Origin of the sequence: Parablautia muri, assembly GCF_009917485.1 — a bacterium.
Classification (GTDB): Bacteria; Bacillota; Clostridia; order Lachnospirales; family Lachnospiraceae; genus Suilimivivens; species Suilimivivens muri.
The window spans coordinates 1-57,671 of record NZ_QZDT01000016.1 but is presented as its reverse complement, the minus strand read 5'-3'; the positions used below and the strand labels follow the sequence as shown (position 1 = coordinate 57,671).

General features: G+C 44.4%; 51 protein-coding genes and 1 pseudogene (1 of these 52 running past the window's edge). 5 read left to right on the top strand and 47 right to left on the bottom strand.

The annotated features are described in order from the left end of the window. From addA to D5281_RS11115, 13 genes are all read right to left on the bottom strand, one after another. Window positions 1–2,626 carry the 5' portion of a helicase-exonuclease AddAB subunit AddA gene (gene addA, locus D5281_RS11175; RefSeq protein ID WP_160560242.1) on the bottom strand. The gene continues 1,052 nt to the left of window position 1, outside the view, so 2,626 of the gene's 3,678 nt are visible here — the first part of the coding sequence; the start codon lies at window positions 2,624–2,626; its stop codon lies off the left edge, out of view. Between the two features lie 37 nt (window positions 2,627–2,663). After that, complete coding sequence (addB, locus tag D5281_RS11170) at window positions 2,664–6,128, bottom strand: helicase-exonuclease AddAB subunit AddB (RefSeq protein ID WP_160560241.1); 3,465 nt, start codon at window positions 6,126–6,128, stop codon at window positions 2,664–2,666. A gap of 53 nt (window positions 6,129–6,181) precedes the next feature. After that, window positions 6,182–6,991 (bottom strand): HAD-IIA family hydrolase, encoded by an 810-nt coding sequence (locus D5281_RS11165; RefSeq protein WP_160560240.1) that lies wholly within the window; start codon window positions 6,989–6,991, stop codon window positions 6,182–6,184. 27 nt (window positions 6,992–7,018) lie between these two features. Further along, entirely contained in the window at window positions 7,019–8,818 is a 1,800-nt protein-coding gene (locus tag D5281_RS11160) for an aminopeptidase P family protein (protein ID WP_160560239.1), read from the bottom strand. 252 nt (window positions 8,819–9,070) lie between these two features. Further along, window positions 9,071–9,427: a SpoVA/SpoVAEb family sporulation membrane protein gene (locus D5281_RS11155; RefSeq protein ID WP_160560238.1), complete on the bottom strand. Its 357-nt coding sequence runs from the start codon at window positions 9,425–9,427 to the stop codon at window positions 9,071–9,073. Window positions 9,428–9,517: 90 nt separating this feature from the next. Continuing rightward, window positions 9,518–10,246, bottom strand: coding sequence for an MBL fold metallo-hydrolase (locus D5281_RS11150; RefSeq protein WP_277935309.1), 729 nt, complete (start codon window positions 10,244–10,246; stop codon window positions 9,518–9,520). Then, window positions 10,243–12,546 (bottom strand): glycoside hydrolase family 31 protein, encoded by a 2,304-nt coding sequence (locus D5281_RS11145; RefSeq protein WP_160560237.1) that lies wholly within the window; start codon window positions 12,544–12,546, stop codon window positions 10,243–10,245. The genes D5281_RS11150 and D5281_RS11145 overlap by 4 nt, the downstream gene beginning before the upstream one ends. A 31-nt stretch (window positions 12,547–12,577) precedes the next feature. After that, complete coding sequence (locus tag D5281_RS11140) at window positions 12,578–13,465, bottom strand: DMT family transporter (RefSeq protein WP_160560236.1); 888 nt, start codon at window positions 13,463–13,465, stop codon at window positions 12,578–12,580. 124 nt (window positions 13,466–13,589) lie between these two features. Then, entirely contained in the window at window positions 13,590–13,964 is a 375-nt protein-coding gene (locus D5281_RS11135; RefSeq protein WP_160560234.1) for a RidA family protein, read from the bottom strand. Between the two features lie 47 nt (window positions 13,965–14,011). After that, on the bottom strand, window positions 14,012–14,242 hold the full coding sequence (locus D5281_RS11130) for a hypothetical protein (RefSeq protein ID WP_277935308.1): 231 nt from the start codon (window positions 14,240–14,242) through the stop codon (window positions 14,012–14,014). Between the two features lie 96 nt (window positions 14,243–14,338). After that, window positions 14,339–14,863 carry a stage V sporulation protein AB gene (locus D5281_RS11125; RefSeq protein WP_160560233.1) on the bottom strand — a complete coding sequence of 175 codons (525 nt, stop codon included), beginning with the start codon at window positions 14,861–14,863 and terminating at the stop codon, window positions 14,339–14,341. Further along, complete coding sequence (locus D5281_RS11120; protein WP_160560231.1) at window positions 14,856–15,482, bottom strand: stage V sporulation protein AA; 627 nt, start codon at window positions 15,480–15,482, stop codon at window positions 14,856–14,858. Before D5281_RS11120 ends, D5281_RS11125 begins: the two co-directional genes overlap by 8 nt. A 91-nt stretch (window positions 15,483–15,573) precedes the next feature. After that, window positions 15,574–16,650 carry an endonuclease/exonuclease/phosphatase family protein gene (locus D5281_RS11115; protein WP_330584964.1) on the bottom strand — a complete coding sequence of 359 codons (1,077 nt, stop codon included), beginning with the start codon at window positions 16,648–16,650 and terminating at the stop codon, window positions 15,574–15,576. A gap of 209 nt (window positions 16,651–16,859) precedes the next feature. Between D5281_RS11115 and D5281_RS11110 the strand changes: the two genes are divergently transcribed. Next, the gene (locus D5281_RS11110) at window positions 16,860–17,552 is read left to right on the top strand and encodes a GGDEF domain-containing protein (protein ID WP_160560230.1); all 693 of its coding nucleotides are present in this window, start codon (window positions 16,860–16,862) and stop codon (window positions 17,550–17,552) included. A gap of 92 nt (window positions 17,553–17,644) precedes the next feature. Here D5281_RS11110 and D5281_RS11105 read toward each other — a convergent pair whose 3' ends face one another. After that, entirely contained in the window at window positions 17,645–18,682 is a 1,038-nt protein-coding gene (locus D5281_RS11105) for a stage V sporulation protein AD (protein ID WP_160560228.1), read from the bottom strand. A 322-nt stretch (window positions 18,683–19,004) separates the two neighbouring features. On the opposite strand from D5281_RS11105, the gene D5281_RS11100 reads away from it, so the two are divergent. Then, window positions 19,005–19,604 carry a cytidylate kinase-like family protein gene (locus D5281_RS11100; RefSeq protein WP_160560226.1) on the top strand — a complete coding sequence of 200 codons (600 nt, stop codon included), beginning with the start codon at window positions 19,005–19,007 and terminating at the stop codon, window positions 19,602–19,604. Window positions 19,605–19,711: 107 nt separating this feature from the next. Further along, window positions 19,712–20,197 (top strand): GNAT family N-acetyltransferase, encoded by a 486-nt coding sequence (locus D5281_RS11095; RefSeq protein ID WP_160560225.1) that lies wholly within the window; start codon window positions 19,712–19,714, stop codon window positions 20,195–20,197. A gap of 47 nt (window positions 20,198–20,244) precedes the next feature. On the opposite strand, the gene D5281_RS11090 is transcribed toward D5281_RS11095, so the two are convergent. The 7 genes from D5281_RS11090 to D5281_RS25630 form a co-directional block, all read right to left on the bottom strand. Next, entirely contained in the window at window positions 20,245–21,600 is a 1,356-nt protein-coding gene (locus tag D5281_RS11090; protein WP_160560224.1) for an MATE family efflux transporter, read from the bottom strand. A 98-nt stretch (window positions 21,601–21,698) separates the two neighbouring features. Beyond that, window positions 21,699–23,123: an MATE family efflux transporter gene (locus D5281_RS11085; RefSeq protein WP_277935307.1), complete on the bottom strand. Its 1,425-nt coding sequence runs from the start codon at window positions 23,121–23,123 to the stop codon at window positions 21,699–21,701. A 121-nt stretch (window positions 23,124–23,244) separates the two neighbouring features. Further along, window positions 23,245–23,637, bottom strand: a complete 393-nt coding sequence (locus D5281_RS11080) for a mCpol domain-containing protein (RefSeq protein ID WP_160560223.1) — start codon at window positions 23,635–23,637, stop codon at window positions 23,245–23,247. 1 nt (window position 23,638) lies between these two features. Next, window positions 23,639–24,619, bottom strand: coding sequence for a hypothetical protein (locus D5281_RS11075; protein ID WP_160560222.1), 981 nt, complete (start codon window positions 24,617–24,619; stop codon window positions 23,639–23,641). Window positions 24,620–24,722: 103 nt separating this feature from the next. Further along, a complete protein-coding gene (locus D5281_RS11070) occupies window positions 24,723–25,499 on the bottom strand; it encodes an SDR family oxidoreductase (RefSeq protein ID WP_160560311.1) in 777 nt (258 codons plus the stop codon). A gap of 121 nt (window positions 25,500–25,620) precedes the next feature. Next, window positions 25,621–25,851, bottom strand: coding sequence for a hypothetical protein (locus tag D5281_RS27175; protein WP_277935312.1), 231 nt, complete (start codon window positions 25,849–25,851; stop codon window positions 25,621–25,623). Window positions 25,852–25,883: 32 nt separating this feature from the next. Then, window positions 25,884–26,081: a histidine phosphatase family protein gene (locus D5281_RS25630; RefSeq protein ID WP_277935306.1), complete on the bottom strand. Its 198-nt coding sequence runs from the start codon at window positions 26,079–26,081 to the stop codon at window positions 25,884–25,886. 403 nt (window positions 26,082–26,484) lie between these two features. Between D5281_RS25630 and D5281_RS11060 the strand changes: the two genes are divergently transcribed. Continuing rightward, a complete protein-coding gene (locus tag D5281_RS11060) occupies window positions 26,485–27,519 on the top strand; it encodes a threonine aldolase family protein (protein WP_160560221.1) in 1,035 nt (344 codons plus the stop codon). Window positions 27,520–27,577: 58 nt separating this feature from the next. Here the strand turns inward: D5281_RS11060 and ilvD are convergent, their stop codons facing one another. The 7 genes from ilvD to D5281_RS11025 all read right to left on the bottom strand — a co-directional run bounded on the left by ilvD (window position 27,578) and on the right by D5281_RS11025 (window position 35,243). Beyond that, window positions 27,578–29,332, bottom strand: a complete 1,755-nt coding sequence (ilvD, locus tag D5281_RS11055; protein ID WP_160560220.1) for a dihydroxy-acid dehydratase — start codon at window positions 29,330–29,332, stop codon at window positions 27,578–27,580. 48 nt (window positions 29,333–29,380) lie between these two features. Continuing rightward, window positions 29,381–30,739 (bottom strand): GntP family permease, encoded by a 1,359-nt coding sequence (locus tag D5281_RS11050; protein ID WP_160560219.1) that lies wholly within the window; start codon window positions 30,737–30,739, stop codon window positions 29,381–29,383. Window positions 30,740–31,179: 440 nt separating this feature from the next. Then, window positions 31,180–31,926, bottom strand: coding sequence for a FadR/GntR family transcriptional regulator (locus tag D5281_RS11045; protein WP_160560218.1), 747 nt, complete (start codon window positions 31,924–31,926; stop codon window positions 31,180–31,182). 178 nt (window positions 31,927–32,104) lie between these two features. Further along, window positions 32,105–32,836: a hypothetical protein gene (locus D5281_RS11040; protein WP_330584961.1), complete on the bottom strand. Its 732-nt coding sequence runs from the start codon at window positions 32,834–32,836 to the stop codon at window positions 32,105–32,107. A gap of 236 nt (window positions 32,837–33,072) precedes the next feature. Next, on the bottom strand, window positions 33,073–33,216 hold the full coding sequence (locus D5281_RS11035; RefSeq protein ID WP_277935305.1) for a hypothetical protein: 144 nt from the start codon (window positions 33,214–33,216) through the stop codon (window positions 33,073–33,075). A 145-nt stretch (window positions 33,217–33,361) separates the two neighbouring features. Beyond that, window positions 33,362–33,622, bottom strand: a complete 261-nt coding sequence (locus tag D5281_RS25625) for a hypothetical protein (RefSeq protein ID WP_277935304.1) — start codon at window positions 33,620–33,622, stop codon at window positions 33,362–33,364. A gap of 226 nt (window positions 33,623–33,848) precedes the next feature. Further along, a complete protein-coding gene (locus tag D5281_RS11025) occupies window positions 33,849–35,243 on the bottom strand; it encodes an MATE family efflux transporter (RefSeq protein ID WP_160560217.1) in 1,395 nt (464 codons plus the stop codon). A gap of 75 nt (window positions 35,244–35,318) precedes the next feature. Here D5281_RS11025 and D5281_RS11020 point away from each other — a divergent pair, with 75 nt between their 5' ends. Further along, on the top strand, window positions 35,319–35,519 hold the full coding sequence (locus D5281_RS11020) for a MerR family transcriptional regulator (RefSeq protein WP_160560216.1): 201 nt from the start codon (window positions 35,319–35,321) through the stop codon (window positions 35,517–35,519). A 78-nt stretch (window positions 35,520–35,597) separates the two neighbouring features. Here the strand turns inward: D5281_RS11020 and D5281_RS26925 are convergent, their stop codons facing one another. The 19 genes and pseudogenes from D5281_RS26925 to D5281_RS10930 form a co-directional block, all read right to left on the bottom strand. After that, entirely contained in the window at window positions 35,598–35,807 is a 210-nt protein-coding gene (locus tag D5281_RS26925) for a TIGR04076 family protein (protein WP_334296611.1), read from the bottom strand. Between the two features lie 164 nt (window positions 35,808–35,971). Further along, on the bottom strand, window positions 35,972–37,048 hold the full coding sequence (gene prfA / locus D5281_RS11010) for a peptide chain release factor 1 (RefSeq protein WP_160560215.1): 1,077 nt from the start codon (window positions 37,046–37,048) through the stop codon (window positions 35,972–35,974). A gap of 129 nt (window positions 37,049–37,177) precedes the next feature. Further along, window positions 37,178–38,011, bottom strand: a complete 834-nt coding sequence (prmC, locus tag D5281_RS11005; protein WP_160560214.1) for a peptide chain release factor N(5)-glutamine methyltransferase — start codon at window positions 38,009–38,011, stop codon at window positions 37,178–37,180. Then, window positions 38,001–39,008 carry a DUF1385 domain-containing protein gene (locus D5281_RS11000; protein ID WP_160560213.1) on the bottom strand — a complete coding sequence of 336 codons (1,008 nt, stop codon included), beginning with the start codon at window positions 39,006–39,008 and terminating at the stop codon, window positions 38,001–38,003. Before D5281_RS11000 ends, prmC begins: the two co-directional genes overlap by 11 nt. 154 nt (window positions 39,009–39,162) lie before the next feature. Next, window positions 39,163–39,369, bottom strand: coding sequence for a 50S ribosomal protein L31 (rpmE, locus tag D5281_RS10995; protein ID WP_160560212.1), 207 nt, complete (start codon window positions 39,367–39,369; stop codon window positions 39,163–39,165). 147 nt (window positions 39,370–39,516) lie between these two features. Continuing rightward, complete coding sequence (rho, locus tag D5281_RS10990; protein WP_160560211.1) at window positions 39,517–41,052, bottom strand: transcription termination factor Rho; 1,536 nt, start codon at window positions 41,050–41,052, stop codon at window positions 39,517–39,519. Window positions 41,053–41,428: 376 nt separating this feature from the next. After that, window positions 41,429–42,835 carry an amidophosphoribosyltransferase gene (locus D5281_RS10985; RefSeq protein ID WP_160560210.1) on the bottom strand — a complete coding sequence of 469 codons (1,407 nt, stop codon included), beginning with the start codon at window positions 42,833–42,835 and terminating at the stop codon, window positions 41,429–41,431. Window positions 42,836–42,919: 84 nt separating this feature from the next. Then, window positions 42,920–44,371, bottom strand: a complete 1,452-nt coding sequence (gene purB, locus D5281_RS10980) for an adenylosuccinate lyase (protein WP_160560209.1) — start codon at window positions 44,369–44,371, stop codon at window positions 42,920–42,922. A 72-nt stretch (window positions 44,372–44,443) separates the two neighbouring features. Beyond that, window positions 44,444–45,880 carry an amidophosphoribosyltransferase gene (purF, locus tag D5281_RS10975; RefSeq protein ID WP_408637269.1) on the bottom strand — a complete coding sequence of 479 codons (1,437 nt, stop codon included), beginning with the start codon at window positions 45,878–45,880 and terminating at the stop codon, window positions 44,444–44,446. Window positions 45,881–46,016: 136 nt separating this feature from the next. Beyond that, complete coding sequence (gene purC, locus D5281_RS10970; protein WP_160560208.1) at window positions 46,017–46,724, bottom strand: phosphoribosylaminoimidazolesuccinocarboxamide synthase; 708 nt, start codon at window positions 46,722–46,724, stop codon at window positions 46,017–46,019. 148 nt (window positions 46,725–46,872) lie between these two features. Next, window positions 46,873–48,057, bottom strand: a complete 1,185-nt coding sequence (locus D5281_RS10965; RefSeq protein ID WP_160560207.1) for a hypothetical protein — start codon at window positions 48,055–48,057, stop codon at window positions 46,873–46,875. Between the two features lie 36 nt (window positions 48,058–48,093). Continuing rightward, window positions 48,094–48,927: a tetratricopeptide repeat protein gene (locus tag D5281_RS10960; RefSeq protein ID WP_160560206.1), complete on the bottom strand. Its 834-nt coding sequence runs from the start codon at window positions 48,925–48,927 to the stop codon at window positions 48,094–48,096. Between the two features lie 89 nt (window positions 48,928–49,016). Next, on the bottom strand, window positions 49,017–50,327 hold the full coding sequence (locus tag D5281_RS10955) for a DUF5716 family protein (RefSeq protein WP_160560205.1): 1,311 nt from the start codon (window positions 50,325–50,327) through the stop codon (window positions 49,017–49,019). A gap of 47 nt (window positions 50,328–50,374) precedes the next feature. Then, entirely contained in the window at window positions 50,375–53,938 is a 3,564-nt protein-coding gene (locus D5281_RS10950) for a DUF5717 family protein (protein WP_160560204.1), read from the bottom strand. A 421-nt stretch (window positions 53,939–54,359) separates the two neighbouring features. Beyond that, window positions 54,360–55,124 (bottom strand): annotated as a pseudogene (locus D5281_RS10945) (peptidoglycan-binding protein); the annotation flags it as partial. A gap of 89 nt (window positions 55,125–55,213) precedes the next feature. Then, complete coding sequence (locus tag D5281_RS10940) at window positions 55,214–56,278, bottom strand: N-acetylmuramoyl-L-alanine amidase (protein WP_160560203.1); 1,065 nt, start codon at window positions 56,276–56,278, stop codon at window positions 55,214–55,216. A 78-nt stretch (window positions 56,279–56,356) separates the two neighbouring features. Continuing rightward, entirely contained in the window at window positions 56,357–56,851 is a 495-nt protein-coding gene (locus tag D5281_RS10935) for a phage holin family protein (protein ID WP_160560202.1), read from the bottom strand. A gap of 143 nt (window positions 56,852–56,994) precedes the next feature. Continuing rightward, on the bottom strand, window positions 56,995–57,123 hold the full coding sequence (locus D5281_RS25615) for a CD1375 family protein (protein WP_330584954.1): 129 nt from the start codon (window positions 57,121–57,123) through the stop codon (window positions 56,995–56,997). Beyond that, window positions 57,123–57,542: a hypothetical protein gene (locus D5281_RS10930; RefSeq protein WP_160560201.1), complete on the bottom strand. Its 420-nt coding sequence runs from the start codon at window positions 57,540–57,542 to the stop codon at window positions 57,123–57,125. The genes D5281_RS25615 and D5281_RS10930 overlap by 1 nt, the downstream gene beginning before the upstream one ends. Between the last annotated feature and the right edge of the window lie 129 nt (window positions 57,543–57,671).

Below are 57,671 nucleotides of genomic sequence, written 5' to 3'. Positions count from 1 at the left end.
TAAGAATCAATTTTTCCTTTGCCCTGGTCATTGCCACGTACAGCACGCGCATTTCCTCTCCCAGCACATCCAGCTTCATTTTCAGCGCCACTGCATTTTTCTTCAAGGTATGGCTTTGCAGACGTAAGGTACTATCTATATAATCCACTCCAATTCCCATATCAATATCTGCAATCAGCCTGCCGCTTATATCCTGCATGTTAAACTTCTTAGAAAGGCCCGCCACAAAACAGACCGGAAATTCCAGGCCCTTGCTTTTGTGAATACTCATAATGCGCACCACATCCGCATTTTCATCCAGTACATCCGCTTCCCCGTAATCCACCTCATATTTTTCCAGCTGCTCCACATAACGCAAGAAATGAAACAAGCCGTAATAGCTGGTATTTTCAAACGCTGCCGCTCTGGTAAGCAGCATCTCCACGTTTGCCCTGCGCTGCTTTCCTCCGGGGCAGGCTGTCACATAATCAAGATATCCCGTATCGCTTAAGATCTCCTGAATCAACTTATGGATGGGGGTATAGGCTGTCTTTTTCCTGTAATGAGAAAGCCAGTCCAAAAATCCCCGTATCCTTTCCTTTAGAAGGTCATCATTGATTTCACAGGTTTTTAACAGGTCAAACAAAGGAAGCCTTTTATCGATTGCCCGCACACTGGCAATTTCCTCCTTCGTAAATCCTCCGAAAAAGGAAACCAGGGTGCCATAGAGGGGAATATCCTGAAGTGGATTGTCAATCACGTTCAAAAGCTGAAGCAGCGTTCTTATCTCAACCGCCTGAAAATAACCGGTCTGTGAGGTCACATAAGCAGGAATTCCTTCCTTTTCCAGAATCTTTTTAAAATCCTGCGCCCACCCGGCAGCTGTCCTGAGTAAAATAACGATATCACCGTATCTTAAGGGACGCAGGGAGCCTGTTTCTTTGTCTGTCACCTTGAGGCTTTGGCGAAGCTGCCTTATTTTCTCCGCAATTGCCGCCGCTTCCTGCTCCCTTGCACTTAGGGGTTCTTCCGCATCTTTCCCTATAACAAGATATTCTGTCTCGTAGGGCGAAACACGCAATTCTTCCAAAGATGTATCTTCAAAAAATGTCAATTCCGGATAAACTGCTCCCTGATAAAGAGCCGCCTCCTCATCATATTCCACCCCGCCAAGCTTCCTCCCCATAATTTTCTCAAACAATTGATTGACACTATCAAGCACCTGTGGACGACTTCGGAAATTTTTATGTAGATCAATTCGCTGACAGCTGCCATTTTCTTTAGAATAACAGTTGTATTTTTCCATAAATAACTCTGGTCTTGCTAACCGGAACTTATAAATGCTCTGTTTTACATCCCCCACCATAAAGCGGTTAAAATTTCCATCTTCCTCCCCGGATATGCTCTTTAAAAGCAGCTCCTGCACCAGGTTGCTGTCCTGATATTCATCAATCAATATCTCTGTAAAAAACTGCCGGTATTCCACTGCCGCCGGTGTCGGGCTTATACTGCCGTCCTCCTCTTTTTTCAAAAGAATATTTAAAGCGAAATGTTCCATATCATAAAAATCTATGATATTTTCCTGACGCTTTTTATCATCCAGCCTTTCCTTATAAGCAAGCACCAAAGACAAAAGCATTTCCACATTAGGCGCTGCCACAGCCATACGCTCCACCACCTGCTGTGGGGAAAGGACAAGGTACGATTCCTTTAAGTCCTCAAGCTTCTTTTTTACATCCTTTCTAATCTGCTGAACCTTTTCCCTGCATACCTGGCTAACCGTATCATCCTTTTTAGAGGGAAGACGCCCAAAGGAAACCTTTTCAAAGGCTTCATAATAGGCTGACAGACTTTCATTACCCAACAGATACTCCAGCATTTCACGCTCTTGTTCCACCACGTTCGCATACATATATGGGCCATCCGGTCTTTCAATGATGCTGACTGCCATATCCATACTGACCTTGCATTCCTCTATAACCGTACCCATATGATGCAGTAAAAATTGGCACCAATCTGTGCTCTCAAGTTCTATAATATCCGTTATTTTATAGTCATCCATGCACTGACTAATCCAGTCTTCCGGCCAAGGGCAGCTCATGGAAAAACCATACAGCTTTTCTATATACTCCGCCAAAATCTTGTCGTTACTGCCGCCGGTAAAGTACTCCACACAGTTAAGAAACGACTGTTCTTTTTCTTTGTACTTTTCCTCTAACAGCTCCTGCATCACATCCTGCCGCAGCAAGCGCAGTTCCCCTTCATCCGCCACACGGAATCCCGGGTCAAGGTCTATATCATTAAAATTATTCCGAATCACAAAAAGGCAAAAACTGTCAATGGTGGTAATCTGGGCATTGTGGAGCAGAGATACTTGTTTTTGGAGATGAACGTTCTCCGGATCCTCCTCCAGCCGCCTATTGATGGCAAGCCCAATTCTCTCACGCATCTCAGCCGCCGCCGCATTTGTGAAAGTCACCACCAAAAGACGGTCAATATCCACCGGCCGCGCATCATCCGTAATCATCCGAATGATTCGCTCCACCAGCACAGCCGTCTTTCCGGAACCAGCTGCCGCTGAAACCAGTATATTTTTATCCCGCAGTTCAATTACCTTCTGCTGTTGCGGGGTGAATGCAACTGCCATATGATTTCTCCTTTCTTCCTATCTGCAAGGTTACTTTTCATGATATATCCTTTTGTATTTCCTCACGCATTTTTTCAAATAATAAATCATCTGGCAGGGCGGGAAGGCTGCGCAGGCTGCACCCCGGAAGTTTTTCTTCAAATTCACACACTCCCTTGTAGGCACAGTAGGTGCAGGATTCTCTTACGCCCTGCTTACAGGGATTCACCTCTATATTTCCTTCTAAAATCTGCCGGCCAAACTGTTTGATTTTATGGGTTACAAACTGTGAAATCGTCTCGTAGTCTCCCTTTGCCACCGTAGAGGAACGCGAAGAAAAACTGCCGTCCTTCTTCCGCTCCACAGGAATAACCAAGGACTTATCCGTAAAATTTTTATCTAAATGGCAAACCACTTTCTCATTTTCATTGACAATTCCAGTTGTCCGAAGCTCCTTAAGAATTTCCCTGTAAAGCGCATCCTCCGACAGCGCCGTTTCCGCTTTCACCATGGGGTCATCCACATGATAATAAAGAAGGGCTGCGGGTATTACCTCTTTGTTCGGATAATTTTTCTCCGCGATTTTCACCGCTACATTCATATAAACCACAAGCTGTAGCTGCAATCCATAATATAGAGCCGCTAAATCAAATTTCTTGTTTCCGGATTTATAATCTATCACCTTTACATACACATGCTCCTCATCTTCACAGGTATCAATTCTGTCAATCCTGCCTCTGAGCTTCATCTTTTCTTCATCTGATAAAGAAAAGTCCACCGCCTCCGGCACTCCTGCTCTGGCAAAAGATAATTCAAAAGCGGCAGGCATAAAATCTCCCTCCCGCAGCTGAGCTTTCAGGGTATGGATAGTTCTTTGTAGAATCCGGTACATCCGCTCCACCATATATTCATATCGCGCGCTGCTGTAAAGAATCGTTTCCCCGTAGGCTGCTGTCACCGTATCTAACGCCTCCCGAAGAAGCTCATCACCCTCCTCCTTCGAAAAGTCAAACCATGTCAGTTTGTTTTCTGCAAGTTTTCCTGCAAAGACTTCCAGCACCTGGTGAAAAATATTCCCCAAATCAGCCTGTTCAAAGCTAAATTCCTCCCGTTCTTTCAACATAAGGCCATATTGTAGGAAATGTGAATAGGCGCAGGCTGCATACCGTTCCAGACGGCTTACGCTGTTCTCCAGCATCTTACCATAAAGGGCCAGCGCTACCGCCTTTGTCAGAGGCTTATGTTCATATCTTGCAAAAGCGGTCTCCATAAGCTTCCCCGCATAGCTCCCATATTGTTCGTCTCTTGCATAAAAGCGATACAGGCATCCCAGCTCTCGCTGGTCCAAAGCCCCTTCCCGCCCCTCGGCATACTCTCTGATTTCTTCCGCCAAAAGCGTCAATCCGTCCTTTTTCCCTACAATCTGCTCAAAAGACATCTGCGTCATATCTGATTTTTCTATCTGAATCTGCGGAAATAATTTCCGAATCATGTCAATCAGGTAGGAAGGCCTGATACTCTTTCCCTGGCTGTTCATTCTGGAAAAAGACAGATACAGCCGATCGGAAGGCTTCGTCATGTTCATGTAAAGATATAGCCTTTGAATATACATTTTTTGTCTGGGGGTGGGGGCAAGCTCAAATTCTGACTGTTGCAAAAATTCTCTGTCAAGATCGGAAATAATGCCTCCTTTCATGCTGCCCTTCGGAATATTCCCATCGTTAACCCCTAAAAAAAACAGCACCTTGACCTGCTTTAGACGGCTCCTTTCCATATCACCCACCACAATTCTGTCCACACTTCCCGGGATAGTTCCTACCTCAATCTCCGCAAATCCTGCATCCAGAATATCTGCAAACTCCTTAAGGTTCATGGGTTCCTTTTCAAGAAGTTCCATAATCTGCTCTAGAAGCTCCATCACAAGCCTGTAAACCTGAGCATATTCACGTGCCCGTTCTCTCTCTCCATTTTCCGTGAAAAATTGCTCATATGCGGACAGCTTTTCCTGGATTTTCCCATTTACAATAAAATCATACAGCACCCTCACCAGCTCTCCGGCCGTTTTCTTTTTTTCCAGCAAAGGCTGCATTTGTTCCATAAATCCTGTTCTTATTGTGTTTATTTTTTCCAGCAGTGCAATTTCTCTGTCTTCCTGCGCTTTCTGTTCATTGGTAACATCTGTTTTTTTATTAATTCTCCTGACAAACATCTGTCCCCATCTTTTCTTTCCTCTGATACCTAAGGCAAGTACATAATTTTCAAGCCGATCTATCTCCTCCGGGGCAAAATCCGTAAGGCCGCACCGCAAAAAATGAAAAACCGATTCATAAGAAAAATCAGACAGTACAATCTTAAGAGCGCTTCTTATGTACTCAATCAGCGGATTTAACAAAAGTCCTCTGGTTCTGTCCAAAAAAACAGGAATATCATAAATAAGCCCTTCCCTCTCAAAATAGTCCGCATAGGTCTCCAAATCTCCTGTGACCACCGCAATATCCCGGTAACTGTAGCCCTCCTCCAATACCAGCTTTTTGATTTGAATACAGACCTTGCGCACCTCCTTTGCCGGATTCAAAGTCTCCATCATGTAAATGTTGCCTCCGCCTGTCTCCCTATAGGGCTGCACCGGATAACGAAACAGATGTTTTTCCAGATGTGCCATCTCCGCATTATTTTTAAATCTCGGCAATGGATGGTTTTTTATAAAAATATCGTCCGTTCTTTCTACGCCCGCTTCCTTCGCCAATCCACATAAATCTCTCACTGTTTTCTTACTGAGAAAAAATAGTTCCTGCTCCATACCTGCCCTAAAAGGATTTTCTCTAATATCTATTGTGATAGAAACAATGACCCTTTCAGTCAGCCTCAAAAGTTCCTGAATCAAGCTATATTGTATAGGCGTAAACCCCGTAAATCCGTCAAAAACAACAACACTATCCCTGACAATCCGGGACTTTCCCACAGCCTGTGTCAAAAGTTGCAAGGTTTCCTCTGTGGTGATGTAGCGCTCCTGTATGTACGATACAAATCCTTTATAAATCACTTCCAAATCCTTCAGCTTATAATGCAGCGCTCCCCGCCCCTTGGCAAACTCTGCCAGCTCTCCCACCTGACCGGCGCTGATGCCATACTGCATAAACTCCGAAATAGCGGACTTTACTTCGTGGATATACCCAATTTTATTTAAATTTTTTCCAATAATGGGCATTTCCTGTGCAAACTCCGTTGCCACCTTGCGCAGCACAAGGCTTTTGCCCGTATCATCCAAAACCGGCTTGTTTCCATATCCGGTTTCCTCAAAAATGCGGTGGGCAAGGCGTCCGAAGCTGAGCACATCAATATTCATAATACCTCCACGCCCGCTGGCATTTACCAAGTCAACCTGGGTCTGCATGGTAAACTGGTCCGGCACCAGAAATAAAAAATTGCAGGCAGGTTTCTCTCCTGCCCACGCAACAATATCTTTATGAAGCTGTCTGCTTTTTCCAGCCCCTGAACCACCAAAATAAAACTGTAATCCCATAACCAACTTCCTCTTTAAAAGCTTTTCAATATCGCTTTTTATATCGCTTTCTTTTATAAAAATGGAATCATTTCCTTTACGGAGGAAAAAATCAGATCCGGTTTCACCTCTGACTCCTCCACATCCTTCATCCCAGCTTCTCCACTGAGCACTAAAATTCCTGTATAACCATTCTTCACCCCTGCAGCCACATCCGTATAAAGCCGGTCTCCCACCATAGCGGTTTCGCCTTTTGAAACTCCTGCACGTTGGGCCAGATAATCCATAATATCACCGCTTGGCTTTCCAATCACATGGTCAGGGTAACGAAAGGCGGATGCATGAATAAACGCATGAATTGCCCCGGCATCCGGAATAAATCCACTCTCCGTTGGGCAATTAAAATCAGGATGGGTTGATAGGTAAGGAAGCCCCTCTCTCACAAAATCACACACCCTGCACATTTTCGCATAAGTAAGAGAGGTATCAAATCCAACCACTACTACCTCCGGCGTCTTTTCATCCAGCTTAACACCAGCCTCCACAAACTCTTCCTGCAAAAGCTCATTTCCCAGCAGAAAAACCCTTTTCCCCGGAAAATTCTTTTTCAAATAAGCGATCGTTGCCTCTCCGGAGGTGACAATCTGATTCAGCCCAATGGTAAGCCCCATCCTCCCAAGCTTTTCTACATAAGTTTGCGGATTCTTAGAGGAATTATTCGTCAAAAACACATACTTCTTACCGGCTCTTTCCACTGCCTTTAAAAAATCTCTGGCCCCATCAATCCACTGTTCTCCCAGATAAACTGTGCCATCCATATCCAAGGCAAAACAATTTATCCCCTTCAATACACCTTTTTCATCCACATCAACTGTTGCTATCATCAAACTTTATCTCCTTGTACTGCCTTTTTATTTTACAGGTGCGGTCACTTTCCTGAGCCAATTAAGCATTTCCCCTTCAAAATAAGGCGCTAACTTCTCATACACTCCCTGGTGATATCCATTCAGCCGCTCCTTATCCCTATCCTCCAGCATGGAAACCTCCACACCGTCCAAATCAATGGGCACATAGGTCAAATCCTCAAAATACATGAACTGCCCATAATCATTTTTCTTCCCTTTTCGGCAAAGAAGCTCATTTTCAATCCTGATCCCATAGCTCCCCTCTATATAAATACCTGGCTCATCAGTGGTAACCATACCTTCCTCAAGCACGGCGCTGCTTAAATGCTCTCCCTGCGCTTTCCATCTAAAGCTGTTAGGCCCCTCGTGCACATTCAGCAGATAACCAACCCCATGTCCGGTGCCATGCTTATAATCAAGTCCGTTCTCCCAGAACACCTCTCTTGCCCGAATATCCAAATTGATACCTCTGCACCCATAAAGGAATTTCGTGGCTCTTAAATTAAGCATAGCCTTCAGCACCAGTGTAAAATGCTCCTTCATTTCCTTTGTCAGCGCTCCTAACGCAAATGTTCTCGTAATATCCGTAGTTCCCTCCAGATAATGGCCGCCGCTGTCCACCATCAAAAAGCCTTCCTGCTTTATTTCAGCGCAGGCATCCTCTTTTGCACTGTAGTGTACAATTGCCCCATTTGCCCCATAAGCGCAGATTGTACCAAAGCTGGGCTCTATAAAATGCTCATTCTCTTTGCGCATATCTTCCAGATATACAGCCGCACTTACCTCTGTCATGGGCTCCTTTCCAACATTCGTCTTAAGCCAATGCATAAAACGGGTTACGGCAATGGCATCCTTTAAATGAGCCTTGCGCAGATTTTCCATCTCAACTTGATTTTTCACTGCTTTCATGAAAGAAGTGGGATTGGCTTTGTCCACCACGTTTACATCCTCCGAAAGCTCCTTGAGCAGCCGGCAGCTGACGCGCTCTTTACAAAGCAGCACCTTCTCCTTGTGAATTTCAGGTATGTAAGCATAAAAGCTATCGTAAGGACGAAGCGTAACGTTGTTTTTTGCAAGATACTTCTTTAAATCCTCTGTCCAGACTCCACTCTTTTCTCCCTCTGCAAAAAGAATCACCTGCTCCATGGTCATCACTATGTAGGACAATACCACAGGGCAGCTCTCCACATCATTGCCCCTGATATTCAAAAGCCATGCGATATCGTCCAGCGATGTTAAAATATGCATGGTGCAGCCTTCTTCCTTCATCTTTTCACGGACCCTGGCGATTTTAGACGAAGCGCTCTCGCCGCTGTAGCATTCCTCAAGCACAAACACCGGATGATGCGTAATCGCCGGTCGCTCCTCCCAAATCCCCTCCGAAAGGTCTTTGTCCCAAATCATTTTTCCATTCTTTTTGTTTATAATTTCCTCATATTCCCTGGCCGACTCTGCCTTCACCACGCGCCCATCAAATCCAAGGCACTCTCCCTCCTGTAAAACCTGCTCCAGATACTGCAAGAGTGTTGGCACACCTGGCTCCTCCATTTTCATCAGCCTTATGCCACTATCTTTTAACTCTTTTTCCGCCTGTATAAAATATCTGCCGTCCGTAAAAAGCGCCGTCTCATTCCTGGCTGCCACCAATGTCCCTGCAGACCCTGTAAACCCGCTAAAATATTTTCTCACCTGAAAAAAGCCGCTGACATATTCACTGTCATGATAATCTGATGTGGGTATCAGATAACAGTCTATACCAGCCGCTTTCATATTTTCTCTTAATTTCGCAATTCTTTCCTGCACCATACGAATCCTCCATTCCTGCCGGCTGCCCTCAATTTGGGGCTAAAACACAATTCACTTCACATTATACGCACAAAAACCAAAAAGGACAACCAGCTTATGAATAATCCATCAATTATTTCGTAACAGTTCAGCCTTGCTGACTGTTACTTACAAAATCCATTTAAAATCGCCTTCGGCGATGGGATTTTGCACTCCCTGATCCTATTCTCACAGTCTGTGCAGTAAATGCACAGACCTGGCTAAATAGTTACATTATTTCTTCATCTTAGGGTTAAAAACAAGGCTCGCCAAATACCCAAAAATAAGCGCGGCCGCGCATCCTACCGCCCCTGCCTTAAATCCACCGGAAAATAATCCCATAAATCCCTGCTCATCTACGGCTTCCTTTACTCCCTTCATCAGCACATTTCCAAATCCCAAAAGCGGTACGCTTGCTCCTGCTCCTGCAAACTCCACAAATGGCTGATACCAGCCAACGGCACTGATTACAGCCCCTGCACATACCAAAAGCACCATGATTCTGCCTGGCATCATCTTTGTCTTTTCCATCAAAATCTGTACCAGCGCACATATCAGCCCGCCTACCCAAAACGCATTAAAATAATCCATGATAAACCTAACCTCCATTCCTGTCAGCAACCCATAAAGTTAGAACAAGCACTCATTTTTTGGTGTTTTCATGGATTATTATGCGTTGTTTTACATGGGAATATGCGGCACATCCTCAATTCTTTCTGCAAATGCCCGTCCTGTTTTTGTCTGTTTATAACGTTTTATCACATCATATTCCTCCCACATATGCATAGGAAAAACTCTGTCGGCATCTACCTTCTCCAAAAAATAATCCATTCCAAGGCCGTAGCCTTCTTTTAACCTGGGATCCAAAGGTACAAAAGCAAGATCAAAATGTCGTCCGGCAATTTTGTCAATTTCCTTTTTGTAAGCCTTTTCCATTTTTTCATTACCGATTTTTGTCTCCTCAGGCCAATACCAGTTGTTTAAATCTCCTGCATGGTAAATGGATGTCTCTCCTGCCGTCACCACAAATGCAACCCCTTCATCGGTTGAATGAAGTGTTTCCACTTTAAGCTGTTCTTCCTTATTTTCATACACCGCACCGCCCTGCATCCGTTCTATTCTTTTTAGAATAGCAGGGCAGAGCCCGTTTCTTTCCAGGTATTTTCCATTCAGCTTGATATCGTTTCCGACAAAAAAATGCGCCTCTTTTGACATTTCCTCCGCCCATTTAAGGGCGGAGAGTTGAAAATGGTCATGATGTTTGTGACTGAAAAACATCAAAAGTTTTTTCCCCTTCAAAGAAGACGGCAGATTCCCTTTAAAATAGTCAAAAATAAGTATGCTGTTGTCAAGCTCCACCATGAAGCCGCTGTGATATAAGTATGTTACCTTAACCATATTTGTAATCATTTTTTCTGAAACCCAGCGGTCATTTCCACTTTTATCTTTTCATAATCCCGATAGCCTTCGTGCTGTTTGAAAACCTCCACCTGCCCATTCAGGTTGTGAATCTGATAAGTATTATACGCACCCTGACGGTATGCAAAGTCTTCTCCATTATCCTGATAGTGGGCATAGGTTCCTTCTCCCGGATAAACCTCTAAAATCAGCAGATCATCTTTATCCTCCCCCACATGCATTCTTACCGGATATTTGGGAATAACCGCCCCTGCCTTCACATAAATCGGGCATACATCAAGGGGCGCTGTCCTGACAAAGGAGCAATTTCCTTCTATTTTTTCTCCTGTCCAGTAATCGTACCAAACGCCTTTTGGCAGATAAACCAATTTCTCCTTTGCTCCCTGCTCTACCACCGGCGCAACTAAAATACGGTCGCCAAGCATAAATTCATCATTCCGGTTCTTCACATTTTCATCCTTGTCATATTCCAGAACAAGAGGGCGCATGATAGGCATTCCGCTGGTTTCACATTCATGCATCAAGTCGTATATATACGGAAGCAGTTCATAACGCAGGTTGATATACTTTCTGCTGATAGCAAGAACCTCCGGGCCAAACTGCCATGGCTCCTGCATTCTACATCCCTTTGCACAGTGGTCACGGAAAAATGGTGAGAAACACCCTATCTGTATCCACCTTGCAAACAACTCCGGCGTACAGTCGCTGCCAAATCCGCCCACGTCCGTTCCTACAAAGCTCATGCCGGAAAGCCCCATATTACAAAGCTGTGGGATTGCCATGCGTAAGTGTGCCCAGATACTGTGATTATCCCCTGTCCAGCCGGTTGTATATTTCTGTGAACCGCCGTAGCAGGCTCTGGTGATTACGAAAGGACGCTTACCGGTAAGCTCCCTCCAGCCCTCATAAGTGGCTTTTGCCATGTTGTGGCCATACACATTGTGCATCTGTGAGTGTGGTGCAGGCATATCCTCGTCCGTAAACACAATATCGTTGGGAAGCGGGCCTCTGAAGCTTGCCGGCTCATTCATATCATTCCACACACCGGCAACACCTAAATCCACCAGATATTTCTGTTTTTCTCCCCACCATTTACGTACCTTCGGATTGCCAAAATCAGGAAATACCGCATCCCCCGGCCATACTTCATTTACGTATACCTCTCCTTTTGGTGTCTTTGCAAAATAGCCGTTCTTCATTCCTTCCTCGTATACGTAATAGCCTTCTTCAACCTTGACCCCCGGATCCATGATGGTGACAGACTTAATGCCCATGTCCTTAAAGTCGGAGATCACCTTCCCGCCATCCTGATAAGTTTCCTTATTCCAGGTAAAGACTTTATAATGATCCATGTAGTCAATGTCAAAATGAATACAGTCGCAAGGCAGCTCATGCTCCCTTAAACCTTTGGCGATACCACGAATTTCTTCCTCGGATTCATAGCCCCATCTGGACTGGTGGAATCCCAAAGTCCAAAGCTGCTGCATAGGCGCCCGTCCTGTTAGATAAGTATAATCCGTCACCACATCCTTAAGATTCTCCCCGGCAATGAAGTAATAGTCCAGATTGCCTTCGTCCGCCCCAAGTACATAATAGTCCTCGCCTTCCTTGCCCATATCAAAATAGGTTTTGCCGTGATTGTCAAAGAAAATCCCATAGGCTCCTTTCTCCTTCAAAACCAGCATAAAGGGAATACTCTTGTACAAAACCTTAAAATTGTCCTCCTGGGGATTGGGATTATCCGTGTTCCACATTTCGTATGCATAATGTCTCTTATTTAAAAATCCGGTTTTATCTCCAAGGCCGTAAATACAGTCCTTATCCTCTAGGGACCTGACCTCCTGGATGGGATAGTCTCCAATTATACTCCCCGAAGCCGCATGTCCTTCCTTTGCCAGAAAAGCAAGCAAAGATGCGCTCAGCGCAGCGTTCTTTTTTCTTTCTCCTCTGTGTGCAAGGCTCAGAGGCATACCTTCATGATCATAGAAATCCACATGGAAATTGTCGCCGACTATTATGGTCACTTTTTTTGTCTTAATTATGACACCTGATTCATCCTGCGACACGCTTTCCAATTTGCCTTTTTCAGCGCCTTCTTTTGTGTCATTTTGCCCCTGCCTCTCCCATTCAATGGCTCTGGAGCGATGTCCTAAGCCAGTGTAATCAACAAACACATTTATGATGGTGTCAGAAATCACCTCCACACAAGGCTCTTTTCCCTCATAATCACCTTCGTACCGGAAGTAAACCTTCCCATCTTCCACATGATATCCTTTTAATTTTTCAAACATAATTTACCTCCACGTTATTACATACAGCGCTTTAGCTTCTTTTCTTATCCGGCAGCTGTACCAGAATCACTGCGCCAAACACCATCACGCAGCCAAACAATTCCCTTCCGCTTAGCGCCTGTCCCAAAATCATCCATCCGGCCAATACTGAAAACACGGATTCCATAGAAAGAATAAGCGATGCCACCGTAGGATCCATGTCCTTTTGTCCCACCACCTGCAAGGTATAGGCCACTCCGCTTGACATAATTCCGGCATAAGCAAGAGGGATAATACCGTCTATAAAGCTCTGCAGCTGCGGCTGTTCAAAAACAAACGCTAAAATACTACTTATGACCCCAGCAGTCAAAAACTGAATGCAGGACAGCTCCACTCCGTCTGCTTTTGGCGAAAAATAATCAATCACCAATATATGTATGGAAAAAAGAATGGCACATATAAACACATAGGTATCGCCCTTGCTCAGCACAAGACGCTCGCTCATACAAAGAAGATACATTCCCACTGCTGCCAGTCCTGCGCCCATCCAAATCCTTCCACCGGCTTTTTTTCCCAGAAAAATTCCCATAATGGGCACAATCACAATATACAAAGTGGTAATAAATCCTGCTTTTCCTACTGTGGTATACATAATTCCAATCTGCTGGCACAAAGCCGCCGAACATAAGGCAAGCCCACAGCAGATTCCACCTGTAAAAGTGATCTTAAGCCCTGCACGGGGTACCCCCTTTTCCTTATCCTTTTTTCTTCGGACACAGACCAGGGGCAAAAGCACAACGCTTCCCATTAAAAACCTTGCACCGTTAAAAGAAAAAGGCCCTATGTAATCCATTCCCACACGCTGGGCTACAAACGCCACGCCCCAGATAAAAGCTGTCAAAAACAACAAAAAACTATTACCCATAGATTTCTTTTTCATATGCAACCTCTTTCCATATCCCTCTTTTGTAAGGCAATTGCCATAAGCACACCCGTCACTGATTGCCTTCGGGAATCATAAGCTTTAAACCCGCACCCCTAAAGCCGGTGTTCACAGCTTACGTCTACACGACCGCAATCACTTCCACCTCGCACAGCACATCCTTCGGAAGCGTCTTTACCGCAACACAGCTGCGTGCCGGTTTCCCGGTAAAGTATTTCTCGTACACGCTGTTAAAAGCTGCAAAATCCGCCATATCCGCCAAAAAGCAGGTAGTCTTTACTACGTGTTCAAAATCTGTGCCTGCTTCTTTTAATATTTCACTTACATTCTTCATCACCTGCTGTGCCTGCACATGAATGTCTCCCTGCGCAATCTCCCCACTTTCCGGAACAATCGGAATCTGCCCTGATGCAAACAAAAAACCGTTTGCTATCATCCCCTGGGAATAAGGGCCAATTGCTGCAGGCGCTTTCGTTGTAGATACTTTTGTTAACATAACTCATCCTCCATTTCTTTTCATTACCAGGTAACTTTGCGGCCGCATTATTCTTCAAATTCAGCCGTTACATAAAACCCCCGCTCATTTTGGATAATGCTGACAATCTTGCCCGTTCTGGCAAGCATTCGCTCCCTGAAAGGAACATTGCCGGACATGGCAAGGGACGGATCAATGGTATAATAATAATTACTTGGCAATAAACCCTCTGTTACCGTAACCTCGTCCCCTTCCTTCAAAAGGCCAGGGCGTTCCATTTTAAACTCCATCCGCCGCATGTGCATTCCTCCATTCTTACCTATTTTAATCGGCTTTCCATGAATTTACAATACCCATTTGGAGGTACATTGTTAAATTCAAAAGCCTCGCTTTTGCTACAGGCCGGAGAGATAGATCCCTTTTATAAAGTAAAGCAAGCTTCCTGTTACCTTTCCTAATGCCGCCGCGCTGATTGCTACCCCGAGCCCGTGCCTAAATCCGATTCTTCTTGCAAAGATAGGGATGGAATTGAGCATTTCCGCTATTGCAAGTGCCAGACAGCCCACAAACATTCCTGCAAATAAGCCGCCAAAAGCTAAAAAAAACTGCCCTATCCACTTCCAAAGCAGGACTGTACGGGGGCCGAAGATCTCCCGTGAAAGAATGTAGCCACCCAAATGTACATGTTCTGAAAAGACACTTAAAAGCCCGCCGCATATGGTACCCAAAACGACTGCTTCCTCTAAGGCAAACACCTTCCTTGCCACATGCATTTTCCCGGCAAATCTTGGTATAAGACCCACGGAGACCAACACGGTAAAGACCCCTGCCGAGGCCAAAAAACCAAAGCTTAGCCCGCATATTCCTAAAAAAATCTGTTTCAAAAATGTCACATGGTTCAACAGAAATTGTTCAGACATCAATTGTCTTGCCCTCCCTGTCCGCAGTTTCGATAAGAGCCTTATTTACGTCCGTCTCATACACCCGCATTTCCACTTCAATAGGCGTTGGATCTTTGGTGATTCTCCTGCCGCCTACATGATTGAAAAACAGTATGATTCCCGCGGCAAGGCCAATCGAATAGGACACCTCCAAAATGCTGTACCCATCCACAGGATATCCCATAATAAGCTCATGCATTTTAGAAAATATTTTGTTGATGCCAATATCGTTATGAAACGCCATAATCGTAAAGCCAGTGCCAAAAAAGCTGATTGCTGCCACAAAAATCATTTTTATCCACTGGGCGAATCCTTTATGCTTATCCATGTCAATCCACTCAATGAGCGTTGCATTTTCCCCCAGACTTTCCACCGATACGCCAGAGCATTCGTGTTCAATCAGTTCAATCACTTTCAGCACACTAATCACCTGGCGCTTTTGTTCCTTTTCATGAAACTGATGTACTTTCAGGGATTTTGCCTTTGCGCTGACTGATTTGTCCGCACAATAAACGGAGGCAATGTCCTTCACGCATACCTGCGCATCCATCACCTCCGCATTTTGTTCCGCTTTTAAATATAAAACCATACCTGCCATCCCGACCTCCGTCTTAATATGCTCTGAAATTATTCATTGGTATTTATCGGTTAGTATGGCCTTTTGCTTTTATTTCTATTCTTTCCATGGATTATTCTAAAATAAACTGCATCAGCACCGGATCATGATCCGAAAATTCATACCCCCAATCCATGTGCTGATAAAAATTCACCTGCACATTGTCAGAAACAATGAAACCATCTAATGTAACGGTATAAGTTGTTTCTTCATCATAAGGCGTCTCGGCGCTTCGGCAGGTATTATGTTCCACACTTTCCTTCATCGCGGCGTCAATCGCCATATGAAACCCCTCCGGCAGGCTCTCTCTTGGAAATGGATATGCCCATTCCGGCGCATTTTCCTGTGCTCCCGCCTTTAAATTGTGATTAAAATCACCACCACAAATCACATAGTTTCCCCTCTTATAATCGAATGCCATATCCTCATAAAGGGTGGCGAGCTGTGCCTCCCTGATTTCATCGCTGCCGCCGTAAGCCGAGGTATGTACATTATAGATGCACAAATTGAAACCATTTTCCACAGGAATTCTGGATATGGAATAGCACCTGTCCAAATCCACCAGCTTGCTAAAAGATTCCGAAATGGGAAGGCTTCTGCGCATGGCATCTGTAATCTCCGCACGCGCGTATGTAGCAATGCCCGCCTGATTGGCACCGTGAGGCTCCCATGGCGGGAAAAACAGGAAGGGTGAATCGTAATTCTGTGCAAAATCATAATAATACCCTTCCAAAAATTGATTCATCAGCTCCAACTGATTTGTGTGATAAGAACGGGTACCATCAATATCCACTTCCTGCAAAAGGACAAAATCAGGGTTCACCGTACTGACAATATCTCCCATTGAGCAGACAGCCGCAATCACGCTTTCTTCATCCTTTCCCCATGAGGATTTCCCTCCATCCATAAAAAAACTGTAATCACTTCTGTAAGCGCCAAACCCAATATTGTATGTCATAATAAAATAAGCGCCGCCAGGCGATACCTTAAAACCATTTTCAAAGTCTGAATTTTCTCCATTTCGCTTGACCTCAAGAGTCAACATATCCGGCAGACGATAGTATGTCTTAAAAACATAGGCTGCGTAGCCTCCCAAAAGTGCTGCCAGCACCAAAACTATGATGATCCCCCGCTTGATAGCCTTCTTCACTTTCCGTCTTCCCCCTTTCTTTTTTATATCTCCGCATATCGCAAGCACATCTTGCGGTACTGCATTCATACTTATCAAAAAAGTGCATTCCGTCAGCCTTTATTATACTATCCATAAATAAAAAAACCAACTGAAAAGTAAAAGTAGTAAAATTAGGGAAATTGTGCTATACTCATATGCATTAGAATAAGGAAAGGACATTGACACCAATGAAAAAATCTGATTTTATTTATAAAACCATCCAGTTAATTCTGTTTATTCTGCTGGCAATCGTCTGCTTATGTATTTTAGTATTTGATGCAAATATACATCTCCTTGTAACTACAGATTCCAGCATACGCCTGCTTTATGCACTTTTGTGGGGCATCCTTGGCCTGTCATTCGTCTTTGTTTACTTTGATTTTTCTTTCCTTTCCTCCTACAAAAAAGATTATAAAGAATTAGATCATGCGGTTTATTCCGATCCCCTTTCAGGACTTGCCAACCGCTTTGGCTGTGATACCATGATTGAAAAATATTTAGATAAACCGCTGCCTGAATGCTTAGGCTGCATTATGTTTGATCTGAAGGTAGCTGAAATTAACCGGCTCTATGGACATCTCTACGGCAATCACCATATCAAAGAATTTGCAGACCTCTTAAAAGCCGCTTCCGTTGATCTTTGCTTTGTAGGGCGCAACGGCGGTAATAAATTCCTGGCTTTGTTTGAAGAAGGCAGCCAGGAGAAAATTGACCGGTTTCTTGGCCGCTTAAGAGCGCGGGTGCAGTCTTACAACGATTTTCCTGAAAATCTTCCTATTGAATATAACTACGGTATTGCCTTCCAGGAAGGTGATGCTGCCAGAACAATTACAGATCTGATTGCACTTTCCAACAAAAGAATTGCTTCCCAAAGGTTATAACAGACAATTTACCAGCTGCCACGTAAAGCGTGACAGCCTTTGAATGTCGCATATAACAGGAATTTGATACGGATGCGATTTCTTCTTACACCTTATTTGCAATTCACCAGCTCCACCCCATGGGCGATTCCCGGGATGCTCTGTCCTTCGTTAAAACTGGTTTTGGACAAAAGCGCTCCTGTAGGTACAAACAGCACTCTCTTCCACTTTCCTTCCTCCATCTGTTTTAAGATATAGGCAGATAAAGTAACTGCACTGCATCCGCACCCGCTGCCGCCTGCATGGGCATCCTGGCTCTGATCATAAATCTCCATTCCACAGTCCATATGCACTTTGGAAATATCCATACCCTTTTCACGCATCATGTCCCAAAGAGCCTTCTGGCCTACACTGCCCAAATCCCCGGTAATAATCTTATCATAATCTGATGGTTTCCTGTCGAAATCCGCTAAATGCTGATAAATGGTATCCGCCGCCGCAGGGGCCATACACGCTCCCATATTCATGGAATCCTTTAATCCAAAATCCACTATTTTTCCTATGGTCAGCCCGTCAATCATCGCCCTGTCCTTCTCACTTTTCACACCGCTTAAAATAAAAGCTCCGCTTCCGGTAACCGTCCATGTAGCCGAAAGAGGTCTCTGATTTCCATATCCTAAGGGAAACCGGAACTCCTTTTCTGCGCTGGCAAAATGACTGGAAGTGACACAGGCCGCATGCTCCGCCATTCCCCCCGCAATCAACATGGCTGCCATTGACATAGTAAGGCCGCAGGTAGAACAAGCTCCGTACATGCCGACTAGCGGAATTTGAAAGGAACCAAGACCAAAGCTGCTGGCAATGGATTGACCAAGCAAGTCACCAGCAAATAAATATTTGATTTCATCCTTTTTTAATCCGGATTTCCCAATGGCTATTTGCAGCGCCTCCTTTTGCAGGGTGCTCTCCGCCTCCTCCCAGGTATCACAGCCAAACTTGTCATCCATTCCAACCACGTCAAAGCAGTCTCCAAAGGGCCCCTGCCCTTCCTTTGTTCCAACCACCGAGGCGCTTGCTCTTATATAAACAGGTACCGGCACCTTGATGCTGCGCTCTCCCTGTGCAAAAATTGCTCCAACTGTTGTATCCATAGAAATCCCCCATTCTTGCCAGCAGCCCGCGAATTTGGGTGCAAGCACAAATTTGTTGTGTGAAAGATAATTTACTTTTGGTTAGTTTTTCTCATTCGGATATTTTTATTCGCTTTACAAATAAACCTGCAAAAAAAAATTGAGATATGCCCGTGAATTGTTTATAATAGAAAATAACAGAGGCTGACACGTTTCGCGAGCCAGCTCATTGTCGTCAACAACCTCGCGGCATTCCTCAAGATGGATACATGCTCTTTGAGCCCTGACGCATCCGCCCGACTCATTGCTCGCGGGAATAAAAAACAGAAAGGAGAACATATTTATGTATCATATCATCACAATCGAACGGCGTTATGCCAGCGGCGGGCATGAAATCGGAAAAAGGCTGGCGGAAGCGCTGGGATATAAACTATATGATCGGAATATCCTGTTGGAGGCCGCCCAAAGACTTGATATACCGTTTTTCAAGATTGAGTCCCTAGAAGAAAGCAGTTCGGGCAATATCCTTATGAACCTTTCCAAAACGCCTTTAGGCGGGTTAGCAGGAAACAAAGATTTGCCTCTGGCGGATAAGCTTTTTTTGGAGGAGAAGCAGATCATCGAAAAAGCTGCCGAAGATGGAAACTGTGTCATTGTGGGACGAGCCTCCGGATATATTTTAAGAGAAAAGGAAAACATCCTGCGAGTATTTGTCTATGCTGACCATGAGAAACGGATACAGCGTGCCATAGAGCGGGAGGGCATCCAAAAGGAAGAAGCTGAAAACGCCCTCAAAAAGAATGATAAAAGAAGAAAGAATTTTTATAATTCTTTCACCAGTCATGAGTGGGGGGACCCCAAATACTATGACATGTACTTAAACGCCGGAAAGCTTGGAATCGATCTTTGTCTTAAGCTTTTAATGGAGGCCACGAAAGGGTAAATTTCCAGCCCTATGCTCCATATAAATACACGCCGGCCAAAGGAGGTATGAATATGTGTGGAACAAAATCCGATTGCGAATGATATTTTACAAATCGGAGGTATCAAATGGATTATAAAATCAGAAAAATAAACGAAGATGAATACAATAGCCTTGAAAACTTTTTGTACGAAGCAATTTTTGTTCCAAAGGGTACGCAGCCCCCGCCAAAAGCAATCATCCAAAAGCCAGAATTACAGGTATATTTGACTGATTTCGGGAAACGCGCGGGGGATTACGGCCTGGTTGCAGAGACCGGGCAAAAAATGATTGGAGCAGTTTGGGTGCGCATTATGAATGATTACGGACACATCGATGACAGTACCCCTTCCTTTGCTATTTCTCTTTACAAAGAGTACCGTCATTTGGGGATAGGGACCGCTATGATGAAAGAAATGCTGCATTTTTTAAAAGAGCAAGGCTATCGGCAGGCATCGCTTGCTGTTCAAAAAGAAAACTATGCTGTGAAAATGTATCAAAATGTGGGATTTGAAATAATTGATGAGAACAGTGAAGAATACATAATGCTCTGTAAATTGAAATACATAGCTTAAGGCGCCGTCATCGGCGCCTTTTTTTGTACTCTTTCTTTTCCTTACGCTTAACTGCAATACCGCTTATAGGCTCCCCTCCACAGAAAGACCGCCAAAGGCATCCCAACCAATTCAGCTAAAATAAATGCAATCCAAATCAAATTTAAATTTCCGAATCCTCTTAACCCTAAGGCGAACAAAACCGGAAGAATTGCCTGCCGCGCCATAGTCAGATACATACTTTTCGTCCCAAGGGAAAGTCCCTGCAGCGCTGCCGCAAAAACTAAGTTAGGAATAGATGCGAAGTAAGCAACTGCCAAAATTCTAAGCGCCGGAATACCGATTGTAAGCATATAATCAGATGCATCAAAAATCCCCAGCACAATTTTAGGAATAAGCTCCAGTCCTACAAAAAACACAAGATACAGCAGCACCGAATAGATCAATGTCCACCTGATGGATTCCTCAATGCGCTTTTTCTTTCCGGCGCCATAATTATATGCGACAATTGGAATCAAACCATTATCAATACCATGTACTCCCACCGTAGCGATATTTTGAATTCTCGCGCAGACGCCATAAACTGCCACGGCCGTAGTGGAAAATGCCAAAAGAATCGAGTTCATGACAATGCTCACAAAGGATGTCAAAACCTGCACCAAAGTAGATGGGATTCCCACCTTGAGTATCTCCAGTATGCTTTCTTTATCCTGATGCAGGTGAAAAGAAAATTCGATTTCCTTATTCCATCTTTTGTTTATCAAAATACCTGCTATCGCGCCTACAATCTGGCCGATTATTGTTGCAACCGCCGCCCCCTTAGCCTCCATTCTCGGTATCCCAAATAATCCAAAAATAAAAATCGGATCCAAAATAAGATTTGTAATAGAAGCAGCAGATAAGGTAAACAGGAAAAGATGCGACTTTCCACTGGCTATCACAAAACGGTCAAAGACCCATTGACCCATTTGACCAATAGAAAACAACATACATATCATAAGATAATCCCGCCCATAGGCTGCGATTATCTCGTTCCCACCGGACTGCCACGCGAAATATGGTTTCACAAATATCAGACAAATCAATACAATGATTACCCAGGAACACAGCGCAATAAAAATAGAAGCATCCGCCGCCTTTCTGACTTTATCCGGTTTCTTTTCTCCTAATGCTCTTGAAATAACCGCATTTAAACCTACGGCATTGCCCAGTCCAAGAGATGACACCAATACCTGAACCGGCGCTGACAGCGACAAAGCTGTCAAAGCATCCTCTGACACCCTTGACACAAACACAGAATCAATAAAATTGTAAAGAGAATTAATAAGCAGACTTAACATCAGGGGAATACCCGTTGCAATAATAAGCTTGCTCATCTTCTCCGTTCCCATTCTGTTTTCTTTTTGCATGATGGTATCAGCCATATATTTCTCCTTTCCATAACTGCAAATAACTCTCAGCTCACGATTATGTTACGACCAAAAGCACAAAATTTATCAGCCAAAAATTCCATACATAAATTTCAACCAGCCTTCGCAGCAGCAAAAAGCGGATTCCATGTTCCTCTCACATAACAAATCAGGAACAGTATAAACAACAGCAGATTATGGGCTATCATACATGCCCAGGCTGAAATCAGTCCCATCCCTAAAAGCTGCGTACAGATAAAAGTGCCCACAATCCGCACCAGCCACATACCAATTATATTGTACACAAAAGGCCCTTTGGTCCTGCCTACGCCCATCATAAAACCTTCTATTATAATAGAGAATCCATAAAAGGGTTCCGAAACCGCCACCATACGCAGCACACTGGTTCCCAGCGAAATAACCGTATCACTGGCAGAAAACAGCCCCATCAACCAGGGCGATGCCAAAAAGAGGCAGGCCCCAGAGCCAATCATCAAAATTGTTTCCAGCGGAATAAACATGGATGCCAGATTTTTCATGCGCTTCCCATCATTGGCACCGTAGGCGTTACCGGCAAGGGTAGCCGCCGCCGTCTGCATCCCATACCCTGGAATATAAAAAGCGGATTCCACTGTGTTTGCAATGGTATGAGCTGCGGTGGAGGTTTCTCCAAGGGAATTGATCATAGCCGCAAATGCCACATATCCAAGAGAGGTTCCAAAACGCTGCAGCATATTGGGAAAAGCCACTTTGAGACAGGGCTTCAAAATTTGTAAATCTAAAGTAAACTTCTCTCCCCTCGGTGAAACCATAGGATGTCTCCACAATACACAAGTAATAAAAATGCCGCCAATGGTAAAAGCTATGGCGCTGGCTATGGCTGCTCCAATCACCCCAAGCCCTGCTCCCCACATCCGTAAATGGAAGGAAAACAGTGATAATTCCCGTTTCGGATAAATCAAAAGGAAGTTGAAAACCACATTAACCAGATTCACAAGCACCCCAATTTTCATAGGTGTCTTCGTATCACCTGCAGAGCGAAGTACTGTGCCAAAAATAATGCTGGCTGTTCTTGGCAGCATGGGAAGATACAAAATTAGAAAGTACTGTGATGCCATCTCTCTAATGTCTTTATCTACCTGCATCCATACCGGCACCATCCCGCTTAAAGATACAGTCACAATGGTAAAAAATACGCCCAAAACAAATGTAATCAAAACCGCCTGCGAAACTGCTCGTTTTGCGGCGGCCTGTTCGTTTGCTCCATATGCTTTTGCTATGTAGGAAAGAAATCCCACACCTACAGCTGAAATAGTGCTGCCAATCAGCCAGTTAACGGTTCCCGTTGACCCAACCGCGGCTGTAGCCTGCGTCCCCAGGGAGCCCACCATGGCCGTATCAATGTACTGAACAGCCGTCTGCATCAATTGTTCCAGCATAGTGGGCCACGCAAGGGTAAGAATCGTAATCAACATCCCCCGGTCTATCCATTTCTTATCCACTAATTTATTTGATTTCGGTGATGGTACATGCTTCATAAAAACGTCCTGAATGAATATCTTAATTTCCGCTATTTCTACATAATCTATATATGATTACTTCTGCTTTTTCATCCTATCATGAAAGTTAACGGCCGTCAACGACTACACATAAATCCGCTTACAGCACTGGTTGGAACTTCATCTTTGTACCTTTCCGAACAACTTCGATATAATGGATTTTACTACTCTTGGCATATTTTAAACCTATGTAAGTATCCTGTGTATTCTCCCCAATTGCAAGAGAATAGCATATCCGGTTTCTTTTATTTTCAACCGATACATATTCCGCTACAATTTGTGCACATTCCCTGTTGCATTCTGCAAATACATTGTCGCCGCCATCCATATAAACAATACCGCCATGTTTTTCCAAAACTTGAACAAATCGAAACAATGTATCCTTAACGGAATTGCTAAAACACCTTAATTCTTCTAATTTTTCTTCCAAAATAAGCTGCTGTAATCGTGTGCCCACCGAATCTCCATCTATTGCAATATACATATTTTCCATTCTACTTTCTTTTTTTCATAAATTCCCAAAATTTCGTATTTTCATGGATATTCTTTATTACTTCTATACATAGATTAATGACAATTCTTCCTTGGTCCTCAGTCAGCAAAATACCATTTTCCGAATAGTGCGCTGAAATATTCCGATACTCTCTCAGCGATGCAAGGAGATTGGGAACGGCAGCCAGCGCTAATGTTTCCTTTTTCTTCCCGTTTTTTACATAACTTCTTGAGAAATAGGTCAATATACCCACAGGATCTCTATTCGCTGTAATACAAATCTTGTTATCGGCACAATATTGCCGGCACTCCTTATCATCCTGCAAAAAAGCAACCAATGAATGAATGATTTTCTCATTGCCTATCGTTACATTCGCCACTACACTCCTATAATCCGTTCCGGAAAAAAATTCTTTGATTCCACTGCTTAATCCGTCATATATGACTTTTAACGGTCCGTTTGTCCTTCTTTCACTCTCAGAAAACAATTCCCGCATCTCGTCATTGTAATAGATTAAATCAAAATAACTTATTTTGGCTAATTTGCTCACACAATCTACTTGTCTCATTTTTATATAATCATAGTCGCGCCCGGAAAGCATAACTTCCTTCGGGGCAGACTTTAATATAAGATAGTAGATACGGTCGATTTGGCATAAATTCGCCGCCATAAACAGCAAAGACGATGTGGCTTTCTGTCCATTGCTCAAATCCACAATTTTTTCTTCATCATTTGCAAACACATGAAAAAGCAGTAATGTATCAATACTTCCATCAGGATTGATCCGTACTCCCTCTCTAATAAAATTGCCAAAATATTTTCTATAAATCTCAACCTGCTCATTTTGCAATTTTTCACTCTCAGGACTGTCAAAAATCACCACTTTATGAATCATGATCTGCGGCTCTGCTTCTCTTACTGCTTTTGCCACTAATTCCACCGTATGTAAATTAATATTGCCTATTGTATACAATATAGCCATACTTCATCACTCTTTCCAAAAGTTCTTTCATCGCATTACTAATTTTATCGTTTGCTTTTTCTTTACAAAAGTATTTACATATACGACCATCGGCTTTTACTCATTAAAAACAGGTAAACGCGCCATCAATGACGAAATCCGAACCTGTGGTAAAAGTACTGGTATCCCCCGCAAGATAGACGCAAATTGATTCTAATTCTTCCGGTTTCCCCATTCTCCCCATAGGCGCCATCTCATTCCATTTTTCGATTAGCGGAATAAGTGTTGGAGAATTAAGCGTCAATTCCGTGCCAATATATCCGGGACTGATGCTGTTTACACGCACCCCCCGCTTTGCCCACTCAATCGCAAGGGACTTCGTCAATTGAATCACACCTGCCTTTGATGCATTATAAGCGCACTGAGGCTGGGGCACATTCACAATATGTCCCGACATGGAGGCCGTATTGATAATTGAGCCGCCGCCATGTTCCAACATGTATTTGCCCGCGGCAATATCCGTGAGAAAAACTCCGTTCAAATTAACGTTGATCACCTTATACCACTGTTCAAAGGTCATCTCCTCCGCCGGTACATTGATACAGATTCCGGCATTGTTATGGCAAAAATCCAACCCGCCCAGCTCCCTTACCACCTGGGCTACCATTGCATCCACCTGCTCTTTGTCCGTACAGTCCGTCTGAATGGCAATCACCTTCCTGCCCGTATCACCGGCCAGTTCTTCCGCCGTCTTTTTGGCCTCCTCCAAGTCCAGATCCACAACCGCCACGTCAGCCCCTGCCTGCGCAAAGGCTCTGGCCGTACACTTTCCAATGCCTCTGGCTGCTCCTGTAACGAATCCCTTCTTTCCGTCCAATCTCATTTTCTCAATAATTCCCATCGTTTTACCCTTCCTTTCCTTTATCTCATTCATAAATTATGACCACTCCTTAACAGTAGAAAAGACCTTATCCCCCTGTCGTTTCCCTATTTTGGTCGGACAAACCCGTCAAAAATCTGATTCACATAAACAAATGATAGGTTTGTATTTCCGAGCATTTATCATTTTCTAACGAAAACTTTACAATCCACGGCATTAAATCCTTCCGTCTTTGCACCTCTAACAGCGATTCTCCTTTCGAAAGCTTAAAGTTAAAATCCTCCCACTGCTTTTTGCAAAAGCCGTTGAAATCCTCTATCCACTCGTTTTTGATCTTTCGCTCCCTGAAGTCATCTATTAACTTTATTTCCAGTCCTTTGAAATCAGCAAATTCCTTTATTGTATCTACAGCCCTTTTATATGGGCTTGATAATCAACATCTATACCTTTATCCCACAAAAATTCAGTTACACACCTGCGGTCCTTTAACCCTTTATCTGTCAGCTCGCGGGTCAAATCATCATGGTTATGAAAATTGGGGGCCGCATGGCGGACAAAATAAATCGTAGTCATTTTAACTCCATTCTCTCCTGTCACATCCATACCTGAAACCCTAAAACCTGCGTCATATGCAATTGCATTTCCTGGTTCCGCTTTACTTTTATATTATACTCTATTGAACACAGACACACAATTGTTACTTTTCGGGGCATAGATACCAAATTTGCGGCAGTAAAGCCGAAGCCTCAACTGTTATGGTGATTTTTATCAGTTTTTATCATGCTGTTGACGAAAGGATACTTTCAGTATATATTACATGTTGTACTTGAAGTTCAAATAGAGCGATAGAATTACCAAATGAAACGGAGGAAATGTTTTCCCTTTCCCGCCCCGCGGCCCATACGCGTTTTAGCGGTATTTTTTTTGTACAAATCTTGTGCACACAAGACGCAGTATTACAGAATGGTTTGCAATGCAGAAGGGGATAAACGGAAAGGAATAAACAATGATTTCTTTTGAAAATGATTATATTGCCGGCGCACACCCGCTGGTTTTGAACCGCCTTGTGGAAACAAACCTGGAAAATCTCTCCGGGTACGGCTCAGACCCATACAGTGAAAGGGCCAAAGAAAAAATCAAAAGGGCCTGCCAATGCCCTGCCGCACAGGTGGAGCTTTTGGTTGGCGGTACCCAAACTAATCTGATTGTCATATCAACTATGCTCCATGACCATGAGGGCGTTATTGCCGCCCAAACAGGTCACATCAATGTCCACGAAGCCGGCGCCATTGAGTATACCGGTCATAAAGTTTTGGCCCTTCCCCATACAGACGGGAAATTAGATCCAAAAGTCCTAGAAAAATATCTTGGAGATTTTTATGCCGATGAAACCTGCACACATATGGTATTTCCGGGAATGGTCTATATCTCACAACCCACCGAATACGGCACACTTTACACCCTAAATGAATTGACGCAGCTTTCTAAGTTATGCCACAGCTGCCATATTCCCCTTTATTTAGACGGCGCCCGCCTTGCCTACGGTCTCATGAGCCAGGAAACAGATGTGACGCTCCCTGATATAGCGCGGCTATGTGATGTGTTTTATATTGGCGGAACCAAGGCGGGGGCTTTATGCGGTGAGGCCGTTGTTTTTACGGGGACAAAAAGGCCTGAGCATTTTATAACCTCCGTCAAAAGGCGCGGGGCGCTCCTTGCGAAAGGCAGACTCACCGGCGTCCAGTTTGACGCTCTTTTTTCAAAGGATTTATATTTCCAAATCGGCCGTCATGCCATTCTTATGGCGGAAAAATTAAAGACAATTTTTCATCAAAAAGGAATTCCCTTTTATTTGGAATCCCCAACCAATCAGCAATTTGTCATCCTTGACAATGTGCAAATGGAAAAACTGCGGCAACAGGTCTGTTTTAGCTTTTGGGAAAAATATGACGATAACCACACCGTAGTCCGCTTTGTGACCAGCTGGTCTACCACAGAGGATGACCTGAAAAAGCTGGAATTAATATTGCCAGAATTATGATAGAAACAAACAATAAGCTGCCATGGTCCGCCAGGCAGCTTATTGTTTGTTTCTTCTATCAATCACCAAATTCCAGATAAGCGCCTTTCATAGGGCTCGCCGCATGTTCGCTAAACAGGCGCAGTGCCCCTCTCTTATAGCGAAGTTCTCTGGGTTTCCAATTTTTCCTGCGTTCTGCCAAAACCGCACTAATTTCTTCAGGGGTTTTCTCCACGCCATGAATGCCAATGATGTTCAATTTCCGCTCCATAACATCAATCTCAATCAAATCCCCTTCTTCCACCAGCGCAATAGGCCCTCCGTCCGCTGCTTCCGGGCTGCAGTGGCCAATCACCGGGCCGGTAGATGCCCCCGAAAAACGTCCGTCCGTAATAAGGGCAATACTTCTTCCAAGCTCTTTGTCACTGCTGATTGCCTCGGAGGTGTAAAACATTTCCGGCATGCCGCTCCCCTTAGGGCCCTCATAGCGGATAAAGACAGCATCTCCTTTTTCCACCTTATGCTTTAACACGGCGTCCAGACATTCCTCCTCGCTGTCAAAGGGCCTTGCCCGCAGCACCGCCCGGAACATTTCCTTCGGGCATGCCGTATGTTTAATAACAGCTCCCTCCGGCGCCAAATTCCCCCGCAGGATGGCAATACTTCCGTCTGTTCCAATTGCCTCATCAAAAGGGCGGATGATATCTTTTTTGGTCACCTGACAGCCATAGCGCTTATTAAATTCCTGAAGCCACTTTTCACAACGCTCATAAAATCCGTTCTGTTTTAGTTCGTCCAGATTCTCTCCCAATGTTTTTCCCGTCACCGTCATTACATCCAGATGCAGACAGCCGCGAATCTCCTCCATAATAGCGGGAACACCGCCGGCATAATAAAAACACTCCGCCGGCCAGCGTCCTGCCGGACGTATATCCAAAAGATACCTTGCATTTCTGTGCAGACGGTCAAAGGTATCCCCTGTTATCTCAATCCCTAACTCATGGGCAATAGCCGGTATGTGAAGCAGACAGTTTGTGCTTCCGGAAATTGCGGCGTGAACCAGAATCGCATTCTCAAAGCTATCCATAGTTACAATATCACTGGGGCGCATATTTTTCATAAACGCAAGCTTAACCGCCTGTTTTCCGGCCTCTTTTGCAAATGCAAGAAGATCGGGGCTTGTTGCCGGCATCAGCGCGCTGCCTGGCAGAGCCAGGCCCAGCGCCTCCGCCATGATCTGCATAGTTGACGCGGTTCCTATAAAGGAGCAGGCACCGCAGCTAGGACAGGCATTATGCTTTGCCCAATTTAACTTTTCTTCATCTATTTCGCCCCTCTGATACTTTGCGCTGTACATTCCAAGCTGTTCAAGCGTCAGCATGTCAGGCCCGGCATTCATAGTCCCCCCCGGTACCACCACTGCCGGAATGTTAACCCGGCATAATCCCATCAGATTTCCCGGCATTCCCTTGTCACAGCTTGCAAGATAAACGCCTGCGTCAAAAGGAGTTGCGTTCGCCTGAATCTCAATCATGTTGGCAATCATCTCACGGCTTACAAGGCTGAAATTGATACCGTCCGTTCCCTGACTCTCCCCGTCACACATATCCGTACAGTAATATCTTGCGCCAAACCCGCCGGCTTCTTCAATTCCTTTTTTTACTTCTTCAACCAGCAGATTTAAATGACCGCTGCCCGGGTGGGAATCCCCGTAAGTGCTCTCTATGATCACCTGGGGCTTTGACAAATCCTCCGGTTTCCAACCGGTTCCAATGCGCAACGGGTCCAGTTCCGGTGCCAGCGTGCGCATTTCCTGACTTTTTAATTGAACCATAATAAGCCTCCTTAAACTAAATTCCTGGGTAGAAATTTTAAAAAAGTTTTATGCAAAAAATGAAATAATAAGCGCCACGATAAAACCGGTTCCGCCCACAAGCGTCTCCATAATCGTCCACGTTTTTAATGTCATCTTTTCATCCATTCCAACTAAAGATTTTACCAGCCAGAACCCGGAATCATTAAAGTGAGAGCAGACCGTTGCGCCTCCTGCAACGGCAGCCGTTGTACATGCAAGATACAAAGGAGACAAATCTGCGATACCCGGTATTGCCGCAACTATTCCGGCCGCCATGGTCATTGCCACAGTGGCGGAACCTACGCAGATGCGCACAAGGGCAGCTACAATAAATGCAAGCACCACGATTGGCAGAGACATGGAAGATACCGCATTTCCAATCACATCCCCAAGACCTGAATACTGCAGCACATAGCGCAGCACGCCGCCGCATGCCGTCACCAGCAATATCAATCCCGTAGGCTCTAAGGATTTCGTCATAACCTTTTCCAGTTCTTCCGTGCTGTATCCATGTTTCAGCCCAAGTAGAATCATTGCGGCAACAGTTGCAATCAGCAGCGCTACAAAAGGCTCCCCAAGGAAACCAAACACCGGCTGCAAAGAACTAAGAGCCGGAACCACCCCGGTCACGGAATCCAGTATGATCAGTACAAGTGGAATCAGAATGATACCCACAATTGCCCAGAAATTAGGCAGTTTAGACTCGTCATAATCCTGCTGGCTGGCCACATGCTCCGGCACAGGAATGTTGTATTTTTTCCCGCAGATAGAGCCCCATATGGGCCCTGAGACTACCATTGCAACCGCCCCACAGAAAATGCCAACCAGGATAACCCATCCCAGGTCTACGTTTAACATAGTTGCAACAAGAATCGGTCCCGGCGTTGGCGGTATGAACGCATGGCCCACGGCCAGGCCGGCCAAAAGGGGAATTGCATAAAACAGGGAAGATCTCTTTGTCCTTTTTGCAAGTGAAAATGCAAGAGGAATCAAAATAATAAGCCCGGCGTCAAAAAATACCGGCATTGCGATTACCAGCCCGGTAATTCCAAGCGCCCAGGCTGCCTTTTTATCTCCGAACCATTTCACCATGGTAACCGCCAGAGTCTGCGCGCCACCTGATATTTCCAGTATGGCGCCAAACATAGATCCAAGCCCCACCAGCAGGGCAATTCCTTTTAGTGTGTTACCGATACCGTCATTTACCGCATTCACAATATCTTCCACAGGCATACCTGCAATCAGGCCGATAGCAATGGCGCCTGTCAAAATGGAAATCATAGCCTGAATTTTAAACTTAATAATCAAAACCAATAAAATTACTAATCCAATGATTGCTGCAATCACAAGCCTTGTAGGGTTCAAAGCAGCTGCTTGTGCACTCATAATCTTTCCTCACTTTCATCTCTTTTTAGCAGATGGATGCCATACTGCAGACCGACTGCTTTTCTTACAATAAACCGGCCCGCTAAACGTGGCAGCTTTTGTTACGATAAGCCTGCCCGCTAAGCGTAACAACTTTTGCTGCAATAAGCCAGCACTCTAAGCGTGACATCTTTTGTTAACATATGGTCAATTTGCAAAACGTATGACCGTTATTTATTTTTCCTCCCTTCTTAACCATAATCATATGACGTATTATGTATTTTACATATATATGTTACTTTTAACACTCAATAATGTCAATATGTCTGATGTTTATTCTTATTTTTCGTGTGTTTACACAAAAAAGGAGAGGTTTTTCCGCATTTACCCCTCCTTTTTTGTGCAATATTATAAATCATTTTTACTTTATCTCATCTAACATAAAAATATTTTTAATCATTTCATTCATGGTCTGATTTATTCTTCGATTTATTTTTCATCTGTGTTCTCTTGTGCTCCTTTTCTTTTTTGATCAATGCCTGTCGGTTATAAGTTAAATGCATCACCATGGCGCACCTTGCTCCCACCGGGTCATGGTCTAAAATTGCATTCACCACCGCACGATGGGTTTCAATGGTCTCCTGCATCAATGTTCTATGGGTCAGGTTTGCAAAGGTCATGACCGCCGTATTGATGACCGGAATCAATGTCTCAACCACGCGGTTCTTGCTGCACCTTGCAATACAGGTATGAAATTCAATATCCTTAGGGATATGGTTTTTCCCCTCCAAATACATTTGTTCCGTTTCATCACAGAGCTTTTCAAGCTGCTCTAATTCCTCCTGGGTTGCATATTCTGCCGCAAGTGAAGCAATTTCCGGCTCAAGCATAAGCCGCACGTCAAATAATTCAAGGGCCAGTTTATATTTATCCTGCAGCTTGGACAGCCTTAGAGGGTCATCCTCCAGAGTGCGTGTAGCGGCAATATAAGTGCCGGATCCTCTCTTTACCTCAAGTATTCCCTTTGTCACAAGGCCTTTGACTGCTTCTCTTATGGTACTGCGCCCCACACCGAACTTCTCAGCCAGTTCAAACTCATTTGGTATTTTCTGTCCTACCTCTAGCTGCTCCTTTCTGATGAAATTCAATAATTCATCTTCTATCTGCTCTCCCAGAAGCCTTCTATCAAATTTATCAAACTGATACATAACGTTATCTATTCCTGCCTAATTTATAATATTGATCCGGTAACAATTCAGCCCTGGATTTTGCACTTGCTGCAAAGTACTTTTCAATGTGTAAATTTGACCACCAGGAAATCTCCCCCCCGCCGCAGATGATTTGAAATGGGTAGATTTCGTAAAATTGCAGCCGAAGACTTAGCTGTTACCGCCGTTGCGTATCTACCAGTTCTATGGATTGCTGCAGATACCCCATATTCTCCTTTAAAAACATGCTAAAATCATAGCCGCCTGACCGATATACATTCCGAAATGCACCCCACACAAACAGCAACGTCACTTCCATGAGTATGATCCACATTAGTTTATCTGGCAGATTATTTTGAAAATGACTCAAGGTATAGGACTGGAACATGACATGGGGTATCTCGTCATGCAGCATCTGCTTACATATACTTTTCAGCGCAATGGAATCCGTATTTCGGGAAAGCGCATCATAGTAGGTAAGGGCTATCATCTCTGCCGTCACTAAAACCGTAACCTCACATTTTACGCCTCCAAGACGCCGCAGGCTCCGAAATATCCTGTCTAAAAATGACGTTTCCTTTGCCCCCACATGATGAAAATCCATATATTTTTTCATATATGCACTGTGCCAGTTTTCCTCCCTGACAAACCGCTCCATAGCCTCTTTATATTCCGGGACTTGATTCTCATCTGCAAAAATCTCCACCCTTTCCATCAGATATTTACCATCAGAGCCCTCTCCCTTTTGAAATTCCCTTACCGAAGGAAAAATCCGCCTTCTTACTGCCTCCGGTAGATTTTTCTCCTGTGAAAAATCAATCTTCAATCTTCGTTTATCATTTCGTGAAAAATAGTCGTTCCATTCTTTATAGGTAAACCGATTCATTTTAGATTTTTTAAAATCGACCACAGACACTACCTTCTTTCCATACACTTTGTACACTAATCCCGGATCGCTGCTTTGCAGCGCATAAATCCGGCTGAAGAATGCTCGCCTTTTCAAATTATAAAATAAGAAATTTCATTTAGCAAGATCAGTGACGTTTTGTAAAGGACTTTTTAATCATATTCACAAAAATTTTACGTTTTATGGCAAAAAATCAGAGCCGGAAACCTGTTTTTCAGATTCCTGGCCCACATTTCTGTTTATACTGTTCTTTCAGCTTTCAATTTCTTTACTTCATCCAGAGAAAGTCCAGAAATATTTGCAATTTCTTCCAGAGCATATTTTCCAGCTGACAGCATACGAAGAACAACCTCTTTTAAAGATTTATTTCTCATATCTTCCATAATTTGACACATCTCACTCCTTTCGGATCTTCTTTTAGATATCTCGTCCTTTCTGCCATCAGTTCAAAATTCATATCATTTGCTTGGGTACAGTTAAAATCATGTATGAGTTTTCCTATATCAGATTCTCCACGATATCCACCATTCACATAAAGGATATGCTCCCCATCTTCAAAAGATTTACCCGTTGCAAGGTTGATTCTCTCAATCGGATAAACTGCTTCGCCCTGACCGTAACAATCTTTTTCAATGATAAAGATTGTTCCAAATCATATTTTTTTCCAGTCGAATCCGTTCCATATGCATCCAAGCAGATAGAACGAGCCCCGGCCAGTCTTTTCATATCTTTCTGTATTTCACAATTAATAATAATTAAATCAGGTTTATCAGTGATAATTCGTAACACAAATTCAGCCAATGGAATGTTATACTTAAAAAGACAACGCATGAAATCATCATCGATTGGCCTTAGCCGATGCTGTGGTGGTAGTGTCCTCTGTGGTTTTCCCGTTACTTATAAATTCCCCTTTTCATACAATCATGTTCTGTTAGCCCTTACTCACAATCTCTTTTGCCACCGCTTTGGCCGCCCTGGCTCCTTCCTCCCGGATTATATTTTTACGAAAGGTCTTTTATTGTTTATCATCCGGGATATCCGTAGCGGCTGTGGTCCTGTTCTTCACAGGAACCGTCCCTAAAACCACCGACAGAAAAACCATCATAAGTACCCAGGTAATCGGTTCCGTAATGCTTGTGCCTAAAAAGCCAAACCGCGGAATCAGATATGCCGCCGCAAGCGCCTTCATCACAAGCTCGATCACACTTGAAAGGACAGGCGCCACCTTATAGCCGATTGCCTGCATAGTTTCCCTAAGGCACATCAAAATCGTCACGGCAGGATAAAAGGAGAACTGTATCCGAAGGCACATCACGGCATTTTGAAGCATTTCCCCATCCTTGGACCCAGTAAGCAGCGTCACAAGCTCCCTGCCAAAGAGCCACACCATAAGACAGGCGGCCACCGCCCATAAGACTTCCACTCCCAAAACCTTTTTAAGGGTCTTTTTGATTCTCATCATCTGTCCTGCTCCCAGATTCTGCCCTGCGAAAACAGAGCTTGCGATAGCAATTGTGCATGCAGGCTCAAGTAATGTCTCCATAATGCGCCTTGAAACCGTAAACGCCGTAATGACACTCTCCCCTAACCCATTGGTAGAGCGCTGGAAAATCATAGTCCCAAAATCCACCACACAATGAACAAGCGCCATGGAAATGCCGGTAGAAACCAGTTCCGCTATCAGTAAGCCTGAAACCTGAAAGTCCTCCCTTTTGGGCAAAATTGTTCTATAATTCTTAAAAAGATATCCGCCGCACAATACTGCACAAATCCCCTGGGAAAGCACTGTTGCCACTGCCGCGCCGGCTATCCCGGCCTTGACCCCGGCCACCAGCACAACATCCAGTACAATATTGAGCGCAAAAGAAAAAACCAGGAAGTAAAGAGGAGCCCTGCTGTTTCCCATAGCTCTTAATATTGCCGCAAACATGTTATAGCATATAGTGCAAATCATCCCCATACAGATAATTACAATGTATTCATATGCCTGCTCAAAAATTTCTTCCGGTGTGTTGACAAACTGAAGCAGCGGTCGCAAAAAGAGTAATGAAATCAGGGTTATTCCAAGGGTCACTCCCACATTTAAAGTCATCATCCCTGCTATTGAGCTTTTCAGCTCTTTTTCATTATGAGATCCAAAGCAGCGGCTCACCACAATACCGTATCCGTTATTCATCCCAAAAGCAATATGTAAAAGAAAGCTATATAAGGCCACACTCGCCCCAATGGCTGCAATGGAACCATCTCCTAAATTATGTCCAACTACTATGGTATCGACCATCGCATAAAGCTGCTGAAAAATATTCCCAATAAACATAGGGACCGCAAAACGAAATATTAACCTTAACGGTCTGCCCATCGTCATATCCACGACCTGCATATCCTTTTTATTTTTGCATTTTTTATTCATTTTCTTTCATTCTTTTTCGTTCTTCGTTTTTTCTTTCTATCAATCCCCCATGCGCCGCGCCTTGGTCCATCTCCCATGAAGAAGGCCCTGTCGGAGAAAATAAGAAAACTAAAGGAATGCGTTGACGCTGTAGACTATAAGGTCTGGTATTATGAAAAAGCAAAACAGGCCGGGACTCTTTCGGTACACAATACAATGAAAAAGGAAGACATTCCTCCCAGAATGCAGACAATCCGTTCCCGTATGAGCCATGTTACAAGGCTGAAGGAGGAATAGATTCCCTGCAATAGCAAACTATGGATCTCCCTTTCCCTTCCGGGGCCTTCGCAGAAGTTGCAAACCCTCGTTGTATAGTCACTCCTCCTCCGCCTCCACATTAAATACAACAGGGCGTATGCCGTCCGTACAACAGACAATGGTCTGCCCGTCCCTGCGGTTCCAAGGCGTAAATGTGGAACCTGATGCTATGGCATTGATACTCTGATAAATATCGCTCCATGCCCAGGGGGCAGAATCCTTCCGGCATTTGGGCGTTTCCCTCGAACGGAAAGGTATCGCCCACATTCAGCAGTGCACAAGAACCCACTTGCCCGCCATCTGTCAGATATTCCTTTGCAAGGTCCTCATAAAATTCTTTTCTGAGCACTGTTATTTTTACTTTCTTCATGTTTCGTAACCCCTCTTTGGCAGCTTTATTGCCCTGGTTCTTCGCCGATTGGTCTTGCCATTCAGTTTTCTCCCATCTTTACAAGCTTCGCTGCCTGGTCCGCAGCAATGCAGGCATCAAGGATCTCCTGAATATCCCCGTTCATCACCTTATCCAGCTTATAAAGGGTAAGCCCGATTCTATGGTCTGTGACGCGCCCCTGTGGGAAGTTGTAGGTACGTATCTTTTCGGAGCGGTCTCCGGTTCCAATCTGGCTCCTTCTAAGCTCTGCCTCCGCGTCATGTCTTTGCTGCTGTTCTATGTCATAAAGCTTTGCCTTTAAAAGGGCAAAAGCCTTTGCCTTATTTTGGAGCTGGGACTTTTCTGTCTGACTGTACACCACGATTCCCGTAGGATAATGTGTCAGCCTGACCGCTGAGTCTGTGGTATTGACACACTGTCCACCGTTACCCGATGCGCGCATAACGTCAATGCGGATATCCTTATCCTCAATCACGATATCAATATCTTCGTCTACCTCCGGCATCACCGCAACGCTGATGGTCGAGGTGTGAATACGCCCTCCCGACTCGGTTTCCGGCACACGTTGCACGCGGTGTACGCCGCTTTCATATTTCAGCTTAGAATAAGCGCCCTGGCCGCTTATCATAAAGCTTACTTCTTTCATGCCGCCAATACCTATTTCATCCACATTCAAGGTTTCCACCTTCCAGCGCTGGCCTTCCGCATAGTGCACATAAAGGCGGTAAATCTCCGCTGCAAACAAAGCCGCTTCGTCTCCCCCTGCGCCTGCCCGTATTTCTACAATAACGTTTTTATCATCATTAGGGTCCTTGGGCAAAAGCAGAATTTTAAGCTCCTGCTCCAACTCCTCAATACGCTTTTTGGAAGAAGCCAGTTCTTCCTTCAACATCTCACGCATATCCTCGTCAGACTCCTCCTCCAACATGGAAAGAGAATCCTCCATATCCTGACCGGATTTTTTGTATTCCTTATATGCCTCCACAATCGGCATCAAATCGCTCTGCTCCTTCATCAGCTTGCGAAATCTCTCCTGATTGTTCGCCACCGTGGGCTCATTTAGCTCACTCATGATTTCCTCAAACCGAATCAGCAAATCCTCTAATCTATCAAACATTGCTTTCATCCTCCATTCAAAACTAAATGTATATATACCTGGCACTACTGTGTCAAATCAACCTGAATATATGCCTGGCACTACCGTGTCAAATCAACCTGAATATATACCTGACACCACTTTGTCAAATCAACCTAAATATACACCTGACACCACTCTGTCAAGTCCCGATAAATCCTGGCAAATTGTAACTCCCCTGTAACCGGCCTTTTCCATAAGCTCCCTTACCGCCGGTCCTTGTTCGCAGCCGATTTCGAAAAAGAGTCTGCCACCGGGATACAAATACCGGTCCGCCGTTTTCACAATCTCCCGGTAAAAGTAAAGTCCATCCTCTCCGCCATCAAGGGCCATGATTGGATCATGATCTCTGACTTCCTCCATCAGCTTTGGAATTTCCCCACTCGGAATATAAGGCGGGTTTGAAACAATCATTTCGTATTTTCCTTCTATCTTTTCAAACAAATCGCTTTGTATAAACTCTGCACTTAAAGAAAGATTTTTGGCATTTTCTCTGGCAGTTTCCAGTGCCTCCTCTGATAAATCGCTCCCAACGCCCTGACAGGAATTAGAATAATTAAGCAGACTAAGGAGAATACACCCCGAACCGGTGCACAAATCCAAAATGCGCATCCCGTCATTCAGACAGCGCATGGCCTCCTCAACCAGCGTCTCCGTATCCTGTCTTGGAATCAGCGCTTTGGGCGTTGCCTTAAATTTAAGCCCCATAAACTCCTGATAACCTAAAATATGCTGTAATGGGATATGCTGCTTTCTTTTTTCAATTTGACTTACATAGCGTTCGTACTGCTTCCTGCCTACCTGTTTATCGCCATGTGCCAGCAGATCATTCCGAGTGGTACCACAAATATCCTCAAGTAAAAGCCGGGCATCTAAAGAGGCTTCCTCGATCCCTGCCTCCTTAAGCTGATTTACACCCATTTCATATAATGCTTTATACTCCATCCTCATCTTCCTCGTCTGTCCCTTCATCCGCCAGCCAGGACTCGTCTATTTCATAGCCGAAAGCTTCCTTCAAATATGCTTTCCAGTCAAAAACGGCTTCCACAGATTTTATGGCAACCTCCACCATACTTTCATCCGGCTCCTTGGTGGTAAGCCGTTGCAAAAGCATGCCCGGCGCCGATATAATCCGTACGAAAATGTTATCGCTTCTCCCGGCAAGCCGTATAATCTCATAAGAAATCCCGGCAATCACGGGTATCAGTGCAACGCGCAGCAAAACCTTTAAAGCCATATGGTCCACACGGATAAAAAAGAACAAGATAATGCTCACAAACATTACAAAAAACAGGAAACTGGTTCCACAGCGCTTATGAATCCGGGAGCTGCGCATCACATTGTGCGGCGTAAGGGGCCTTCCTTTTTCAATACAATTGATGCACTTATGTTCCGCTCCATGATACTGGTACAGTCTGTGAATATCCTTCATAAGGCTGATTCCCACCACATATGCAAAAAAAATAAGAATCCTGATCGCTCCTTCAAGTATCGCAAGCAAAGATGCATTCCTCACATATTCCGCAAGCAGGCCCGAAAGAAAATATGGAAGTAAAATAAAAATACCCACCGCAAGCAGCACGGAAAATACCGTGGTGATTCCCACCAATATACTCTCTCCTCTGCCCCCGGAAACCTTGTCAAGGGCCTTGTCAACCCCTGTCTCCTTGGCGTCTTCATCCTCATAAAAAGAGGCCGAATAATTCAGTGTTTTCATTCCAAGACGCAGGGAATCAATAAAATTAAATATTCCCCTGATAAAAGGAATTTTCACCAGCTTGCTTCCATGCATACATCCATGAAACACATCCACTTCCACTTCAATTTCTCCGTTTGGTTTCCGGACAGCCACCGCATAGTCATCCTTATTTCTCATCATAACGCCCTCAAGCACCGCCTGTCCGCCGATTCCTGAGTAACGGCTGCATTTTTTCTTTCTCATTCAAAACCTCCATATTGCCATAACCTGTCAACTGAATCAGTTTCTTTTCACAGAATGGCCAATGTGTAAACCAGATATAAAAAACTTGATTTTTTATGATTTATCTATACAAAATAAGGTTGAGATGCAACACCCCAACCTTTTTTGCGTAAACCTATTTGTTTGCCATACCATATTTCTTGTTGAACTTATCGATTCGTCCGTCAGCTCTTGCTGCTTTCTGCTGGCCTGTGTAGAATGCATGGCACTTAGAACAAACTTCAACGTGAATATCCTTTTTGGTTGAACCTGTTACAAAGGTATTGCCACAGTTACAAGTTACAGTTGCCTGATAAAACTCAGGATGGATTCCCTCTTTCATGCTATCACCTCTCTATGTTCATTTAACGTTTCTTTAAATAACTTCGTCTTCATCTGCCGTATGGCTTATCCGCACCCGAACCGCGCAGATATAATCCGAAACAGCTTTTTAATTGTATCATAGCTTATTCCATGATGCAAGTACTTTTTAGAACCATTTTATTTTTTTCACAAGATTTACAAACTCCTGGTTGTTTCTGGTCTTTGCAAACATGTCCAGAATCTTATCCACAGCTTCCTCCGGCTTCAGGCCGTTCAGGGCCTTTCGCATAATATTGATTGCTTCTAATTCATCCGGGGCAAGCAAAAGATCCTCCCGCCTTGTACTGGATTTCGGAACGTCAATCGCCGGAAATACCCTTCGCTCGGACAGTTTCCTGTCAAGCACAAGCTCCATATTACCGGTTCCTTTAAATTCCTCATACACCACGTCATCCATCTTGCTGCCCGTATCCACAAGCGCGGTGGCAAGTATGGTAAGAGAGCCGCCCTCCCGCATGTTTCTGGCAGCGCCGAAAAATCTTTTAGGCATATGTAAGGCTGCCGGGTCAAGACCGCCTGACAAAGTACGCCCGCTTGGCGGTACGGTTTGGTTATAAGCTCTGGTAAGCCTTGTGATACTGTCTATCAGGATCATAACGTCCTTTTTATGCTCCACCAGACGTTTTCCCCGCTCTATTACCATCTCCGACACACGCTTGTGATGCTCCGGCAGTTCGTCAAAGGTTGAGTAAATCACCTCCACATTAGGGCCCTCGATTGCCTCTTTGATATCCGTCACCTCCTCGGGGCGCTCGTCAATCAAGAGAATAATCAAGTGGACCTCCGGCGCATTGCGCTTTACGGACTTTGCCACATCTTTTAAAAGTGTGGTCTTTCCTGCTTTGGGAGGAGATACGATCATACCTCGCTGTCCCTTTCCCACAGGGCTGATCAAGTCCATGATCCGCATGGCAACGCTTGCCCCGGGCATTTCCAGATGCAGCCTTTTATTGGGGAAAATAGGCGTCATGTCCTCGAAATTACATCTTCTTGCCGCCACCTCCGGCGCATAGCCGTTAATAGATTTTACATATAGAAGGGCCGCAAACTTTTCCCCCTGGGTTCTGACCCGGGTATTTCCCTCTAAGATGTCGCCCGTCTTTAAGCCAAACCGGCGAATCTGGCTGGGCGCCACATATACATCATGGTCTCCCGGCAAAAAATTCTCACAGCGGATAAACCCATACCCGTCCGGCATAACCTCTAAAATACCGCTGGCAGCAATACCACTGTCTAAGTCCGCAGGAAACTTGTCCTCCTCTATCTTTGTCTCATCGCTTTTTCCCTCTGTCCGACCTGTCTTATATTCCGCTCTTTCCCCGCGTTCTGCTCTATACTCCGCCTTTTCTGCTCTGTTCTCCCGATTATTCGATTTATCTTCTCCCCGGTTACCTGACTGATTGTCCGGCTTTTCCTCGCTCCGTTCATTCCTTCTCTCCGGTTTCTCCGAAGCATTCTGTTTCGCAGGCAAAGCTCCCGGCCCAGCATTCCTTCCCTGAGCCTTCTCCTTATCCTTTTCATCTTCCGCCAGCATAAGCTCTATGAGCTCCGCCTTTTTCATCGTGGATGTTCCTTTAAGCCCTCTGGCTTTTGCAATAGCCTTTAAGTCTGCAAGCGCCAACGACTCGTATTTCTCTCTCATTAAAATCCTCCATTCTTTCTTAAGCCCGCAAAATAAGTGTATACACAAATGAGAACTCTCTTGCAAAGCTAATAAATTTATCTGTTTTCTTTCGGGAATTTATTGCGATTTGTCATCTGAAATGTTTATATAAGGATTATACAACATAACCCAAAAAATAACAAGAACCAAGCGGCCTGATTTAGGAAAATAATCGTATAAACGGTTACTTTTCACGGGTCAGGAATGCGCATTTACTGCGCATTCCGTGAGAACATGATTCAGGTGTGAGGGGCCATTTTTGCGAAGCAAAACTTGGAATATCGCCCCGAATGTTACTAGGAACTGCCCAATGAACCATCACGCCCTTTCATAGGCAGTCTACAAAATAAACTTTCTATTCCTTTCCATCCCAGCAATAAGTACAAAGCTTACATTTATCGATTCCCACCGACTCAATCATATCGTCCAGCCTATGGTACCGCAGGGAGGTGAAATTAAGCTGCACACCGATTCTCTTTACCATTTCCTGATACTCCGGTGTCTCCGGGTCGGAGTAGGCGCTTAAGTTCACATTTTTGGCATCTCCCTCCATCTCCTTGATAATCCGTCTTGTTATCAAGTCCATTTCTGATGAGGACCTTGAAAAGTTCAAATATTTACATCCGTACAAAAGCGGCGGGCAGGCAGGCCTTATATGTACTTCCTTTGCCCCGCTCTGATAAAGAAACTCTGTGGTTTCCCGAAGCTGTGTGCCTCGTACAATGGAATCATCAATCAAAAGCAGGCTTTTATTTTGAATCAGGTCATGAACCGGTATCAGCTTCATCTTTGCAATCAGATTCCGCTGGCTTTGCATGGTCGGCATAAAGGACCTTGGCCAGGTAGGCGTATATTTAATAAATGGACGTGAAAAAGGAATGCCCGACTCATTGGAATAGCCAACCGCATGTGCAATGCCAGAGTCCGGCACTCCTGCCACATTATCCGGCGATACATTATCTCTTTTTGCAAGGAGCGCACCGCAGTTATAACGCATTTTCTCAACGCTTACCCCTTCATAAGAGGAAGATGGATATCCATAATAAACCCAAAGAAAGGTGCAGATTTTCATATCCCCGCCAGGTTTTACAAGCGTGTGCACTTCCTCCGGTGTCACAATCGCTACTTCCCCTGGTCCGAGCTCCCGCTCATGGGTATAGCCTAAATTTAAATAGGCAAAGCTTTCAAAAGAAATACAATATCCTTCTTCTTTCTTTCCGATTGCAACCGGTGTTCTTCCCAGCTTATCCCTGGCGGCATAAATCCCCTTCGGGGTCAAAAGGCATATGGTTATGGAACCATCTATCAGTTCCTGGGCGTAGGTAATTCCTTCAATCAGATTATCCTTTTGATTAATCACTGCTGCCACCAGCTCTGTTGCATTGATATCACCGCCGCTCATTTCCAAAAAATGGGCATGTCCCTCCGTAAACACTTTTTCCACGATTTTGTCCATATTGTTGATTTTTCCCACTGTTGTGATAGCGAAAGTACCGTGGTGGGAACGCACCAAAAGGGGCTGAGGCTCATAATCCGAAATACACCCAATCCCAAGACTGCCATGCATTTCATTTACATCCTTGTCAAACTTGGTACGAAAAGGGGAATTTTCTATGTTATGAATTGCCCGGTCAAAACCATATTCTTTACTGTATACCGCCATTCCCGCTCTCCTTGTCCCCAAGTGAGAATGATAGTCCGTTCCAAAAAACAAGTCAAACACACAATCTGACTTTAAAGCTGCTCCAAAAAATCCACCCAAAAATATACCTCCTGCGATGTTGCTTTGCTGTGACAGTTCTGCTTATCTGAACTGTTACGTTTCTAACTACTACAGAGTTCCTTATTAAACGTTAATTTCTGCTTTTACACCAAGCAGCTCCTTATTCTCATCCAGTATAGGTTTTATTACTTTGTCAAGGAAGCTTTCTACCTGCTCCTTTGCCCGCCCTACATACCTGGAGGGCTCCATTGTCTTTTGTAAATCCGCGAGGCTCATAGGGAAAGCGGGATCTGCTGCAATCAGCTCCAAAAGATTGTTTTCCTTTCCTAAAACCTTCACATTTCTTCCTGCTTCCATAGAAAGCTCCCTGATTTTCTCATGAAGCTCCTGACGATTGCCTCCTAGCTTTACTGCATCCATCATAATATTTTCCGTAGCCATGAAAGGCAATTCGCTCATCATATGCTTTTCGATTACCTTCGGATAAACCACCAGGCCATCCACCACATTTAAACACAAATCCAGGATACCGTCAACTGCAAGAAAGCCCTCCGGTATGGAAAGTCGTTTGTTGGCAGAATCATCCAACGTTCTTTCAAACCACTGAACCGCCGATGTAATTGCAGGATTGAAAGCATCCACCATCACATACCGGGCCAGCGAGGCAATCCGCTCGCTTCTCATGGGATTCCTCTTATAGGCCATGGCCGAGGAACCAATCTGACTCTTTTCAAAGGGCTCCTCCACTTCCTTTAAATGCTGCAGCAGCCTAATGTCATTGGACATTTTATGGGCGCTTGCAGCAATTCCTGCAAGTACGTTGGCAACTCTGGTATCTACCTTCCTTGAATAGGTCTGCCCCGATACGGCATAGCACTCCTTAAAGCCCATCTTCTCCGCAATCATAGGGTCAATTTTGTCCACCAGCTCATGATTTCCATCAAACAGCTCAAGAAAGGACGCCTGTGTGCCGGTTGTCCCCTTAGAGCCTAAAAGCTTCATACCAGATAAGACGTAATTAAGATCCTCCAAATCAAGTAAAAACTCCTGCATCCACAAGGTGGCGCGTTTTCCCACCGTAGTAGGCTGCGCCGGCTGAAAATGAGTAAACGCTAAAGTAGGCTGTCCCTTATACTTATCTGCAAAATCTGCAAGCACATCAAGTACATTTACCAGCTTTTTCTTCACCAGTAAAAGCGCCTTTGTCATTACAATGATATCTGTGTTATCCCCTACATAACAGCTGGTGGCTCCCAAATGAATAATGCCTGCTGCCTTTGGGCATTGCTGTCCATAGGCATACACATGGCTCATTACATCATGGCGCACTTCCTTTTCCCTTGCTTTCGCCACCTGGTAGTTGATATCCTCCGCATGGGCCTTTAGCTCGTCAATCTGTTCCTGCGTGATAACAGGCTTGCCGTCCTGGGAAAGACCAAGCTCCATCTCCGTCTCCGCTAAGGCAATCCACAACTTCCTCCACGTTCTGAATTTCATATCAGGTGAAAAAATGTACTGCATTTCCCTACTGGCATAACGCTCAGACAAAGGGCTGACATATCTGTCTGTACTCATAAAACTCCTCCATACTGCCTGGCTTTTTCATCAGGCCATCAGCAAATATCCAGCATTTATATTGTTACCATTCTAACTTTCAAACTCTCCGCGAATATCCTCCGCAGGCGGCTCTAAGGGATATTTCCCTGTAAAGCACCCCTTACAGATTGGCCTATCTCCCACAATTTCCCCCAGCCGCTCTATCCGCAGATAACCAAGCGAATCCGCCCCGATTATCTGACAGATTTCCTCAACGGAACGATTGCAGGCAATCAGCTGATCCCTTGCAGGCACATCCGTTCCAAAATAGCAGGGCCACAAAAAAGGTGGCGAACTGACCCGCATATGCACTTCCTTTGCCCCTGCTTCCCTTAACATATGTACAATCCGGTCGGAGGTGGTACCGCGCACAATGGAATCGTCAATCATAATAATTCTTTTTCCGTCCACCGCTTCCCGCAGAACATTGAGCTTCACCTGCACACTGCTCTCCCGGCTTTTTTGCCCGGGTTTTATAAAGGTTCTGCCCACATAACCGTTTTTTACAAAAGCCTGTCCGTAAGGAATGCCCGATTGCAGGCAGTAGCCAAGTGCCGCACAATTTCCGGACTCCGGAACACCTACCACCAAATCTGCTTCCACAGGACTGTCCATGGCCAAAAATTTCCCGGCCATGATACGGGAATGATAAACGCTCATACCGTCAATGTAGGTATCCGGCCGTGCAAAATAAATATACTCAAACACACAACGTGCTTGATGCTTTATGGGAATACACATGCTTGTATCCGACTCAATTCCCTTCTCCGGGGAAATGGTGACAATCTCACCGGGCGCCACATCACGCACATGCTCCGCCCCAATGGTGTCAAGGGCGCAGGTTTCCGAAGCCAGGAAATAAGTATTATCCCGTTTTCCAATACACAAAGGCCTGAAACCAAAAGGATCCCTTGCTCCAATCAGCTTGCGGGGAGACATGATAATCAGGGAATAAGCCCCTTTTATCTTTTCCATGGCCTGGGCCACCGCCTCCTCCACGCTCTTAGTATTCAGCCGCTGCCTTGCTATATGATAGGCAATCACTTCCGAATCAATGGTAGTCTGGAAAATTGCTCCAGTATATGCAAGCTCCCGATGAAGCTCTGGCGCATTGATCAAATTTCCATTGTGAGCAAGCCCCAGCGTGCCCTTCACATAATTTAATACCAGCGGCTGGGCGTTTTCCCTTGTGGAGCTTCCGGCTGTGGAATAGCGCACATGCCCCACTCCAATATCCCCCCGCAATTTTTCCAAAATTTCCGGGGTGAAAACTTCATTTATAAGCCCCATATCCTTTGTGCAAAGCACTTTGCCCTTAGGGCCGGTGGTATCACTCACCGCAATGCCACAGCTTTCCTGACCTCTGTGCTGGAGCGCCAGCAAACCGTAATAAATGCTCGGCGCCACATCTCCGCCGTCAAAATCATAAGCCCCAAAAACGCCGCACTCCTCACCGGGCTTATCCATCTGCATCTCCGCACCATCCATCACGCACCGTTTTTCCATTCTGTCATCCTCTACCTTCCCAGTCACAGCGCCACATCTTTCATAATCTCTTTATGGTTCCTCTCATCTGCATCCGTTGCTTAACAACACAAGTCCACGCCAAATCCTTTTCAAAATCTTAAGCCAATCCCAGACGTTTGAATACTTCGTTGTAAGCTTCCTCCACGTTCCCGAGGTCTCTGCGGAACCTGTCTTTATCCAGTTTTTCGTTGGTGTTCACATCCCACAAGCGGCAAGTATCGGGAGATGTCTCATCCGCCAAAAGGATTTCCCCATGGAAACGTCCAAATTCAATCTTAAAATCAATCAGCTTAATATCTGCCTGCAGGAAATAAGCCTTCAAGACCTCGTTTACCTTAAAAGCATATTTCTTGATCGTATCAATCTCCTCCCAGGTTGCAAGTCCTAATGCAACCGCAAAGTAGCTGTTGATCAAGGGGTCCCCTAATTCGTCATTCTTATAACTAAACTCAATGGTAGGCTCCTGAAAAGGGGTTCCTTCCTCCACCCCAAGACGCTTAGAAAAACTTCCGGCTGCCACATTGCGGATAATCACCTCAAGGGGAACAATCTCCACCTTCTTAACGGCCGTCTCCCTGTCGCTTAATTCCTCAATCAGATGGGTTGGCACGCCCTCCTTCTCCAAAAGCTTAAACACATGGTTGGTCATACGGTTGTTGATAACACCTTTACCCTCAATGGTGCCCTTTTTCTCTCCGTTAAAAGCGGTGGCATCATCCTTGTAATCCACAATAACCACGTCCGGATCCTCCGTTGCAAATACCTTTTTTGCCTTTCCCTCGTAAAGCTGTTCCAATTTTTTCATGTTTTCCTCCATTTCCGCCGCCATGCGGCAAATTGTCATTCCTGCATCAACAATCACAGCCAATGCACTCACTTTAAATGCCTTTAATCATGAATATATCTTACAAAAAGCAGAATTTTTTCTCTCTGACGCAACTGGTATTTTCATGTCAAGAAAAATCCTGTTCATACTGCCCCACAATGTCTAATATTTCCTGTGCATACTCTGGGTAACTCTCCACTAAATCTTTTACCTCTGCCTGGGCCTTGCCCGCTATCACCTCCTTGTTGTAGTCCATGCGCTTACGCAAGGTCTGCCTCCTGATAATCAGACTGTGGCGCACCTCCACCATTTCCTTTTTATCAAGCAGCGCCGGAACCTGGTGCAGCCAGACCATAGGGTCCGCAATTTTATGATAACGCAAAATGTCAATAAGCTCCTTATGCCACTCTCCAAGCTCCTGAATTGCGATTTGGTAAATGCGCCTCTCCTCTTTTTCCTTCTCATATCTTTTCCAGTTTTTCCCCAGCTCCCCGGCACTGGAAACATTATATTTAAAATAGAGATAATCCAACAAATGGGTGTTATTTACGTACCGGATTTTAACTGTATTTTGCAGGTTGATAATACGGCTGATTCCATTCTCCACCTGTCCCAGCTCCTTGATCGAATCATTGTGCTTGACAAAAATAGCCGTAATAGCAATGGCTCCCACTGCTGCAGCAGCCAGATATCCCAGCTTCGTATCCATCCTGAAGCCATACTGCAAAACAAAAAGAATCAAAATGCATAAAATCACGGCAACCGTGCAGACAATGGTCATAGATTTGGTATCTGCAATGATACGGCGCAGCTCGCTCCTTCTATAATAGTAGGCTTGTCTCTCTCCGTCTAATTTCCGCAGATCCCTTTTCACCAAATCCTGATAGTCCTCCGCCTTGGTCAGCTTCTCATAGCCTTCCTCAAATTCATCCTCCATGCGCTCAAGCTCCCGGAATTCTTCTTCGCTCATCCGGTTCTTTCGTTCCTCATATCCGGTCTGCTGCCGTTCCAGATTGTCAATTTTCTTAGCACACTCCCTAAGCTCCGTTGCATCCTCCTCGGACAAAGCCTCAATTTCTTCAATATCCTTCAAAGAGGAAGTAACCATATTGTACTCAAGCTGTAGATTTTCCAGTTCCTTAGAAGCTTCCGCAATCTGCTCAAGACATCCCTTTACATATTCCTGGCGCTGATCTTTATTTTCAATCTGATAATCCTGTCTGTCATAGGTAATCTCGCTCCAATCATTTGAGGCCAGCTCAGGTTCTTCCTTCTTCTTTTTCCAATGAAACAGTTTTTTAAATAACCCCATATAACCCTTTCCCTATTCCGCTTTTATGTTTGTTTTTTATTCCAAAACCAGTTCCCGATATTCATCTTCTTTTTTCATAATAATCTGATCAATGTCATCATAATAAGAGGCCACATTTCCTTCATCTTTATAAAATTTAAGCGCCGAGAGCATTCTGTTTTCCTGGGAAGCTTCAAACTCCCCCTTCGACTCATTTAAACGCTTTTCCACCTGCAAGGACAACCCGTGATATTCGCCATGCTCCGCAATAAAATCTATATAAGCGTTTTCATTTAGATGCAGTCTCCTGGCCGCCAGATAACAAATACCGGATTCCTCATTCCCTGTCATATCATAGGCTCTCTTAAAATATCTGGCCGCCATTTCAAATTGGTACAATCTTGCATAAATCACGCCCACATTATGGCAGATGGGAGGCTTTAACGCACTTTCCGTCTCCGGAAGCTCACGCAGCAGCTCATCGTATTCATTCAGTGCCTGGGAATATTTTTTATTTTTCAAAAGAAAATCCGCCTGCCTTTTCTGTTTTTCATAACCGTTTAAGCCTATATTGTTTTGAAGCACATCCTCTATTTTCTTCTTTTCTTCAGGCGTACAGTAATTGACGTATTCCAGGATCGTGCTGACAAAAACTCCGGGCTGGGTCCCTCTGTTAAATAAGCTCAGGAGCTGATGGCTAAGCTCAGAAAGGCCGCACTCCACATCCAGCCACTTTGCCAGATTTTTATCCATAATATCCCTGTCAATCATAAAAGGATTGCTGGCAAAAAGATAGCAGAGTTCCTCCACACAATACACATTTGCAGGCACGCTGTCAATATAATAGGGATGTTCGGCATATTTTCCCATACACAATAAAATTTTTCCCATTCCGATACCCTCCGCATACCGCAAGCTTTGCCTGCGGTACTGCCACAATAAAGAGTTTGGAAGTTTACTTCCAAACTTATTGAACTTTCTTAAACCATAATCGTCTGCGTCCATGCCTTCCCGCTGGAAGAAAATAATTCTCCAAAACCCATATCTTCTATCGTAACCGCCGCCTGATTGACGGCAGTCATCTCTATATGCACATTCAGTCTCGTGGCCGCCCTTGGCCGCTCCGGCAGCCCTTCTAATGCAATCGTCTTATTTTCCACCTTACCTCCCGTCATAGGCGTAATCACAAAGTCCACTGTGTTGCCGCTTTCCAATATGATATCAAAATCCGAGGTTACCTCATACCAGTTGGTTCCCGCGTCTAAAATGGCATAATAGGAATCCTCGCCCCGCCGCAGAGCCCGCATGCCTATATTGGATTTTAGCTTATCCTCACCAAGGTATACATATTCCTTCCACTGCCTGCTGGCATTTAACCGCTCCATCATTCCATAGCAAGCACCCTTGCTGTACAGATTATTTCCCTTAAATGCCCGCCGGTTTCTGCAAAGAAATTTTAAGGATTCTTTTGCCCATTCCTCTTTAAAGCCGTCCCCTAAAAGGAAAACGGTTGAAACCATTTCTCCCTGAAGCGCCCGTTGCGCAATACTCAAAAAAAGCTGGTCTAAATCTTCCATCTGCCGCTCTTTTGCTTCTTCATCCTCTTTCCAGACCCGCCGTCCCATCTGAGAATATTCCTGCTGCTCTATCATTACCACCTGGGGCGTGGTACGGGCATTGCATTTAAACCACAGACTTTTTAGCACCGTATCATATTCAAAGATGATCACGTCATTTTTCCACAATTCCTTACTCTGATGCAGGGTATAAGCGTAAAAGCTTTCCATATGGTTTTGAAAGCAGATATGCTGCGCCTTTAAGTTAAGGCCCACCGCCACTTTACCCAGCACATCTACCATCCGCGGCGTTAATGTATCTACGGTAAACATAAAGGCTTCTATCTGGTTTAAAGATACGCGCAGGTTAAGGAGCGATAAACTTCTTTTTACAAATAAGGTAAGAAGGGCCGCCGGGTCAAAGGCCTCCCCCTCCACGATTACATCCTCCCCCCGCTCCGCAAGTGTAAGTAAATCCTCCACCAGAATACCTTCTTCTTCTCTGGCAAACTTGATTGCTTCCTTGCCGTAATACCACTGGCCCACACCTTTTCTCTTACACAATACAGTGGGAATATTGTACTGCTCCGTACCCGTCACCGCCGACACAGTCTCCGGTTCCGTCTCCTCCAAACGGCAGTAGCTGATCTGGGCGTAGCTTTTGCCCAAATCATAGCCTACCGCTACTTTTTTGCTGTTTTTTTTACCTAATAGGTCCTTTCTGTCCTGAAGCATTCCCATACCCCCTGCATAACCTGGCTGTCCTTGCATGTTTGCAAATGTTACATCATCTGAAACAGTTCTTTCACAATATAATCCTTCTCAAAATACTCGTACAAAAGGCTTTCCATGGTATCATAATCATGCAGGTTTCTTCCAATGGCAATATCGTTCAGCATACCATATCTGCCCTCCTTCTGTTCGCCTCCGGTTTCATTGCGGCTTAAGGTGCCGCTCTGGGTCAGGTTCTCCTTGCCGTTTTCTGTCTCGGTAATATAATACTGTAAATGCTCGCCAAAGAAAAGGATAAATTGTTTGACGCATATGCCGCCAAACATCTCCGGCATTTCTTCCTTCATATATTCTCCCTGAGCATTTCCTTCCTTTTCCAGCAGGTAATGAATCACTGCCTGGTTTCCATCCTTAACCCGATATTCCAGCATGGTCTTGTCCGCAAACTGATGCATAAACGCAATGTTGTCCGCATATTCCATAAAATATGGAAAATACTTGCCCTGGGCTAAAATCTCCCGCAGAAAACCAACCAGATAGTGGGATATCTTTTCATCCACCTGCTTTTTGTTCTCTGCATAATATTTGGTGTAGGCGAGCTTACAGACAAAGGGAATCTCCTCCTGCCTGTCCATCACCCGCTGCATATCCTCTAATGCAAACTCATTGGTCAGCCCATTTTCCACAAAATAATCATACGCGCACTGTGCCAGGAATGCAATCTCTATCTCTGTTTTGGCTCCTCCTGAAACATAGCGCCTGAAAATTTCTGTCTTTTCCCCAATGTATGCCCCCGTATAAATCAGCTGCATCAAAATCCGTTCGCACAGCTCATAGGTATCCACCCCAAAAGCCTCCGCCGCCTTCCAGATATCCCGCATTTCCTTGCTGGTACCTCTAAAATATCTGCACAGATAAACCAGCAGACTTTCATCATACTTTCCGGCCTGAAATGCCTGAAAAATAAGAACCGTCATGACAGCATCCTCTGTAATACCATCCATGGTAAGCAGCCGGCTGCACAGCTTTACAATCAGCTTTGCCTCCACCCCTTCGCCTCCACGCAGTTTCAGCCACTCATAAGCCTTCTCGTACATTCCTCGTATCACCATAAAACGCACAATCTGCGTATAATTGCTATTTTCTATCTGGTCAGGTTCGATATTACTCAGGCAGTCATCTAATTCCTTCATTCTGTCACTGTCATAGAAGAACTGAATCAGCCTCATTCTGATTTCCCGGCGTACTTCCTCCACCACCATATCTTCCCCTGCAAGACGCTTCATATACGCCACGTTTTCTTCGTTGATTCCCACCATTCCATGGCCCTTTTCACAAAGCCAAAGGTCAAAATGAACGCAATCTGTCACATAGGGTGCAATCATGGATGAAAGTTTATCCGGTATTAAAAGCCTTTCCGACACATACTCCTGCTCCCTGCAATACCGGTTTCCGCCAGCGTCCTCCAAAAGCAGTTTGTAATCATTTCCATAAATAGGGATATAAGCTTCCCTGCCTGTGACCTGATAAACGCTTTCCGTCTTTTCCTTCTCATAGACCAAAATAATTTTCCGTATATCGCCGCGCTTTACGGTCAAATGATGGATAAAGAGTGCCACGCTAAGGCCCTTTGCCGTCTCCTCCGTAATCATCATGGGTGTGATCAGATTTTTATAAAGAGGCGCCAGATACTCATTATTTTTCTCTTTTATAAGCTGAAATACCATAAACCGTTCGATCTGCTCCCGGTAGCTTTCATACAGCTCCGGATACTGCCCTTTGTTCCGGTACACGTAGGCATAGAGGAAAGCATTTCGCAGACTGTCAAGGGTGCTGTCAAAAGCAAAATACATCAGCACAATTTTAGGAATAACCGCATCATACGTAAGAGGCAGCGACATCATGTAGTATTCATAAAGTCTGGTAATTCGCAGCTCCTTTTCCACACCCTTTTCATACCACGCAAAAGCTGCTGCTGTTGTCATATTCCCCTTAATCAGCAAAGTACAAATTGCCTGGAGCACTTCATCCGTGGGCACCTTTTTATAACAACATTTCAAAATGAAAAATAGTCTGCCTGAATAATTCTTCTGCCGCTGGGATAAATAAACAGCCTGTCCAATGACCTCAGCAGTCAATATTTCTTTCTTTGCCGCATAAGTTAATATTTGCAGTTCAAAATCCTCAAGCCGCAAAAGCAGCGTTGGATTCGCTGCTACCAGGTTCCATGCCTCTATGTAAAGCAGCGGACTTCTGCACCCATGCATAAACTGGTCCCCCAGCATAATCCATTTTCGGGAAGGGCTTCTTGTATATTCATCAGAAAGATATAAAAGCAACCATGCAATCCGCCAATTATCTGAATTTTGGGCAAAAATCCGCTCCACTTGATTTGCCGCTTCCTCTATGTCATCTTCCGGCCTGTTTAACAGGGTTGTCAGATACAAATAGTAACTGTACAGAGCCGGTTCATAATTTTCAGAAAGTGCTTCCGCCGCCTGGTCTAAATTCCACTGCGCCTCATTAAAGCGCTCCTGGGTAATCAGCAGTTGTGCCTGAAAAAGCCTTACGGAGATATCCTTTTCATCTAACTGGAGCATTCCCTCCACCAATTCCCCTGTCTCTTTCATCCAGGACGCAGCGCTTATTTTTTTCGTGCGGAAGGCTTCATAATACTGCATAAGCTCTGTAAGCATATGTTTCTTTTGGCGGCGTACACTGACTGTCGGCATTCTGACCAGTTCAGGCTTATGAATGACCGTAACCTCCGCCGTAAGGGACACATACGGATTATAAAGCCGGATTGCACCATAGTTCCTTCCACCATGGAGCTTTTCTTTTGACACATAAAAGGGGAGCCTAACGCAGTTGCCAAGGAAATCTTCCTCCCTGATTACTTCCTTTTCCAGTACAATAAAATCCCCTTCCTTCTCCACGAAAAGCTCTGAGTAGCCCCAGCCGTTGCGGTTAATGACAAGCTTGTTTTCCTCCATATCCTCCGGATTTTCTATCCGCAGCTTTGTCTCCTCTAATAGAAATCGTACCTCCTGCTTTTTTCGGATTTCAAGCAGAAATTCCTCCACGCACTGTTCCTTCCTGTTTCCCTCTAACAGTCCTTTATAGATACCATAATACTGCCTGTCCGCTCCGTGGAAAACGTTTTTAAAATCCCTGGAATAAAACAGACTGACTGCTTCCTCCCAATTGGTTCTCGCAAGATTGGTAAAATGAAATAAATTCCTGATATTCCCTAGCTCGGAATCCAGCGTTCCTTTGGTAATGCTTACATTGTAGGGAACAAAATATTCCCCCTGATTGGAAATAATGCGAAATTCACCCTTTACCTCATCGCCTTCCATCATACCGGAGGCATCAAACTGATACCCAATCTCCTCCCGTGGGCCGGAAAAACGCTCCGCTAAGCATTTCATGCGCAGACTGGTAGAAGATATGATTCCTTCGCACACCTCATTCTCAGGGCCGAATATGATGAAGCTTCCTTCATAATCCTCGCCTTCGCGCAGGTTAAGCTCAATCACAGGGCTGGAAAAATCTAATGCCCTTATTCCCTTATTAAAATTTCCTTCTAAAACCTTTTCTACTGCGCTCTGCACACTCTTTGCTCCTTTTGGCTGTGATTTTCTTTGGCGTTGGTTGAATCCTTCGTGAAATTTCGATTATAATTTTCATACAAAATTATGCCGCTAACTATAGTATCAGTATAGCATCATTACCCGGTTTTTCGCAACTAGTCAGAGGGGCATTTTTATGTTCAAAAGTAACAGTGTTACTTTTCACACGTTGGCCAGAGGACGCTTGGAAAAAACAAATATTTAGGCGTCACCACGCTTTCGCTCTGTAAAAACGCAGCAGATGCCAGGTTCGAAAGGACCTCACCTAAGCACACACGCATAAATGCGCAACGTTTTTCCAAGGGTTCCTTTTAGAATATTTGTTTTTCCAAGCTGTTTATTGACTAACCTGTGAAAAGTAACGTAACAGTTGTTACTTTTCACAGTTCAGCTAGTATTCCATTTAGTTTGGCTCGGAGATGCGGCTTACACCTACATAGATATTGGAGATGCTATACCATGTAGGATAATCTACGATACCGCTTTGGGGCAGGTTAAAGATTCCCTGGAAAGCTCTCACTGCATTTGCGGTGGCCGGCCCGAAAATGCCATCGGCCGCTATTGTGGGAATTGCCGGATAATTCTGGGCAATGCGGTTTAACTGTTGCTGCATCTGCCTGACCTTATCGCCGCTAGATCCAATGGTAAGGTTATAGCCAGGCCAGGAGGAGGGAACGCCGGAGATACTTTGTGCTGTGTTAATGTACATATCGCTTCCATAATAATAGCGGATGATTTCAATGGGCGAATATCCTTCCTCTGACAGATATTTAGAGCCCCATTGGCTCAAGCCGTTACAGGTAACCCGCCGTCCATCACAATAAGAAGTAAAAATGGGCTGACGCACACCAGGACGGGATAAGTAATTGGCAAATATGCTGTCCACTACCCGATCTATATTTTCATAAGAATTTCTTCCCCGCATCCATTTCTGATCGTAAGCCGTGGAGGATGTAATGGTAAAATTGTAACCTTGATTCCGGTACCACTCTGTATACACTCTGTTCAGTGTAAAGGACATAATCACTAATGTGTTGGCATAAATAGCGCTTTCCGACCAGGTAGCATATATTTCCGAGGAGACAACATTTTTAATATAGTCTCTGTATTTCACATAATAATTGGATGCTGTGGAATCGCTGGGTGTGCCGTCATGAACAACTGTATACTATTACAAAGTACACCTATTAATTAAGGCCATTAACTTAGCTAATGGCCTTAATCATATTAAAAGTATTTTATTTAGATGCCATATATTTATATTTTAACATTTAATGCTTTTCCCAGCAATGCTACGATATGGTCTCCGTAAGTATCTTTAGCTGCTCTGGCCGCATCAAGGCTAGGGTAGCCGGAATATCCCGGTACCGCCCACTTTCCAGATAATTGCTCAAATGTGGGAGCACATCCTTTTGATACATACTTATACCGCGGGTCAACACATGTTTGGTCTAATGGACTAGTTGTAGCATATCCTTTAAGATGCTGTATCTGTGCTCTGATACCTGTTCGCTCGTCCGGAAAATAAAGCCCTGGCACACCGCCTGTAGCACCAAGACCAGCATAGTTATGCTGATTAGGTTGTACATCACCACCAAATTTAAAATATCCAGTCTCAATAAGGCTCTGACAGAAAGCCCCATCACCGCGTACACCTTCTTTTTCACCTTCTTTTAAAAATATTTTAGCAAGGTGCAAATATCCGGTTGCCCTTGGATTTTTGGATAACAGCAAGGCATTTAGCTGCTCTGCTGTCGCTATACTTTGGCCCATAATAGCGGTACCTGCTGCCACTCCTTGCGCATTGGGCACGATTGCATTGCAAATCGCTTGTGCTATGCCCTGGATGCCAGTAGCTAAGTATCTGTTAACATCTGGCTCATTGTCACAAAAGCAAACCTCTATCAACATGGATTTAGCCTTAGTTTTACGGATTACATAAAGTCCGGAGCCTGCTTTTACCCCACGATTTGTAAATCCCAGCGCTGCCAGATTGGCACATACGTCTAATGCATCCTGATACTGCCTGCCCTCATAAGTGTACACCTCAACGCCGTGTCCCTGTCCTGAAGACGCGTTAAAATGGATGCTGATAAACCAATCTAGATCCTGATTATTAGCAAGCTGTACAGCCTTTGCAAGATATGCATCCCTGCTGGATGCCTGGTCTATAGTGCAGTTGATCACTGTAATGCCTGCTGCCTTAAGCAGGCCCATAAGTGCTTGTCCTACCAGCCTTGTATGCTCACTCTCTTTGATAATGCCTACGGCCCCATATCCATAGCCGCTTGCTGTATGTCCACAATTGATTCCTATTATCATATTTCCTCCTAGCAACCTACTGTCGCAATATTTTAGGTTAAATTCTCGTATTCTTCATCTTCCACTTTGTTGCATTGCTTATTCCGTTTTTTCCTGCTGCCTATGATCTTCTACGCTTCCTGTAGTGCTGTTTCCGTCCAATTCGTCCGTGTCTGGCAGCTCATCCGTATACTTAATCAAAAAAGCTCTCACTACTGCCCATACTTTTTTTACAGGTAAACCGCAAAGTGCCATATTTTTAAAGATACTTACTACCTCATAGGCTATGTACAACAGTGCAAAAAATTCAGCCATGCCTACACTAGTAAGCCCTATTTGCTCGCGTATAGTTTCGGGGACAAACCCGATAAGATTAATCTTTATCAGCATATCAACGGCCAGCATAAATACCAGCGAGATAAGCATGCCTATCTTTCTAATCGCACCGTCAATCCCTGCGCAGCTATTAAATTTTTTCTCTCTTATTGCCCGTAGCACCCCAAATACTGTGTCAAATACTATTGACAACACCACCAGTTTCATTATCCGGTTATGCGCCACTACGTTTATAAATTCCATGATTTTCATTTCCATAACTCCTTCCTTTCTGGGCTTTCCCCCTAATAATTATAATTTGATCAACTTTCTTCATATCCTCTTTTAATGCAATAAAATAACCACCTATGACTGGTATCTGGTCATATAGCGGTTATCTCTCACTAATAGGCTTCTTTTAATCATTTTGTAAGCAAGTCAGAACATTCTAAATCAATTAAAATTTTTTTGACCTGTTCTTTTAAGCTTGCTGGAACTTCATCAAAGGTTTTTTTGCCTTTTATGATAAGTGCCGCATAAACAGTAGACATCACTCTACACCTCCTATCATTTCATAAATTTCGCACAATGCAATTTGAATGTCTGTAATTTCATTTGCCGCCCGCACCGTATAGTCGCGATTTTTATCCAGCACAGTTTGCATATTTGCCAAATCTTTTTTCAGAAGCTGGATCACCTCACGCAATGGCGGTTCAGGAGTTTCAACTGTTTCAGATTCTTCAGGATATACAGAGTTATCATCCGAAAGTATGTATGATTCGTCCAACTCTCTATATAAAGTCGTAAATTTACTGAAATCTCCATATTGATGCTTCATTTCTGCGTCATGATAATAAGCAAATCCGGAAATATTTATAGGGCATCCCGCTATCTCAATTTGATGCTCTGACAACTTTTTCACTCGTACTTCAATAGGCCGCTTTTTATCTTTAAACAATATAAATGCCATTTTTAATACACCTCCTTTCATTGATATTAAGCAAAACTGGTAATTTCATAAAGACAAGAGATAAATGGCAATTTATGCAACCTTTTTACAACAAAAACTATAAGTAAAAACTTTGCGACTATAGGAAGT

Coding starts and splice junctions, on each gene's coding strand:
- D5281_RS10940 (WP_160560203.1), bottom strand. CDS start 56,278: ATGATAATAGGAATCAATTGTGGACATACAGCAAGCGGCTATGGATAT.
- D5281_RS11000 (WP_160560213.1), bottom strand. CDS start 39,008: ATGAGAAAGAAAAAATGCAGCCGTTACTCAGGAATCGGCGGACAGGCG.
- D5281_RS11120 (WP_160560231.1), bottom strand. CDS start 15,482: ATGGCAGGTATGGTTTTATATTTAAAAGCGGAACAAAATGCGGAGGTG.
- D5281_RS11105 (WP_160560228.1), bottom strand. CDS start 18,682: ATGGATACAACAGTTGGAGCAATTTTTGCACAGGGAGAGCGCAGCATC.
- D5281_RS11045 (WP_160560218.1), bottom strand. CDS start 31,926: ATGTATCAGTTTGATAAATTTGATAGAAGGCTTCTGGGAGAGCAGATA.
- rho (WP_160560211.1), bottom strand. CDS start 41,052: ATGAGAGAGAAATACGAGTCGTTGGCGCTTGCAGACTTAAAGGCTATT.
- D5281_RS25615 (WP_330584954.1), bottom strand. CDS start 57,123: ATGTCTACTGTTTATGCGGCACTTATCATAAAAGGCAAAAAAACCTTT.
- D5281_RS10960 (WP_160560206.1), bottom strand. CDS start 48,927: ATGGGAAAAATTTTATTGTGTATGGGAAAATATGCCGAACATCCCTAT.
- D5281_RS11050 (WP_160560219.1), bottom strand. CDS start 30,739: ATGAGTGCACAAGCAGCTGCTTTGAACCCTACAAGGCTTGTGATTGCA.
- purC (WP_160560208.1), bottom strand. CDS start 46,724: ATGAAAAAATTGGAACAGCTTTACGAGGGAAAGGCAAAAAAGGTATTT.
- D5281_RS11100 (WP_160560226.1), top strand. CDS start 19,005: ATGTATCATATCATCACAATCGAACGGCGTTATGCCAGCGGCGGGCAT.
- D5281_RS10930 (WP_160560201.1), bottom strand. CDS start 57,542: ATGGCATTTATATTGTTTAAAGATAAAAAGCGGCCTATTGAAGTACGA.
- purB (WP_160560209.1), bottom strand. CDS start 44,371: ATGAGTACAGACAGATATGTCAGCCCTTTGTCTGAGCGTTATGCCAGT.
- D5281_RS11160 (WP_160560239.1), bottom strand. CDS start 8,818: ATGGTGCAGGAAAGAATTGCGAAATTAAGAGAAAATATGAAAGCGGCT.
- D5281_RS11145 (WP_160560237.1), bottom strand. CDS start 12,546: ATGTTTGAAAAATTAAAAGGATATCATGTGGAAGATGGGAAGGTTTAC.
- D5281_RS11070 (WP_160560311.1), bottom strand. CDS start 25,499: ATGGGAATTATTGAGAAAATGAGATTGGACGGAAAGAAGGGATTCGTT.
- D5281_RS11150 (WP_277935309.1), bottom strand. CDS start 10,246: ATGATTACAAATATGGTTAAGGTAACATACTTATATCACAGCGGCTTC.
- prfA (WP_160560215.1), bottom strand. CDS start 37,048: ATGTTTGATAGATTAGAGGATTTGCTGATTCGGTTTGAGGAAATCATG.
- D5281_RS11130 (WP_277935308.1), bottom strand. CDS start 14,242: ATGCGGCGGATGGAGTTTAAAATGGAACGCCCTGGCCTTTTGAAGGAA.
- D5281_RS10955 (WP_160560205.1), bottom strand. CDS start 50,327: ATGCTTCAGGACAGAAAGGACCTATTAGGTAAAAAAAACAGCAAAAAA.
- rpmE (WP_160560212.1), bottom strand. CDS start 39,369: ATGAAAGAGGGAATCCATCCTGAGTTTTATCAGGCAACTGTAACTTGT.
- D5281_RS11035 (WP_277935305.1), bottom strand. CDS start 33,216: ATGGAAGATATGAGAAATAAATCTTTAAAAGAGGTTGTTCTTCGTATG.
- D5281_RS11060 (WP_160560221.1), top strand. CDS start 26,485: ATGATTTCTTTTGAAAATGATTATATTGCCGGCGCACACCCGCTGGTT.
- addB (WP_160560241.1), bottom strand. CDS start 6,128: ATGGGATTACAGTTTTATTTTGGTGGTTCAGGGGCTGGAAAAAGCAGA.
- D5281_RS11095 (WP_160560225.1), top strand. CDS start 19,712: ATGGATTATAAAATCAGAAAAATAAACGAAGATGAATACAATAGCCTT.
- D5281_RS11085 (WP_277935307.1), bottom strand. CDS start 23,123: ATGAAGCATGTACCATCACCGAAATCAAATAAATTAGTGGATAAGAAA.
- D5281_RS26925 (WP_334296611.1), bottom strand. CDS start 35,807: ATGTGGGCGATACCTTTCCGTTCGAGGGAAACGCCCAAATGCCGGAAG.
- D5281_RS11165 (WP_160560240.1), bottom strand. CDS start 6,991: ATGATAGCAACAGTTGATGTGGATGAAAAAGGTGTATTGAAGGGGATA.
- D5281_RS10935 (WP_160560202.1), bottom strand. CDS start 56,851: ATGGAAATGAAAATCATGGAATTTATAAACGTAGTGGCGCATAACCGG.
- D5281_RS10965 (WP_160560207.1), bottom strand. CDS start 48,057: ATGGGGTTATTTAAAAAACTGTTTCATTGGAAAAAGAAGAAGGAAGAA.
- D5281_RS11125 (WP_160560233.1), bottom strand. CDS start 14,863: ATGTCTGAACAATTTCTGTTGAACCATGTGACATTTTTGAAACAGATT.
- D5281_RS25630 (WP_277935306.1), bottom strand. CDS start 26,081: ATGGATGTGACAGGAGAGAATGGAGTTAAAATGACTACGATTTATTTT.
- purF (WP_408637269.1), bottom strand. CDS start 45,880: ATGGATGGTGCGGAGATGCAGATGGATAAGCCCGGTGAGGAGTGCGGC.
- D5281_RS11140 (WP_160560236.1), bottom strand. CDS start 13,465: ATGAAAAAGAAATCTATGGGTAATAGTTTTTTGTTGTTTTTGACAGCT.
- D5281_RS11025 (WP_160560217.1), bottom strand. CDS start 35,243: ATGAATAAAAAATGCAAAAATAAAAAGGATATGCAGGTCGTGGATATG.
- D5281_RS11135 (WP_160560234.1), bottom strand. CDS start 13,964: ATGTTAACAAAAGTATCTACAACGAAAGCGCCTGCAGCAATTGGCCCT.
- ilvD (WP_160560220.1), bottom strand. CDS start 29,332: ATGGTTCAATTAAAAAGTCAGGAAATGCGCACGCTGGCACCGGAACTG.
- D5281_RS11080 (WP_160560223.1), bottom strand. CDS start 23,637: ATGGAAAATATGTATATTGCAATAGATGGAGATTCGGTGGGCACACGA.
- D5281_RS11075 (WP_160560222.1), bottom strand. CDS start 24,619: ATGGCTATATTGTATACAATAGGCAATATTAATTTACATACGGTGGAA.
- D5281_RS11155 (WP_160560238.1), bottom strand. CDS start 9,427: ATGGATTATTTTAATGCGTTTTGGGTAGGCGGGCTGATATGTGCGCTG.
- D5281_RS11110 (WP_160560230.1), top strand. CDS start 16,860: ATGAAAAAATCTGATTTTATTTATAAAACCATCCAGTTAATTCTGTTT.
- prmC (WP_160560214.1), bottom strand. CDS start 38,011: ATGGAGTATAAAGCATTATATGAAATGGGTGTAAATCAGCTTAAGGAG.
- D5281_RS11090 (WP_160560224.1), bottom strand. CDS start 21,600: ATGGCTGATACCATCATGCAAAAAGAAAACAGAATGGGAACGGAGAAG.
- D5281_RS11020 (WP_160560216.1), top strand. CDS start 35,319: ATGAAGAAGGCCCTGTCGGAGAAAATAAGAAAACTAAAGGAATGCGTT.